Here is a 51,024-nt window from a genome sequence, read left to right on the forward strand (position 1 = left end):
CGTCTTTGTGACCCACTTTGTGTGCCTAAAAAAATCGGGCGGCAAATACGCCAAGGCTCATTTTATAAAGGAGTTGATTTTTATGAAAATATTTGATGCCCATTCAGATGTTCTATATAAAATTTGGGTGGATCCAACCATTGATTTTGCAGACTCACCAAAATTACATATAACCTACAATCAACTAAGAGCTTCAGGTAGCAAGGTGCAATGCTTTGCAATCTATATACCAGAAGAAGTAAGGCCAGAAAGCCGATTTGAAGTGGCGTTAGAGATGGTAGAAATTTTTTATCAAAAAGTAATTGCTCCTTCGCCATTATTAAAAGTGGTACGAACAAGAGAGGATATCTTAGCCTTAAAAGAAAATGAAATTGGTGCATTTTTAACGCTTGAGGGCTGTGATGCAATTGATCAAAGTATAGTTAAGCTTCAAACGTTAATAAGGCTTGGAGTGTCCTCAGTTGGTTTAACATGGAATTACGCCAATTTTGTTGCAGATGGTGTAGGAGAACCTCGAGGAGGGGGACTATCTAGCTTCGGGAAAGAGGTTGTGAAGGAGCACAATAATTCATTGATATGGACAGATGTATCCCATTTATCGATTAAAGGGTTTTGGGATGTCATGGAAATAGCGGATTACCCAATTGCTTCTCATTCAAATGCTATTGCCATTTGTAATCATCGACGCAATCTACAGGATGAACAAATTCGCGCACTTATTCAAAAAAACGGCATGATTGGAATCACGTTTGTCCCACAATTTTTAAGCAATAATGATTGTGCAACAATTGATGATGTATTAAAACATCTTGACTATATTTGTGCATTAGGCGGAGAAAACCACGTTGGATTTGGATCTGATTTTGATGGAATAACTGATACAACAACCGGGCTCGAAAGCTACTCAGGATTCGATAGTCTTGTTAATAATTTGCTTAAACAGTACTCAGACAGCCAGGTGAAAAAATTCCTATTTCACAATTTTGTAGAAAATTTACCAAGATAAAAACAACCGATTTTAATGGGAATAGATTAAAAGTAATTGAAAAATAAAAAAATATGCATTTTTCTCTATAATTTGCTTACTAAGGGTTGCTTTTTTTCGTTGATAGGTCTAGAATGAAAGCGTTTAGTACATATCCAACAGTATAAATTTGGACACCTTTTTGCACTTCATTTTTGGCGATTTTCTCCCATCTTTGTAGTTGGAAAAGTCCTTTCTTTACATAATAAAATTACTACAGCTCAGTTGGAAAGTGCTATACACTTAAAAACTAAAAAATCTTATATAGAACGTATTCCAAAGGGGTGTAAGTCATGATCAATCAACTTTCGTGGAAAGTTGGCGGACAGCAAGGAGAAGGAATCGAGAGTACGGGGGAAATCTTTTCCATAGCTCTAAATCGTTTAGGCTACTATTTATACGGTTATCGCCACTTTTCATCACGAATTAAAGGTGGACATACGAATAACAAAATTCGAGTAAGTACAACTCAAGTTCGTTCAATTTCTGACGATCTTGATATTTTAGTAGCTTTTGATCAGGAAACAATTGATTTTAATTTTCACGAGTTACGTGATGGGGGAGTTGTGTTGGCGGATGCTAAATTCGGACCAACCATTCCTGAAAACACCAATGTTCATTTGTATTCTGTTCCTTTTACTCAAATTGCAACTGAACTTGGAACGTCCCTTATGAAAAATATGGTTGCGATTGGTGCAACTAGCTCATTATTAGATCTTGATTTAAGTGTTTATCTAAATGTAGTAGAAGAAATCTTTGGTCGTAAAGGTCAGCAGGTTGTAGAGAAGAATATGGAAGCAATCAAGGCAGGCAGCAAATTCCTAGAAGATCAACTTAGCGAAGACATTAAAATGAAGCTAGAAAAAGCAGACGGAAAGCAACGCATGTTCATGATCGGTAATGACGCAATTGCTTTGGGTGCTTTAGCAGGTGGGGCAAGATTTATGCCTGCATATCCAATTACACCAGCTTCTGAAATCATGGAATACTTAATTAGCAAACTACCTGAATTTGGTGGAACAGTAATCCAAACGGAAGATGAGATTGCTGCATGTACAATGGCAATTGGCTCTAACTATGCGGGCGTTCGCGCATTTACTGCTTCCGCTGGACCAGGTTTATCCTTAATGATGGAATCAATCGGATTATCAGGTATTACTGAAACTCCGCTTGTTATTATTGATACACAGCGTGGAGGCCCAAGTACAGGTCTTCCAACAAAGCAAGAACAATCTGATTTAATGGCAATGATTTATGGTACACACGGAGAGATTCCTAAGATCGTGATGGCTCCAAGTACTGTTCAGGAAGCTTTCTATGACATAATCGAAGCTTTTAACCTAGCTGAAGAATATCAATGTCCAGTTATTTTTCTAACAGATTTACAGCTTTCATTAGGTAAGCAAACAGTTGAACCACTTGATTATTCTAAGATAGAACTCAGACGTGGGAATCTAATTCTTGACGATGAATTACCAGAGTTAGAGAATAAGGAATACTTTAAGCGCTATGAAGTGACAGAGAGCGGAGTATCTCCACGTGTAGTTCCAGGTGTTAAGAATGGGATCCACCATGTAACGGGTGTTGAACATAATGAACAAGGTAAGCCATCTGAGGTTGCAAGCAACCGTAAGGATCAAATGGAAAAGCGCCTTAGAAAAATTAAAAACATTCAATTTAAGACTCCAGTTCATAAAAATGTGAAACATGAAGACGCAGACCTTTTAGTTGTTGGATTCAACTCCACTCGCGGTGTGATTGAGGAAGCAATGACTCGCCTTGAGAATGATGGTATTAAGGTGAACCATGCACAGATTCGTTTAATTCATCCGTTCCCAACTGACGAAATTTTGCCGTTAGTTCAGTCAGCTAAAAAGGTATTAGTGGTTGAGAATAACGCTACAGGTCAGCTCGCAAACATTATGAAGATGAATGTAGGACATGCAGACAAGATTACTAATTTCTTAAAGTATGACGGTAATCCGTTCCTACCTCATGAAGTTCACACAAAATGTAAGGAGTTGTTCTAATATGGCAACGTTTAAAGACTTTCGTAATAATGTAAAACCTAACTGGTGTCCAGGATGTGGCGACTTCTCCGTCCAAGCAGCAATTCAACGTGCGGCTGCAAATGTTGGCCTTGAGCCGGAACAACTAGCTGTTATATCAGGGATTGGGTGTTCTGGACGTATTTCTGGATATATCAATGCCTACGGATTGCACGGTATTCATGGACGTTCATTACCAATTGCACAAGGGGTAAAAATGGCTAACCGTGATTTAACTGTTATTGCTTCTGGTGGTGACGGAGATGGATATGCAATTGGGATGAGCCATACTATCCATGCGATTCGTCGTAATATCGACATCACATACATTGTTATGGATAATCAAATTTATGGTTTAACAAAAGGTCAAACTTCACCAAGAAGTGAAATGGGCTTTAAAACAAAAAGTACCCCGAAAGGTTCAATCGAGTCTGCACTTTCCGTGATGGAAATGGCATTAACAGCTGGGGCAACTTTTGTTGCGCAAAGCTTCTCAACGGACCTTAAAGATTTAACGGCACTAATTGAAGCTGGAATCAAGCATAAAGGCTTCTCATTAATTAACGTATTTAGCCCATGTGTTACATACAACAAAGTGAACACATATGACTGGTTTAAAGAAAACCTAATAAAACTAGCAGACGTAGAAGGATATGATCCATCTGATCGTTCAGTAGCTATGCAGACATTAATGAAGCATAACAGTCTTGTGACAGGGCTTATCTATCAAAATACAGAAAAGCCTTCCTATCAAGAACTTGTTCATGGATATAATGAAACTCCACTCGTACATGCCGATTTGAACCTTGATGAAGAAAAGTTCGATAAGCTAGTTGCAGAATTTATGTAAAATGTGAACATAACCCTACTAAGGAATTTCTCTTAGTAGGGTGTTTTGTTATGCCTTTACTCACTGTTTCTCGAATGATAAAATAATCATGTATGTCTTGGCTCTTAAAAATGTACAAATTTCTACATTTTTAACGGTTTTATTGTTTTAAATCTTGTTAAACCTTATACTAGATAAATGTGTAGGTTCCTAGCGTTAAAGATTTTTTAACTGGTAGTTTTTTTAAAAAGGAAGGAGATACCACATGAACGAAAAACAACGTCTTGAAAGTACTCAAGTAAAACCTGCGGACAAAAAATCCGAAAAGGATTATAGTAAGTATTTTCAATCCGTTTATCAGCCACCTTCATTAAAAGATGCGAAGAAACGTGGTAAAGAACAAGTCAATTACTTAAAAGAATTTTCGATTCCTGAGGATATGAAGGATGCGGGAAAAGGAAAACGCTTTTTAATCCGTACGTACGGCTGCCAAATGAATGAGCATGATACGGAAGTAATGGCCGGTATTTTTATGGAAATGGGCTATGAGCCTACTGAAAATACCGAGGATGCTGACATCATTTTACTTAACACGTGTGCAATCCGGGAAAACGCAGAAAACAAAGTATTTGGTGAAATCGGCCATCTTAAACCATTAAAACTTGAAAAACCAAATCTTTTAATCGGTGTTTGTGGATGTATGTCCCAAGAAGAATCAGTTGTTAATAAAATTCTTGAAAAACATCATTTTATTGATATGATTTTTGGTACCCATAATATTCACCGCCTTCCTCACATTGTAAAAGAAGCAATGTTTAGTAAAGAGATGGTTGTTGAAGTATGGTCAAAGGAAGGAGACATTATTGAAAACCTTCCAAAAGTACGTAAAGGAAATATCAAGGGTTGGGTCAACATTATGTACGGCTGTGATAAATTCTGTACATATTGTATCGTGCCTTATACACGTGGTAAGGAACGTAGTCGTCGTCCGGAGGATATTATTGAAGAAGTACGTCATTTAGCAAGACAAGGTTACCAAGAGATTACCTTACTAGGTCAAAACGTAAACGCCTACGGTAAGGATTTTACTGATATTAAATATGGTTTAGGAGACTTGATGGATGAACTACGTAAGATTGATATCCCACGTATTCGTTTCACAACAAGTCATCCGCGTGATTTTGATGATTATTTGATAGAAGTACTTGCTAAAGGCGGAAACCTGATGGAGCACATCCACCTACCTGTACAATCTGGAAGCTCTCAAGTTTTAAAATTAATGTCTCGTAAATATACAAGAGAATCTTATTTAGAGTTAGTTCGCAAAATGAAGGAACAAATTCCGAATGCTTCCTTTACAACTGATATTATTGTTGGTTTCCCTAATGAAACGGATGAACAATTTGAAGAAACTCTTTCCTTATATAAAGAGGTAGAATTCGATTCTGCATATACCTTCATTTATTCACCACGTGAAGGAACACCAGCTGCAAAAATGGAAGACAATATATCAATGGAAGTGAAAAAAGAAAGACTTCAACGTCTAAATGCACTTGTAAATGAGATTTCTGCAAAGAAAAACCTTGCATATCAAGATCAAATTGTTGAAGTTCTTGTTGAAGGTGAAAGTAAAAACAATCCAGATGTTTTAGCTGGATATACAAGTAAGAATAAATTGGTCAACTTCAAAGGCCCCAAATCAGCATTTGGTAAAATTGTAAAAGTAAAAATTATACAAGCAAAAACTTGGTCATTAGATGGAGAAATGATCGAAGAAGCGGTAGAGGTGAAATAAAATGGCACAATACACAAAAGAACAAATCGTTGAGCGTGCAACAGAGCTTGCAAAGATGATTTCTGAAACGGAAGAAGTTGACTTCTTTAAACGGGCAGAAGCACAAATCAACCAGAACAAAAAAGTTCAAGAAATGATTGAAACAATTAAAAGCTTGCAAAAACAAGCCGTTAATTTCCAGCACTATGGTAAGTCTGAAGCATTAAAGCAAGTTGAAGAAAAAATTGATAATCTACAAGCAGAGCTTGATAGCATTCCAGTTGTGGAAGAATTCAAAAACTCACAAATTGAAGTAAATGATCTTCTTCAGCTTGTAGCACATACCATTTCAAACAATGTAACAAATGAAATTATTACATCTACCGGCGGAGATTTATTAGCAGGTGAAACAGGTTCAAAAGTAAATAACAATAGTGGCTGTGGTTGCCACTAAAGAGTAAAGGGGCTGTCTAAAAAAGTCCCTAAAAAAGTAAAGCAGCGAGAGAAAATCAAACAGTTTTTCTCTCGCTGCTTTTTTGTCGTACTATTCCCATTGAAGTAGTTAGTCGGATCCCAGCTACTTTCAGTAGATTGTGTGCCAATGCTACAATCCCGAACTCGACATGGACTTTTTCGAGACACCGCAGGAGCTTGCGACGAGGAGGCTCTCGGACCGCCTGCGGAAAGCGAGAACCTGCAGTGGAAATCAACGCTACGTTCTAATCGGAACATTAAATAAATAAGGAGGGGCAGCCCTCAAAAGTCATTTTTCAATGACTTTTCGGGCAGCCCTTTTTTTTGCTTGGTCACTCCGATTTTATATTTTTGCTTGTACAGCTTTTAAAAAAAGGTACATAAATGGGCGAACGCGCATACAATGAACTATACGGTAATCGTAAGGTTGAAGTATAAAAAGAAGGACATTGCGTTTTTTTAGTACTTACTTTGAATCGTTTATTAAACTTTTTTCATGTACTCACAAGAAAAAAAGCGAAGTGACTTGCAAAAAGTTTTGAAAAAGAAATCAGTCTTTAGCACACTAGTCAAATGTCCCGCATAGGATGAATTGAAGATTGATTGAGGAGGGTTTGTTCGAATGTCTGAATACAGAGAGATTATTACAAAAGCTGTTGTAGGTAAAGGACGTAAGTTTTCGCAGTCTACTTATACAATTTCTCCACCACACCACCCATCCAACATTTTAGGATGCTGGATCATTAACCACTGTTATGAAGCGGAGAAAAAAGGGAATACGGTAGAAGTAAGTGGCACATTCGATGTCAACGCGTGGTATTCTTTTGGTAACAATACAAAAACAGAGGTCGTTACCGAAACACTTTCATACAAAGATTGCATCAAACTCAAGTATAGAGATGAGAATTTCTTAGGTGATAGCTGTGACGTGATTGTTGAAGTGTTACAACAGCCAAATTGCTTAGAATGCACAATTTCTCCTAACGGAAACAAAATTCTTGTTGAGGTAGAAAGAGAGCTTCTTGCAGAAGTGATTGGCGAAACAAAGGTATGTGTCCATGTAAATCCAGATGGTTGCTATGACGATTTGAAGGATTGGGATGTAGACGACGAAGAATTTGAGGATTTAAATCCTGACTTCTTAGTTGGGGATTTAGAAGAATAATTGAAACTAGGAGGCACGACTTCCTAGTTTTTTTTCATTATATGGAAGACAAGTCTCCCCCATCATTTTTTTAACTTATGTTATAATATCATAAGAATCAAAGTTGTTGGGGGATTAATAAATGGCAGAATATACGCCGATGATAAAGCAATATTTAGCGATAAAGGCAGATTATCAAGATGCCTTTTTATTTTTTCGACTTGGAGATTTTTACGAAATGTTTTTTGAGGATGCGATTAGAGCATCCCAAGTATTGGAAATTACCTTGACTGCTAGAGGAGGAGGCCCGGAAGAAAAAATTCCAATGTGTGGGGTCCCTTATCATGCTGCTTCAGGTTATATTGAACAGTTAGTGAATCAAGGATATAAGGTCGCCATTTGTGAACAAACGGAAGATCCAAGACAAGCAAAAGGTGTCGTTAAACGTGAAGTTATCCAATTAATCACACCTGGAACAGTGATGGAGGGAAAAAACCTTTCAGATAAAGAGAATAATTTTTTAGCTTCCGTTACTAGCTTTTCAGATGGTTATTTGGGGTTCGCCCTAACCGACTTAACAACCGGAGAAAACCGGGTATCGTTATTGTCTTCGCATTTTGAAGATGTTATCGGCGAAATTTATGCAAATGGGGTTAAAGAGGTAGTTGTCCCATCTGATTTTGATGAAAAATATAAAAAAGAGATGATGGAACGTTGTCAGGTTACGATTTCGCATGAAGATAATACTGAGGTAGCAGATCATTTACAAGTGATTACAAATGGTCTTGAGGATGAAAAGTTAGTCCTTACCTTTGGAAGATTATTAAATTATTTAATGAAAACACAAAAACGATCACTTGATCATTTACAACAGGTTAAGGTTTATTATACAAATCAGTTTATGAAAATTGACCTCTATTCTAAGCGTAACCTAGAACTAACTGAAACCATTCGTAGCAAAGGAAAGAAAGGTTCTTTATTATGGCTTTTAGATCAAACCGTTACTGCAATGGGCGGGCGCCTGTTAAAGCAATGGATTGACAGACCTTTATTAAATAAAAATGAAATTGAAGCACGCTTAAACATGGTACAAACCTTTATTGATCACTATTTTGAACGGTTAGAATTAAGAGAATTATTAAAGGAAGTCTATGACCTGGAACGTCTTGCTGGAAGAGTCGCCTATGGAAATGTGAACGCAAGGGACTTGTTACAGCTAAAAAAATCACTCGAACAGGTTCCAGGAATTTACAATATTGTGACTCAGCTTAAGCATCCATATGCTGACAATCTCGGAAAGCAAATGGATCTTTGTGAATCACTAACAAGTCTTTTACAGCATTCGATTAAGGAATCACCTCCATTGACTATTAAGGAAGGAGATATTATTAAGGATGGTTTCAACGCCACTCTTGACCAATATCGTGATGCAAGTCGAAATGGAAAAACGTGGATTGCAGCATTGGAAAAGCAGGAACGTGAAAGGACTGGTATTAAGTCCTTAAAAATAGGATATAACCGTGTATTTGGCTATTATATCGAAGTAACGAAGGCAAACCTGCAGTTTTTGCCAGAAGGTATGTATGAAAGAAAACAAACCTTATCTAATGCGGAACGTTTTATTACCCCTGAGCTTAAAGAAAAAGAAACATTAATCCTTGAAGCAGAAGAAAAGATTGTCCAATTGGAGTATGATTTGTTCCTTGATATTCGTGAACAAGTGAAGGCGTATATACCAAGACTTCAAGCTTTAGCAAAAGTCATTAGTGAACTTGATGTACTGCAGTGCTTTGCTACGATTAGCGAGGAACGTCACTATTGTATGCCTCATTTTTCGAATGGTCAGCTTATAATTAAAGATGGACGTCATCCAGTTGTGGAAAAAGTAATGCAATCACAGGAATATGTTCCAAATGATTGTGTGATGGAACAGGGTCGTTCATTGCTACTTATCACAGGTCCAAACATGTCTGGTAAGAGTACGTACATGAGACAAATTGCCCTTACTTCGATATTGGCCCAAATTGGTTGCTTTGTTCCAGCAAGTGAGGCGGTCTTACCGATTTATGACCAAGTATTTACCCGAATTGGAGCAGCAGATGATCTAATTTCTGGTCAAAGTACGTTTATGGTTGAAATGCTTGAGGCGAAAAATGCGATTGTAAATGCAACATCTAAGAGTTTATTACTATTTGATGAAATTGGACGTGGCACATCCACTTATGATGGGATGGCTTTAGCCCAGGCAATTATTGAGTATATTCATCAAAATATCGGAGCCCATACTCTATTTTCCACGCATTATCATGAGTTGACAGATTTGGAAGTGGGGCTCGAAAATCTAGTGAATGTTCATGTAAGTGCAGTTGAGGAGAACGAAAATGTTGTTTTTCTTCATAAAATTAAAGAAGGTCCCGCAGATAAGAGTTATGGGATTCACGTCGCAAAGCTTGCGGAGCTTCCGGATAACCTAATTGAACGTGCTAAAGCAATATTGGCACAGCTTGAACAAGGTGAAAAGGAAGTCATGGCAACGAGGGAAGTTTCAATCGACCCTTCCAGTAATCAACAGCTTTCATTTTTTGAGGAAACAAAGGCTTCCTATCAAAAAGAAGAAAAACCAGTATCTTCAAAAGAAAAGGATGTATTGAAATCCCTTAAAGAGATGGACATTCTAGGTCTAACACCACTAGAAGCCATCAATAGATTATATGAAATTCAAAAACAATTAAAAGGATAAATTTATTCAGTAGAAGTGCCCTATTTATAAAAGTGTGAGATAAATGCAAAAGTGTATAAAATCCAGTCTGGGTTCAAAGCCCGGCTGAATAAATTTAAGCCTCCGGCGGATGCCACAGATTTTAAAAGGTAATTTTTCGAGCAGGCTCGAAAAAATCTGGGCGCAAATACGCCAAGGCGCATTTGATAAATGAGGTGAAGGCATGGGGAAAATCATCCAACTAGATGACCTTCTTTCAAATAAAATAGCAGCGGGGGAAGTGGTCGAGCGACCAGCCTCTGTAGTGAAGGAATTAGTCGAGAATGCCATTGACGCAAATAGTACAATTATTGAAATTGAAATTGAAGAGGCGGGCCTTTCCAAAATTCGAATTATCGACAATGGGGACGGCATGGATAGCGACGATTGCGTAAATGCTTTTCATCGTCATGCAACGAGTAAAATAAAGGACGAAAACGATCTGTTTCGAATCCGTACGTTAGGATTTAGAGGAGAGGCGCTTCCGAGTATTGCCTCCGTGTCAGAGCTTGAAATGAAGACTAGCACTGGGGACAATTCAGGCACACATATTTTAATTAAAGGCGGTCAGTTTGCTTGGAAAAAGGCAACAAGTAGTCGTAAGGGGACGGATATTTCCGTTTCAAATCTCTTTTTTAACACTCCAGCACGCTTGAAATATTTAAAAACGGTTCATACCGAATTAGGGAATATTATCGATACTGTCAATCGAATTGCCCTTGCTCATCCAGAAATTTCATTTCGTTTGCTTCATAATGGGAAACGCCTATTATATACAAGTGGTAATGGAGATGTAAGGCAAGTACTGGCTGCAATTTATGGCTTAGGAATTGCAAAGCAAATGGTGCCTATCCAGCTAGAATCCTTAGATTTTAAAGTTGAAGGTTTTGTATCCATGCCAGAGGTCACAAGGGCATCAAGAAACTATATCTCAACTATTATAAATGGTCGATACATTCGAAACTATCCATTGGTAAAAGCCATTCAACAAGGCTATCATACCCTTTTGCCGATTGGTAGATTTCCAATTGTTTTACTTGATATAAAGATGGATCCATTATTAGTGGATGTGAATGTCCACCCAGCAAAGCTTGAAGTTAGGATTAGTAAAGAAGCTGAACTAAACCAATTAATTGATGAAGGAATCAAGGATATTTTCAAGCATAAACAATTAATCCCTGATGCAGCATACCCAAAAAAGAAAGAAATACAAAAATCAGAACAACAAGAATTTATGTTTCAGCATTCCATAAAAAAGGAACCTCAGCAACAGCAACCATATATTCCTAGATTAATGGAGACTTTCAAAGAGTTTCCGAGGAATGAAGAAATAATTGAAACCCAAACACTGGTAACCCAACCATCATATGAGGAAAAATCATATGAAATGGAAAACGTAGTGATTGCAGAAAATAATGATGCAACTCGTGTTCCATTAGAAGAATATGAAGAAATTGATTTTACAAATACCGTAGAAGCCGTGACCCTTGGAGAACGGGTTCCAATCATGTACCCCATTGGACAAATGCATGGGACCTATATCCTTGCTCAAAATGAGAAGGGCTTATATATTATTGACCAGCATGCTGCCCAAGAGAGAATTAAATATGAGTATTTCAGAGAAAAAGTTGGCGAAAACATTTCAGATCTCCAGGAATTGCTTCTCCCAATTACCTTAGAGTATTCGACTGATGAGTGTATTAATATCAATGCTCACAAGCAGGACTTAGAAAAGGTCGGGATTTACCTTGAACCATTCGGTCATAACAGTTACATCGTTCGGTCACATCCGCAATGGTTTCCAAAGGGAGATGAAAAAGAAGTCATCGAGGAAATTATTGAACAAGTGCTAAATGATAAGAAAATAGATATTAAGAAATTGAGAGAGGCCGCAGCGATTATGATGAGCTGTAAGGCATCGATTAAAGCAAACCATCATTTACGGAACGATGAAATTTTTGCTTTACTTGAAACTCTTCGAAAAACAAGTGATCCATTTACATGTCCGCACGGTCGTCCAATCATCATACACCATTCGACCTATGAAATGGAGAAAATGTTCAAACGAGTTATGTAAGGATTTTAATAAAAACGATTGAAAACTCGCTAATTTGGCGGGTTTTTGCCGTATATGTCGAAAGTTGTATAAAAGTTAAAATAAGGTGAGAAAAAAATGTTATTTTATTAGCCAATTTGGTTATAATAATTTAGTATTCGTCTTATTATCTATGTTACGATAATAATATGAATTGAAGTAAAGGTAGTGATTGATTGAAAGAATCGAAAAAAGAGAAACTAGTCGTTCTAATTGGCCCAACCGCTGTTGGAAAGACGAAATTAAGTATAGAGCTTGCAAAGAAGCTCAATGCAGAAATTATTAGTGGTGATTCCATGCAAATTTATAAAGGGATGGATATCGGAACAGCTAAAGTTTCATTCGATGAAATGGAAGGTATTCCACATCATCTTATTGATATTAAGGAACCTCATGAAAGTTTTTCAGTGGCAGAGTTTCAAGCAGTTGTTAGAAATTTAATTTCTGACATACATAGTCGCGGTAAATTACCGATGATAGTTGGAGGGACTGGGCTTTATATTCAATCTGTCATTTATGATTATCAGTTTACCGATGATGCCTCAAATCCTGAGTACCGAAACAATCTTGAACAACAAGTTGCTGAACATGGTGTGGGTTCTCTTTATCAGGAGCTAAAAGAAATTGATCCTGAAAGTGCGGAACGAATTCACCCTAATAATGTAAGAAGAGTCATCCGTGCCTTGGAAATTTATAAGACAACTGGGAAAACGATGACGGAATATATGGAAGAGCAACAACAAGAGCTTATTTTTGATGTAGCCCTTGTTGGGTTAACTATGGAAAGAGAGAAATTGTATGAGCGAATTAACAAAAGAGTGGATCTGATGGTAGAATCAGGGCTGCTTGATGAAGTTTCAACGTTTTATTCTCAGGGTTTACGTGATTGTCAATCCATCCAGGCAATTGGCTATAAAGAACTTTACGGTTATTTAGATGGGTCCCTTTCATTAGAAGCAGCAATCAATCAGTTAAAGCAAAATACCCGTAGATATGCGAAACGTCAACTAACTTGGTTTCGAAATAAAATGGATGTAAAATGGTTTGATATGACAGCGAAGAATGAGTTTCAAGAAAAATTTAATGAAATTTATAAATATATAGCAGGAAAGCTAGGAATTTAAGAGAATAGATAATAATAGGATTATTCGTTTTGTCTAAAAAAGGGCAATGAAAGTGGCATTTTCGCCGAAGATCTAGAGGAGGACTGTTCATGAAACAAGCAATTAATATTCAAGACCAAATTTTAAACACACTGCGTAAGGATGGGACATTTGTAACTGTATTCTTATTAAATGGATACCAATTACGAGGATTAGTAAAAGGATTTGATAATTTTACAGTTTTATTAGAAACAGAAGGGAAGCAACAGCTTATTTATAAGCATGCAATCTCTACTTTTGCCCCGCAAAAAAATATTAAACTTGAGCTGGAATAGTTTAACGCAAAAACAACCTTACTTTTTAAAGTAGGGTTGTTTTTTTATCTTGTCTATTTTTTCATCAAGATTTGGATTTTACCTCATATACTTATTGTATATGAAATATTTTCTGGGAAAGCGCAATCTTTGACAAAAAGCAAGAATTTCTTGTAACAACTAAGAAAAATTTGTAGAAATATAAAGGAAAAACGTATTTTGCGTGTCTACCTCTAGCTTCAGGCGCCATCGGATCTATGGTCTAGCCAATCGCTTCGGAAGGTAAAGTGCAGCTTCTGTCAGCGCTCAACTTATTCTTGTCACCGATAGGCGGGTGCGCTTAGAGCTTTTGTTTTTTCCTTGGGCTTTTGTCACGAAATTAACCCGACAACGTATAATGTACACACATAGGAGAGAGGTGAGAGCTCTTGGATCAACCAATTACAATGAAAAACAATGGACAAATAAATGTTGTTTTAAATGGTGAAAAAAAGAAATTAAAGGTACTGCATTCTACGTCAAAAGAAGCTATTTCTGCGAAAATCCAAACGAAACATGCAGCTCTTAAAGAAATAGAGGAAGAAATGAGTGCTCTTGTTGGTATGGAAGAAATGAAGAAAATGGTAAAAGAAATATATGCTTGGATTTATATTAATAAAAAACGTGAGGAACAGGGGTTAAAGGTAGGAAAACAAGCATTGCACATGATGTTTAAAGGTAATCCTGGAACAGGAAAGACCACGGTTGCTCGCTTACTAGGAAAACTATTTCTTCAAATGAATGTTCTCTCAAAGGGCCACCTAATTGAAGCGGAAAGAGCTGACTTAGTCGGGGAATACATTGGTCATACCGCTCAAAAAACAAGAGATTTAATTAAAAAGGCAATTGGCGGTATCTTATTTGTTGATGAGGCTTATTCGCTAGCTAGAGGTGGAGAAAAGGATTTTGGAAAGGAAGCAATTGATACTTTAGTAAAGCATATGGAAGACAAGCAACACGAATTTGTCTTGATTTTAGCGGGGTATTCAAAAGAAATGGAACACTTTCTCTCGTTAAATCCAGGATTATATTCCCGTTTTCCACTAGTCGTTGATTTTCCAGATTATTCAGTTGATCAGTTAATGGAAATCTCGGCAAAAATGATGGAAGAACGTGAATATATCTTCAGTCCTGAGGCAGAGAGAAAATTGCGAGAGCATTTACATGATGTAAAAATGGATACGTCCCCTGGGAAATTTAGCAATGGTCGCTATGTACGGAATGTCATTGAAAAATCGATACGTACACAAGCAATGAGATTATTAATTGATGATAGTTACAGTAAACAGGAGCTTCAAACAATCAGAACACAGGATCTAATTTTTAAAGAATAAACCTGCCGCCTGCTTAATAGGCGGTTTATTTCATTTCTATGATAAATTTGATATGATAGCCTAAGGTAAAAGACCTTTTACTTTATTCAGTAGAAGCTCATACTTCTACTGAATAAAGTTAAGACCTCCGGTGGATGCCACGATTTTTCAATGGTAGTTTTTCGAGCGGTAAAATCAAAGACTAAAAACGCCACGTCCTGTGGCAACGTCTTTGTGACCCACCTCGTGCGGGCCTAAAAAAATCGGGCGCAAATACGCCAAGGCGCATTTGATTTTAGAAAGTAGGTAAACCGATTGGCAAACGAAAAGAAAGTATTAGAAAAAGCCATACTTGTAGGCTGTCAGATTCAAACCGAGGACGAAAGTAGGTTCCAATATTCCCTCGAGGAATTACAGTCATTGACTAAAACAGCAAATGGACAGGTTGTGATGACTGTTACGCAAAAGCGGGAACGTGTCCATTCAGCAACATATATAGGTAAAGGAAAAGTGGAGGAACTAGTTACTCTAGAAGAAGAATTAGAGCCAGATGTTATCATTTTTAATGATGAATTATCACCTAGTCAGGTAAGGAACCTCTCATCTAAGCTTGAAAGCAGGGTTATTGACAGAACCCAGCTTATTCTTGATATCTTTGCTTCTAGAGCTAATTCCAAAGAAGGTAAATTACAGGTAGAATTAGCGCAGCTTCAATACCTTCTTCCACGACTAACAGGTAAAGGGATAGAATTATCTAGGCTTGGTGGAGGAATTGGGACAAGGGGACCTGGTGAAACAAAACTAGAAACAGACAGACGCCATATTCATAAACGAATCGATGATATTAAAAATCAATTATCAGTCATTGTGCAGCACCGTGAGCGATATCGTGAACGAAGAAAGAAAAACAATACATATCAAATCGCATTGGTAGGTTATACAAATGCGGGAAAATCGACCTTATTTAATCGATTAACAGAGGCTGATTCATTTGAGGAAAATTTATTGTTTGCGACACTTGACCCAATGACTCGCAAAATGATACTCCCATGTGGACTAACTACACTTTTAACTGATACAGTCGGGTTTATTCAAGATTTGCCAACTTCACTAATCGCTGCATTTCGCTCTACGCTTGAGGAAGTAAAGGAAGCAGATTTAATTGTTCATGTGGTTGATTCGTCAAATCCAGATTATTTTAATCATGAAAAAACGGTGTTAAAGCTTTTGGATGAATTAGGAGTCGTGTCAATTCCGATATTAACGCTTTATAATAAAAAAGATAAAGTTCATCCTGACTTTGTTCCGTCATCAAAATCTAAATCCGTTTTGGTTAGTGCATTTGATAAAAATGATTTAGTGATGATTAAGACAAGGGTAGAGGATTCCATGACACAAGAGATGGAAGAATACAAGGTTTCACTACCTAGCTCGGAAGGTAGGATATTAGCACAATTAAAACAAGAAACGATTTTAAAAGAACTGTATTACAATGAGGATACTGAAAAATATGACTGCACAGGTTTTATTTTTCCAAGTCATTCTTTATTACGACAGCTTAGGGATTTTTATTCATAAAGAGGGGAAAATAACATGTTTACAGAATTAGATTATGGTAAACTAATTTCGAAATTAGTAGATGAAACAGAACAACAAATAAAAGAAGTACATTCAAAGATAGATAAAAATATCGATCATAATCAGTTTCGTGTACTCAAAAGCTTTCAAGACAATCGAGTGAGTGATTCTCATTTTATACCGTCGACAGGCTATGGTTATGACGATATGGGACGAGATACACTAGAAGCTGTTTACTCCGATATTTTCGGCGGTGAGGCGGCACTTGTCCGTCAACAAATTATTTCAGGGACACATGCAATCTCTATCGCACTTTTTGGAGTATTACGCCCAAATGATGAATTACTTTATATAACTGGGAAACCATATGATACATTGGAAGAAATTGTGGGTATTCGTGGTTCAGGAAATGGATCATTAAAGGAATTTCATATTGGCTATAATACTGTCGATTTAACAGCGGATGGAAAACCCGATTTTGCAGCAATTAAAAATGCGATTCATGAGAATACAAAAATGATCGGGATTCAACGTTCAAAAGGATATGCAACAAGACCATCCTTCACTATTGAAGAAATTAAAGAAATGATTGAATTTGTGAAGGAAATTAAACCGGATGTTGTTGTGTTTGTTGATAATTGCTATGGTGAATTTGTTGAGCTTCAGGAACCATGTCATGTTGGGGCCGATTTAATTGCTGGCTCACTTATTAAAAACCCGGGAGGCGGGCTTGCAAAAACAGGTGGTTATTTAGTTGGGAAAAAAGAACTCGTTGAAGCGTGCTCATACCGAATGACATCCCCTGGAATTGGAGCGGAGGCTGGTGCATCACTTTACACTCTTCAGGAAATGTATCAAGGATTGTTCCTTGCTCCACATATTGTAGGACAAGCTTTAAAAGGAGCAGTATTTACATCAGCGATTTTAGAGAAAATGGGTCTTAAGACAGAGCCGAGCTGGGATAGTGAACGAACAGATTTAATCCAATCTGTTCAATTTGACAACAAAGATATGATGGTTGCCTTTTGTCAGGCCATACAGTTCGCTTCACCAATCAACTCTCATGTAACTCCATATCCAAGCTATATGCCAGGGTATGAGGACGATGTGATCATGGCAGCAGGTACATTTATTCAAGGTGCGAGCATCGAACTGACTGCGGACGGACCAACGCGCCCACCATTTGTGGCGTACGTACAAGGTGGTCTTACCTATTCACATGTAAAAATTGCAATTTGTTTAGCCTTAAATCGTTTACTTTCAAAACAACTTATATCCATAAAAACAGAGGAATAATGCCTCTGTTTTTTTATTTATTTCCATGTGAGGTTATCTAACATGAACTTGACAGATAATCTAACATCATTTAAAATCAAATTATTCTTTGCAAAGGAGGATCCCATATGAGTGATGAAATTCGACGTTCTATGCCACTCTTTCCGATTGGAATTGTCATGCAATTAACTGAATTATCCGCCCGGCAAATCCGGTATTATGAGGAACATGGTTTGATTTCTCCTGCAAGGACCGAAACAAATCGTAGACTATATTCATTTAATGACGTTGATCGATTACTTGAGATTAAAAGCTTGATCGAGCAGAAAGTCAACCTAGCAGGAATTAAACAAATTTTCGCAGTTCAAAAACAGCAACCAATCGTTGAAGAAAAACTTATGGAGCCTGTGAAACATGAAATATCTAATTCTGAGCTAAGAAAATTGCTGAGGAATGAATTGCTTCAAGCAGGCAGGTTTAAGAAGCAATCAGGTCCTCATCATAGTGATATGTCGAGATTTTTTCATTAAGAATGAATAACAAACTATACTTACAACTAGGTTTGGGGAGGAAGACTTAATGTCCAAATATACGAAAGATGATATTTTTCGTTTAGCAAATGAAGAGAATGTGAAATTTATTCGTTTACAATTCACAGACATCCTTGGAACAATTAAAAATGTTGAAATTCCTGTAAGTCAATTAGAAAAAGCATTGAGTAATAAAATGATGTTTGATGGTTCTTCCATTGAGGGCTTTGTGCGTATCGAAGAATCCGATATGTACCTATTCCCTGACTTAAATACTTGGGTAGTATTCCCGTGGACTGCTGAAAAAGGGAAGGTTGCTCGTTTAATTTGTGACATTCATAATGCAGATGGTACCCCATTTGAGGGAGACCCTCGCAATAACTTAAAGAGAGTCCTAAAAGAAATGGAAGAGCTAGGATTTACAGACTTCAACCTTGGCCCTGAACCTGAATTTTTCTTATTTAAATTAGATCAAAACGGTGAACCCACACTTGAATTAAATGATAATGGGGGATACTTCGATTTAGCGCCAACAGACTTAGGTGAAAACTGCCGCCGTGATATCGTATTAGAGCTTGAGGAAATGGGCTTTGAAATTGAAGCTTCACACCATGAGGTAGCACCGGGTCAGCATGAAATTGATTTTAAATATGAAGATGCCCTTACAGCTTGTGATGAAATTCAAACATTTAAACTTGTAGTAAAAACAATTGCCCGCAAACATGGTTTACACGCAACATTCATGCCGAAGCCATTATTTGGAGTGGCCGGTTCTGGAATGCACTGTAACCTTTCATTATTTAAAGGTGGAGAAAACGCATTTTTTGATCCAAATGCCGACCTTCAATTAAGTGATAATGCAAAGCATTTCATAGCAGGTATTTTAAAACATGCGCCTAACTTTACAGCTGTTACAAATCCAACTGTAAACTCATATAAACGTTTAGTACCTGGTTATGAAGCACCTTGTTATGTTGCTTGGTCTGCTCAAAATAGAAGTCCACTTGTTCGTATCCCAGCTTCACGTGGTTTAAGCACACGTGTTGAAGTGCGTTCAGTCGACCCATCAGCAAATCCTTATATGGCAATGGCTGTATTACTGGCTGCAGGCTTAGATGGGATTAAGAACAAACTTACACCACCAGCACCTGTTGACAGAAATATCTATGTTATGAATAAAGAAGAGCGTAATGAAGCAGGAATTGCGGATTTACCACCAACATTGGCACTTGCATTAGAAAAATTAAAACAGGATGAAGTGTTAATCAAGGCATTAGGCGGACATCTGTTCGAACACTTTATCGAAGCAAAAGAGATTGAATGGGATATGTTTAGAACCCAGGTTCACCCTTGGGAACGCGAGCAATATATGACGATGTATTAAGAATGAGGCCCTTAACATTTGTTAGGGGTTTTTCTATATAAAAAAGGACCACTTCAATAAGAAATGGTCCTTTTGGTTGTTAATGAATGGTACGGTATACCCCGATAACTTTACCTAGAATGGATACGTTCTTTAAAATGATTGGTTCTAGCATTGAGTTTTCTGGTTGTAGACGAATATGATCTTTTTCTTTGAAGAAACGTTTTACAGTTGCTTCATCTTCTTCTGTCATAGCAACAACAATATCCCCGTTATTTGCTGTATGCTGTTGTCTAACAATAACATAGTCCCCATCAAGAATTCCTGCTTCAATCATACTGTCGCCCATAATTTCAAGCATAAAGATTTGGTCATCGTGCGCGGCAAACCGATCAGGTAGTGGAAAATACTCTTCAATATTTTCAACTGCTGTGATTGGTTGACCTGCAGTAACTTTACCAATGACAGGAACATTTACAACTTTTGCAGTTGGAATTGTTTCGTTTGAATCGGACTGTAAAATTTCAATTGCACGTGGCTTGGTCGGGTCTCTTCTGATTAAGCCTTTACTTTCAAGTCTGGACAAATGGCCATGGACTGTTGAGCTTGATGCTAGTCCAACAGCTTCCCCAATTTCTCTTACTGAAGGTGGGTAGCCCTTATCTTTTACTTCCTGTTTTATGTAATTCAATATGTCCTGCTGCCGTTTTGAAAGCTTTGTCGTCATCTACACTCATCCCCTTACTTTTAATTTTTTATATGTATCTAATTCTCATTCTTTTTCATGTTCGGTTATTTGTCTTTTTTGTTCGACAAATATCGAATTTGTTAAGTAGAGTATAGCATGTTTTGGTAGATTATACAAACATAAGTTCGAATTTTTGTTGACACAAAACATTTGTTCGGTATATAATAAAAACATCAAATGCGAACAAACATTCTGTAGGAGTGAAAATGACATGTTTAAAAAATTACAAGGTGGATTTATCTATTATGTATTATTTGTTTTACTAAGTATGGGAATGGTTTTTATCAGTGCCAGCTAGTGATGTAAAGTGAACTACTTGTAAAAAATCTTTTCATCTAGTACTATGAACTATGATTTAGAAAAGACGAAACAAGGAGAAATTTTATGCTTTCAAAAGATAAACTTAATCGGATCAATGTCCTTGCAAAAAAAGCAAAGTCAGTTGGCCTTACGGATAAAGAAAAAGAAGAACAACAAGAGCTTAGACAAGAGTATTTACGCGTTTTTAGAAGCTCAATGACAAATACCTTACACTCGGTAAAGGTTGTAGATCCTGAGGGTAATGATGTAACCCCTGAAAAATTAAAAGAGAGTAAACGCAAAAGATTACATTAACAAAGAATACATAGATTTCTATGTATTCTTTTTTTTTGTGCATACTAGATAAGAACCGACTATTATTTTGAAAGGATGTTTTGTTTTATGACACACTCAATAACTGACTTGTCGATAGCATCGATTCGAACACTTTCGATTGATGCAGTTGAAAAAGCAAATTCAGGACACCCGGGAATGCCGATGGGAGCAGCCCCAATGACATATGCCCTGTGGACTAGACATATGAAGCATAATCCTAAAAATCCAAAATGGTTTAACCGAGATCGCTTTGTTCTATCAGCGGGGCATGGATCTGCATTATTGTACAGTATGCTTCATTTATCAGGCTATGACTTGACGATAGATGACTTAAAGCAATTTCGCCAATGGGGAAGTAAAACTCCTGGACATCCAGAGTATGGACATACAGCTGGTGTCGATGCAACAACAGGTCCGCTCGGGCAAGGTATTGCAATGGCTGTTGGGATGGCGATGGCTGAGCGTCATTTAGCGGGTGTTTACAATAAAGACTCATTAGAAATTGTAAACCATTATACATATGCCATTTGTGGGGATGGTGACTTGATGGAGGGGATTTCTGGGGAAGCATCATCACTAGCAGGTCACTTAAGATTAGGGCGTTTAATTGTTTTATATGATTCAAATGATATTTCTCTAGATGGTGACCTTGACCAGGCACTCTCGGAATCAATTGAACAACGGTACAAGGCATATGGTTGGCAGTATCTTCGTGTAGAGGATGGAAATGATGTTGATGCAATCGATAAAGCAATTGATGAAGCTAAAGGAGATTTAACACGTCCTGCACTGATTGAGGTTCGAACAACAATTGGTTATGGTTCTCCAAATCGTGCTGGTAAATCAAAGGCCCATGGCGAACCATTAGGTGCTGATGAATTAAAACTAACAAAAGAAGCATACAATTGGACATTTGAAAATGATTTTCATGTTCCAAGTGAGGTCTATGCCCATTTTGAGGAAACTGTGAAAAAGGCCGGCGAAAAAAGTGAACAAGAATGGAACCAATTATTTAATGATTACAAAAATAGCAATTCAGAGCTTGGAAAGCAATTAGAAATGGCAATTGATTGTAGACTTCCAGATGGCTGGGAAAAAACGTTGCCAGTCTATGAAGTAGGAAAGAAGCTCGCAACAAGGGCATCGTCTGGTGAAGCATTAAATGCGATTGCAAAAAGTGTACCACAATTTTTTGGTGGTTCTGCTGATTTAGCGGGATCAAATAAAACGATGATCCAAGATGCAGCTGATTTTATGCCTAATGATTATAGTGGGCGCAATATTTGGTTTGGAGTTCGGGAATTTGCAATGGGAGCAGCCTTAAACGGTATGGCTCTACATGGTGGTCTTAAAGTATTTGGTGGAACATTCTTTGTGTTCTCAGATTATTTACGACCGGCGATAAGACTGGCTGCCTTAATGAAAATACCGGTCACATATGTGTTTACACATGACAGTATCGCGGTTGGAGAAGATGGACCAACCCATGAACCGGTTGAACAATTGCCAGCATTAAGAGCAATGCCAAATTTATCTGTGATTAGACCAGCTGATGGAAATGAAACCGCGGCTGCATGGAGAACTGCAATTGAGTCAAAAGATGTTCCTACAGCCCTTATTTTAACAAGACAGAACCTACCTACTTTAGAAGGAACAGATAAAAACGCATATGAGGGTGTACAAAAAGGTGCATATGTTGTATCACCTGCAAAATCAGGACAACCTGCAGCCCTCATTTTAGCAACAGGCTCTGAAGTAAGTCTTGCAGTGGAGGCACAAAAACAACTCGAAAACGAAAATATTGAGGTATCTGTAGTCAGTATGCCATCATGGGATCGTTTTGAGGCACAATCAAAAGAATATAAAGAATCCGTTATTCCTAAACATGTGAAAAAGCGATTAGCGATTGAAATGGCAACACCACTTGGATGGGAGCGATATACCGGGGATGAGGGAGATATCCTTGCTATTCACGGATTTGGCGCTTCTGCACCAGGTGAAATTGTAATGAAAGAATATGGATTCTCCGTTGAAAATGTCGTAAATCGAGTAAAGCAATTACTGCAATAACGTATAAAGGGGTCGAAATCGGCCCCTTATCTTTGTAAACACTGATTTCGACAAAACTAGACGATTCTTACTCCAGTTTCAGACAAAAAACACAGACTCTTTCGAATATACTATTCATTAACGATAGTATTGGGAGGAAAGAGTATGAGAGAGTATCATATTTATTTAATAGAAGAAGAATTTGCCACTCATTACTTTGGGCGTGAATCACTAATCTATCATCTGTTTTTAGAATATAGCCATTCCGTAAAAGAGCGGAAACAAGTTTTATATAAACAAATTGAGTTTATAACGAGGGCAATTCCAACATTGCGTATCCAGCAAAAAATTGAATCTAGCCTTAGCCATTATTCCTATTATGAACGTGAAAGTCATATACACACTCTAGAATGGAATGAATTTAATAGCTATGCAAAACTAACAATACATCCTAATTACATTCATTTGCAGTCAACTGGAAGCTACGAAGCTGAAACAGCCTTTTTTGAAATCCTACGTAAATATGACCGATGTTTTCTAGCGATGGATTTTTTGACAAATAAATATGGTTGGCTAAATCCAATTAAGGAAAGAAAGTTTGTATAAAGGCTATGAAAACATAAAACAAATATTGTATAATTGCTATTGGTTTAGTACACTGTAATGAGACAACATGAAGGAGGAAGTTTTTGTATGATGCAAATATGGTTAGCTATCGTCTTAATAGTGGTAGCTTTACTTGGTGGCGCTGCATTAGGATTCTTTATTGCGCGTAAATACATGATGAACTACTTAAAGAAAAATCCACCAATCAATGAGCAAATGCTAAAAGTAATGATGATGCAAATGGGTCAAAAGCCATCACAAAAGAAGATCAATCAAATGCTAAAAGCAATGAATGGTCAAATGGACAAGCAATAAAAGTTGAACAACATAGTTTCAACTTCCATAAAAAGCCACTTTTCTAGTGAGATCTCACTAAAAGAGTGGCTTTTTTGTATTCGCTCTTATAAATCCATTTGGTCCACATTTAATTCGATTAAATTTCCATCAGGGTCGGCACAGAAAATTTGCGCAAAACCGCTAACACTATCTGGTTTCTCTAGAACGGTTACATTATGCATTGAAAGCCAATTTAACGTGTCGTAATAGTTTTGAACTCTAAGTGCAAAATGACCTTCTCTACTGCTAATGCTTTTATCCTTCCGAATCGTTTGGGATTCAGGTAGGACGATTAAATGTAACTGCTGATTCCCAACCCCGTACCAAGCTCCAGCGAAATCAAAATTTGGTCGTTCAATTTCTTGTAAGCAGAGAATATTACTGTAAAAATCCTTCGCTTTTTCAAGATTCGTTACCGTTAAACTCACGTGATGGAGCTCTTTATATTTAATCATCCACATTCACCTCAACTTATAATCTAATTCAATTATAGTAAAAATTTTCGAAAAGCATAATGATTTTCACTTAATTCTTAAGAATAGCTTGGTTTCATCTTCCTACAATTTTAAAAATTTGGTAAACTAATATGGCACTTATTTCGTCATTCGGAGGATTATTGGATGAAAATCTTTAAGGATTTAATGTGGTTTTTTAAGCAGGAGAAAAAGTCATATATAACTGGTATTTTCTTATTGTTGATCGTTGCTTTATTGGAGCTTGTTCCGCCCAAAGTGATTGGTATGACAGTTGATTACATTGCACAAGGAACACTTACGAAAGAAATTTTATTTAAATGGTTAGCGATATTATTAGCAACTGCATGTACCGTTTATGTCGTTCGGTTCTTTTGGAGAATCATGATTTTTGGTTCTTCAGTAAAACTAGCAAGATTATTAAGGAATCGACTATATGAACATTTTACGAAAATGTCACAAGGCTTTTTCCAAAAAAGAAGGATTGGCGACTTGATGGCCCATTCAACGAATGATTTGCAGGCAATTCAGCAAACGGCTGGTGCAGGTGTACTGACATTAGTTGACTCACTTGCAACAGGCGGATTTGTATTATTGACAATGGCGTTTACAATAAACTGGAAGCTCACATTGATCTGTCTAATTCCTTTGCCGTTTATGGCACTATCAACGAATTATTATGGAACATTATTACATAGACATTTTCACAAGGCACAGGAAGCTTTCTCAAGTCTGAATGATAAGGTACAGGAAAGTGTGAGTGGAATTAAGGTCATTAAAACATTTGGTCAAGAGGAAGAGGATATAGAATCATTTCGAAAGCAGTCAGATGATGTTGTTCAAAAAAACCTTAAGGTTGCAAAGGTTGATGCTCTGTATGATCCAACGATTTCGTTAATAGTGGGAATTTCCTTCTTTCTTGCGATTGTGTTTGGTTCCAGATATGTACTTGCAGGTGAAATGACGCTTGGAGAATTGGTTACTTTTACAACGTATCTAGGATTGCTCATATGGCCACTACTTGCTTTTGGTTGGCTTTTTAACATTGTAGAGCGAGGAAGAGCATCCTATGACCGGGTATCAAGCCTTCTTGCTGAACCAATGGAAATAACAGATTGTGAGAATGCTAGTGAAATGATACCAACGGGTGATATCGAGTACTCCATTTCTCAATTTTCCTTTATTGGAGAGTCAAAACAAACTCTTTTAGGGATCCATTTTAACTTAAAACGTGGGCATACACTTGGAATAGTTGGAAAGACAGGTGCAGGTAAAACAACATTGTTAAAACTATTGATTCGTGAAATTGAGGGTTATGATGGTCAAATAATAATTGGTGAAAAAGAGATTAAAACATATACATTGGATGCGTTACGTAAGGGAATTGGCTATGTGCCGCAGGATCATTTTCTTTTTTCCGCAACAGTTGCGGATAACATTGCATTTGCCAAGCCAGATGCATCAATGAATGAAATTATGGAGGCAGCAAAGCTTGCCAATATTCATGATGATATTTTACAGTTTACAGATGGATATGAGACGGTCGTTGGTGAACGAGGAGTATCATTATCAGGGGGACAAAAGCAGAGAATTTCAATTGCTAGGGCATTGTTGATGAATCCAGAAATTTTGATTCTTGATGATTCTTTATCAGCTGTTGATGCTAAGACGGAAGAGGAAATTTTACGTGCCTTACGGGAAAACCGAGAAGGAAAAACAACGTTCATTACATCACATCGTTTAAGCGCTATTCAGCACGCAAATCAAATTATCGTATTAGAAGATGGTAGGATTGCTCAGCATGGTACACACGGTGAGCTTATGGAAGATGAGGGATGGTATCGTGATATGTATCATCGCCAGCAGCTTGAATCACTTGTTGAGCATGGAGGGTAAAGCATGAACAAAATGTCGAAAAAAGAACAAAGGCGTACATTATTACGCCTCCTATCATATACAAAATCACATACTAAGGAATTCGTATTTGCATTTGCGTTGCTATTAATAGCAACTCTTGCGGATTTAATTGGTCCGATTTTAATTAAAATTTTCATTGATGATTATTTAACACCACGCCATCTTCCGGTCCAACCATTAGTATATTTAGGGGCTATTTATCTTTTTATTCATGTTTCAAAGGTTATCTTACAGTATTTTCAACTTGTGAAATTTCAGGAAATCGCTTTGAAAATCATTCGTGAAATGAGGATAGAGGTATTCTCTAAGGTTCATAAGCTAGGGTTGAAATATTTTGATAAAACACCGGGAGGAAGCATTGTTTCAAGGGTTACAAATGACACGGAGGCAATCAAGGATATGTTTGTCGAAGTTGTTGCTACGTTTGTACAAAATGGTGTGTTTTTAGTCGGAGTTTTTATTGCAATGTTCTATCTGAATGTTCAACTTGCACTGTTTTGCTTAGTGTTAATACCGATTTTGTTTATTTTGATGCAAACATATCGTAAATTCAGTTCAAAATATTACCATGATATGAGGGAACGGCTTAGTCAGTTGAATGCGAAACTCAATGAATCACTTCAAGGTATGGCTATTATTCAGGTATTTCGTCAGGAAAAAAGAATGCGTCGTGAATTTGCCGAGATCAATGATGCTCATTATCAAGCGGGAATAAAAAATATAAAGCTTGATGGACTGCTATTAAGGCCCGCAGTTGATTTTATCTATATTGTGACGATTATTTTAGTTTTAAGCTTTTTTGGAATCACTGCACTTGAGAGCCCGATTGAAATAGGTGTACTTTATGCTTTTGTGAATTACCTTGAGCGATTTTTCGAGCCAGTTAATCATATGATGATGCGTTTATCGCTTTTACAACAAGCAGTTGTCGCTTCACAGCGTGTATTTGAGCTTCTTGATCATGATGAACTAGCCCCTCAAACGGTTGGAAATGAGAAACCATCAATTGATAAAGGGGAAATTGAATTTAAAAATGTCAGTTTTTCCTATGATGGAAAGCGGGACGTCTTAAAAAATATCTCCTTTACTGCAAAAAAAGGAGAAACTGTCGCTCTTGTCGGACATACAGGGAGTGGAAAAAGCTCAATCATCAATTTATTAATGAGATTTTATGAGATTGAACGCGGAGATATTTTGATTGACGGGCATTCGATTCAATCCTATGAAAATAATGAACTACGGCAAAAAATAGGTCTCGTGCTTCAGGATCCATTTTTATTTGTCGGATCCATTAAGGAAAATCTTCGTTTAAACAATCCGGATATTACAGACAGAGATATCGAGGAGGCAGCTAAATTCGTTCAAGCAGATCCATTTATTAAAAAACTAGAAGATGGGTACGATTATCAGGTGGTTGAACGCGGTTCAACCTTCTCAAGTGGCCAAAGGCAGCTTTTGGCATTTGCAAGAACAATTGTAACCAATCCGAAAATTTTGGTTCTTGATGAAGCCACCGCAAATATCGATACCGAAACAGAAGAAGAAATTCAAAAGGCCCTTGAAAAAATGAGGCAAGGAAGAACAACGATCGCAATTGCTCACCGCTTGTCTACGATTCAGGATGCCAATTTAATTTTGGTCTTACATCAAGGGGAGATTGTTGAGAGAGGAACACACCAGGAGTTGTTAGCGCAAAAAGGATTATATTACAAAATGTTTTTACTCCAGAATGGAAGCGTAGATAAAGTGAAACTTCAATCAGTGGGGGTTTCATCATACCCCGCTGATTGTTAGTTGAACCAATCGGGCTTTTAAGGCAATTGTCCCCATCTAATGGGGGTCTTACTGCCCGTTAATACGGGGTAACGTTGAAAAAGCCGTTATGTAAAAAAAGCCTCTCATGAATTTGAGAGGCTTTTCTGTGATTTTCCAGCATTATATTGATTTAAAAGATTATCTAAATCTTGGCTTACTTTAATAGTGGTCGTAGCGGTAAAACCGTGTTTCAAAACAATTTCAACCAGTTCAGTTCTTTTTTGTTCAATTATATGCAGAAGTTGTTCTTTAGACACAAGTTATAACCCCTTCGTTTGTTTTTAAAGTTGGTTTGGACAAGTTATTTTATAGTATAACATATAATGGTAAATAGGTGGCAAGGAACTTTTTTGGAAATATATTCAATCTTTGCAAATAGTGGATGACACAAAACTTTCATATTAATAATTATGAATATACACCGTTTTTTGCTAGAATGGTAATACCATCATTATAGGAGTTGTTAATATGGCAGATGTAAATGCATTCCTTGCTTTTGGTGCTGGATTTTTATCCTTTATTTCACCATGTTGTTTACCGTTATATCCAGCATTTTTATCGTATATAACAGGCGCATCTGTAAGCGAACTAAAATCAGAAAATGCGATGCTGCAGAAACGGAGTATTTTACATACAATATTCTTTTTAGTTGGTTTTTCAATTATTTTTGTGATGCTTGGTTTTGGAACATCTTTTGTCGGTCAAATTTTTAGTAATTATCAAGATTTGATTCGTCAAATTGGAGCTATATTCATTATTTTCTTTGGTCTGTTTGTACTCGGAATTATTAAACCAAAATTTTTAATGAAGGATCGTAAAATTGAATTCAAACATCGTCCAGCCGGATATGTTGGGTCTGTCTTCATCGGAATGGCATTCGCTGCAGGCTGGACACCGTGTATGGGACCTATTTTAATGTCCGTTATCGCACTTGGGAGTACAAATCCAGACTCTGCAATGCTGTATATGGTCCTGTATTCATTAGGTTTTTCTATTCCATTTCTCATACTTTCATTTTTCATTGGACGCATACAATGGATTCGAAGAAACAGTATCAAGATAATGAAAATTGGTGGATATGCAATGATTATCATGGGAATTGTACTGTATTTTGACTGGATGACAAAAATAATTGCATACGCGACTGCTCTCTTTGGAGGATTTACAGGTTTTTAGTCGAATATGTTACCTGATGAGTATTTTCAAGGAGGACCAGTACTGTGGCTAGAATTTTAGTAGTTGATGATGCGAAATTTATGAGACTTACGCTCACAGACATATTAGTTAAAGCGGATCATGAAGTGGTTTCAGAGGCTGAGAACGGACTTGAAGCTGTTGAAAAATACAAAGAAACAAAACCAGATCTTGTGACAATGGATATTACAATGCCAGAAATGAATGGCATTGATGCTGTTAAAAAGATTAAAGAATTTGACCCGAAAGCTCGAATTATTATGTGTTCTGCTATGGGTCAGCAAAAAATGGTTGTTGATGCAATCTCAGCTGGAGCGAAGGACTATATCGTAAAGCCGTTCGATGAAAGTAGAGTTGTCGAAGCAATTAATAGAGTGTTAAATTAAGAGCAAACCCATTTAAGTATTCATCTTAAATGGGTTTCATTTGACTATACAATCAAATTACAGACGATTAGTAGAGGGACTGATTTTTTTGGTAATTGTATCTTCGGTTGTCGCAATTTTGATGGCAATCTTCGTAACCTTTTTAAGAACAAAATCTTCTCAAAAGCCTGCATCCGTTAAAAAAATTATTTTGCCACCTGTTTTTATGAGTACAGGGGCACTCATGTTTGTACATCCGATGTTTCGTGTTACGCCACTCGAGATTTTAGAAGCTGTTGGCGTTGGGATGCTTTTTTCAATCCTGTTAATAAAAACTTCGTCATTTGAAATAAGAGAAAATGACATCTATCTTAAACGGTCAAAAGCATTTATTTATATTTTAGTAGGGTTATTGGCAATACGAATTGTTTTAAAATCATTTTTAAGCACAACGATTGATTTTGGAGCACTAAGTGGAATGTTCTGGATCCTTGCTTTCGCGATGATTGTTCCATGGAGGATTGCGATGTATATTAAATATAAAAAACTAGCTTCAGCCCTATAAAAAACTCGGCAAAAGATGCCGAGTTTTTTAGAATAGTTCATTATAAGGTGTTACATCTATTTGCTTTTCATGTAATGTTTTTAATAAAAATTTATGATCACGCTTTGGCGTGGCAATGATATATCCTCTAACAACTAAATCCTGAGTAATTTTTTTTGCTTTTTCCGCTAATGCAAGTTCACCAATTTTACCAGCGATTTTTTGTCTTGCCACGTCGCGGAAGAGTTCTGGCACGGGCTTCACTAAATCTTCTAATAAAGCCTTCAGGTCGTTAGACCACATATGCCGCGTTTGTTCTATGTAATAATCCTGCCAATCTAAATCTGACATTCCATCTTCCTTTGGTAGTTTCTTTAAAAACTTACGAAACATAAAAAAACCACCGATTGCAAGAATTGTAATGAAAAAGACCACCCATATTATAATAAACCATAAAAACCATCCAGATAACTGCTGCATGATAATGTTCACCTCAATGGTTCATTATACCTTATTCGACGAAAGATTTGTAATAGGAAACGTTTTATTAGGTACAAAATAGATCTTCATATATTTCTAAATGAATGGGAAATATACTTGTATGAAAAAGATACTGTTTTTTACGTGTTTATTTATTTTTATATTTGATTTATCCCATGGAGATGCAGAAGAATTAGTACGTGTACGACTTAAAAATTTTGTAGGAGATGCACAAGAGATACAGCTGAAATTTACAGGTGATTATTTCACCTTGGACCCGACTCTATCATTGCAAGAAGGAGTGAATTATCGGTTATTTATCAAAAAAGGGAATTTATTTCTTAGAGGAGGGGAAGTAAACCAACAAGTGGATAATAGCTTTTTATTAAACCCCCGAACCTATAATGAGAATTATCGTGTTTATATTGATGAACGGCCATATTTAGGTGCGATGGAGTTTCAAGTAGAAAATAACCATTTTGTACGTCCGGTTAATCAGCTTCCTTTAGAAGATTATTTAAAAGGAGTTGTCCCACTTGAAGTATTCCCTTCTTGGAATGTGGAAGCCCTAAAAGCTCAAGCTCTATCAGCAAGAACATATGCGGTATCTCATCTTAAAGAAGATATGGATGATACAACCTTCTATCAGGTCTATGGGGGATATGCATGGAATGCACGGACAACAAAGGCGGTTGAGGCTACAAAGGGTCAGGTGATTACATTTAAAAATAAGCTAATTGACGCTTTTTATTCGGCTAGCAATGGAGGAATGACAGAGAATAATAAAAATGTGTGGGGTGGAGACAGCAGGTCATTCTATCCAATCAAGGAAGATCCGTTTGATCCAATCCACCCTTGGGAATTTGTACTTTCAAAAACTCAAATAAACCTTGAAAAAATTGATTGGGAGTCTGTTCATGCATGGGATGAGCTCCAGGAAAAAGACAAAGAAATAACAGCTGTAATGAAAAAGTCGATAAACCGACAAGGTTATCCAGGTGATATTGCGATTCTTTCGATTCCAAAATTCGAAGTAAATCCAGAAAAGTATAAATCCAGCCGCTCCATGACAGGGTCAATTGAAGTTGAATTTTTACAAAGGTTATTTGATGGGACAGTCCTATTAGGGAATGTGAGGCTTGAAAATGTAAACCTAAATCGGATTCGGCCAATGATTGGCGGAACAATTTTTAAAAGCTATTATATTGACTCACTGGATTCAGATGATACGAAATATGTGATGAAAGGAAGAGGCTATGGACATGGCGTCGGAATGAGTCAATGGGGAGCGAGTATCATGGGGGATAAAGGGAAGAAATATGAAGAGATTATTCAATTTTACTTTCCGGGAACAGCGATTACAAATTTTGAAGAAGTTTCAAATTAGAAAGGGTCCTGTAGCTTTTACAGGACTTTTACTTTTATCTTGCTTTTCTTCTTTTTGCCTTTGCTATTTTTTTTGATATATATTTCAAGAATTTCATTTCGAAAAAGGGCTTCAATTTTCTTTTTTTCTAATTCGAAAGGAAGGGTAACGATTCTTTCGGTTAAAATTGTATCGTTTGGAGGTTTGTCGCAATCTGTTAACTTAATATGGAAAGTGTCGTTTTTGACGTTTAGCTGGATTTGTTCAGGTCTATACCCTGATAATTCTGCTTCTATAATGTACTCATTTTGTGTTTCAAATAAATCAATTCGAAATTGATAATCGTCTAAAAGATACGGGTCTTCAAGGAATTGTTTCATCCAGTCCTCCAAGCCATTTAAGGAAAGAGGATTTGAATTATCGAAATTATTCATGTTTTGAACCTCCATATAATTCTATATTTAGAGTATTCAAAAGGAAGGCTGTTCGTGATAATGAAAACGTAGAAAGGGTACAATCTGTTGTAAAGTCAGCTGCAATCATGTAAAAATAGACATATATGCAAGCTTTCTATGGAGGAATTGGCATGAAAAATAATGTAAAACTACTCCCGGCCATCCATGATCTACAGACCGATCCAGCCTTTGGTCAAATTCAAACTCTTCATCAAGTGGAAAAGGATTATATGACGAGCGTATTACGGGATGTAGTTGCAGAGATTCGAAATGATATCATTCATGGGGATTGGGATAAAGAGATTTCATCTAAGGAAGAGATGATGACCTTTATCTTTCAAAAAGGGGAAAAAGAGCTAATAAGGAGAACTAATTACTACTTAACAAAAACAATCAATGCAACAGGGACGGTTTTACATACGAATTTAGGACGAGCGAGACTTAGTGAGGCAGCTATTCAACATGTTGTTGATATCTCGAAAGGATATTCCAATTTAGAATATGACATAAGTGTAGGCACGCGGGGCTCACGACATTCGATTGTGGAAACACTTCTCACCGAGTTAACAGGTGCCGAAAGTGCGATGGTTGTTAACAATAATGCTGCAGCAGTGTTTATTATTTTACGTGCATTAGCAAAAAACCAAGAGGTGATTGTGTCACGTGGGCAATTAGTAGAGATAGGTGGTTCATTCCGCATATCCTCAATCATGGAGGAAAGTGATGCAAGACTTGTTGAAGTAGGGACAACGAATAAAACGCATCTAAAAGATTATGAGAATGCCGTAACAGATGAAACAGCAATGATTCTTAAGGTACATACAAGTAATTTCAAGACAATTGGATTTACGAAAACAATTGAGGCCTCAGAATTGGTTACACTCAAGGAGAAAAAAGACAATCTTGTTATTTATGAAGATCTCGGAAGTGGAGTACTATACGATTTTTCAAAGCATGGAATAGGAAACGAGCCTATTATAAAAGAAATTTTGGAACAAGGTGTTGACCTCGTATCATTTAGTGGAGATAAGCTTCTAGGAGGACCGCAAGCAGGAATAATCGTTGGGAAGAAAGAGTTAATTGTTCAATTAAAGAAACATCAACTTGCACGAGTTTTACGTGTCGATAAAATGACATATGCTGCACTCGAAGCAACATTATTTACCTATCTTAAAGGAAAGTACTCCGAAATACCGACAATTCGGGACATCATCGTTCCAAAGGAGGAGATAATGGGACGCTGTGAGCTTTTTCGTAAATGTTTATTAGAAAAAACAAATCAATTTACAATCGAAATAAAAGAAGATGGTTCGCCGATCGGAGGAGGAACAATGCCTGGAGTTGAGGTGCCTACTAATATAATTTGTTTAACACATTCTAAAAAGTCTGCAGAGGATCTGGCATCTCAGCTACGTCAGCACTCCATACCAATCATTGTTCGGATTAAAAATAACGAAGTCCTACTTGATTTTAGGACAATAGAAAATGAAGAAATCGATGAAATTGTAACAGCATTTACGCTTATTGGATAAAAATCCGGCAGTTCTTTATGTAGTTTTCGACGTCTAGCTCTAGGCGCCATCGGCTCGAGGTCATAAGCCAATCGCTTCTGAAGGTAAAAAAACACCTTCTGTCAGCGCTTGGCTTATGCTTGACTTGCACAGGACAAGAAAGGCTTCGAGAGCATTAATCATCGCACGAAGAAAATGCATAGCATTTTCGAGGAAGTGCTGACATCGACGTTCGCCACAGGACGTGGCGGTATTTAGTCGATGTTCCTTAATATGGTCGCCCTGCGCTTTTTTTATTTACATATCATGCCCTTGGTTATGTTTTTGTCTAGAGTGGTTGCGGTTTTTTACTTTTTTCGAACCACTCAAAGGCTGAGGTTGACTTCCTGCATTTTGACCACCATTTGCTCTAATATCCTTGAATGTATTTTTTTCACCCATGTTTTTATCCCCCCTTATATGTATTAGGATAGTGTTTTTCCACTTTTTTATGCGATTGTATTTTGAATGTTTTTTTGGAAAAAAGGTAAGCTATAATTGCACGAATTACCTTAAGGGAGTTGAAAAAATGCCGTATCATAAGGATAAACAGCAGGCCTTTCAAGCAGCACAACAAGGGACAGAGCAAGCAAGAGATGTTTATGCAAATATCGTTAACAATGATCCAGATTATGGTGCTCATCTAAAACGATTGAAAAATGAGGTTAATGAAGCCTATCAACAAATTGAAAATGCAATGGAAGTGGCATCGGAGCACCAAAAATCACAGCTTCAGCAGTTTCAACAGGATTTACAATCCATTATGAACGAAGTAAATGAATAAAAATAAGCCCGCTATAAGCGGGCAATTCGATTTGTCTAGCTGCAGGAGCCATCGGCTCTATGGTCTAGCGAATCGCTTCTGAAGGTAAATGGCACCTTCTGTCAGCGCTTGTCTTATGCTTGTCGCCGATGAGCGTGCTCCTTGCGTTTTTCTCTTTTATTGATTTTTCTTTCGCTTTTTATTGTTTTGACGTTGCTCCGCAGTTAATGGCTCATTTGCAAATTCTTCATTATATCCAGCCCCAACACCTTGCGCACTTGCGTCGTTCATTCCAGGTCGAACATGATTTGCTTTGCGTTTCGACATTCTTTTCACCTCCGACCTTATTTTCTTCATTTTCCACCAAATTATCCTTTTACCTGATAAGTAAAACTTATAGAGTATAATAACAATCTTGTTATTTACTTATGTATATAGTTATATTAGTATATGTATTGTAAGGGGTTTAATGGGAAGAGTTTTAAAGTCTCTTAAATTTCGACAATTGTGTAAAATTGCTTTACTATTATAATAAAGGGGGTATACATATGGCAAAACATGATGTATTTAATGCACGTTCTTCATTCGAAGCAAACGGCAAAAAGTATAACTATTATAGCTTACAAGCATTAGAAGATGCGAAAATTGGTAACGTTTCAAAATTGCCATATTCCATTAAGGTTCTTTTAGAATCTGTATTACGTCAAGTTGATGGAAGAGTAATTAAAAAAGAACATGTTGAAAACTTAGCAAAATGGGGAACTGATAAATTACAAGAGGTTGACGTTCCGTTCAAGCCTTCTCGTGTAATTCTTCAAGATTTTACTGGGGTACCTGCTGTAGTTGATTTAGCTTCACTGCGTAAAGCAATGGCTGACATGGGTGGAGACCCACAAAAAATCAACCCAGAAATTCCAGTAGATCTAGTTATTGACCACTCTGTTCAAGTTGATAGAGCGGGAACACTTGATGCATTAAAATTCAATATGGACCTAGAATTTGAACGTAATGCTGAGCGTTATAAGTTCTTAAGCTGGGCTACAAAAGCATTTGACAACTACCGTGCTGTACCACCAGCAACGGGTATCGTTCACCAAGTTAACCTTGAATACTTAGCTAATGTTGTTCATGCAGTTGAAGGTGAAAATGGTGAATTTGAAGCATTCCCAGATACACTTGTAGGTACTGACTCTCATACTACAATGATTAACGGTATTGGTGTACTTGGTTGGGGTGTTGGAGGAATTGAAGCTGAAGCAGGAATGCTTGGTCAGCCTTCCTATTTCCCAGTACCTGAAGTTATCGGTGTGAAATTAGTAGGTACATTACCAAATGGTACGACTGCTACTGACTTAGCACTTAAAGTAACTCAAGTATTGCGTCAAAAGGGCGTTGTTGGTAAATTTGTTGAATTCTTCGGTCCTGGAGTATCACAACTTCCACTAGCAGACCGTGCAACTATTTCTAACATGGCTCCAGAATACGGTGCTACATGCGGATTCTTCCCAGTAGATGGCGAAGCTTTAGAATACCTTCGTTTAACTGGACGTGATGAAGAGCAAGTTAAAGTTGTAGAAGAGTACTGTAAAGCGAACGGCTTATTCTATACACCTGATGTAGAAGATCCAACTTTCACAGATGTTGTTGAAGTTAATCTTTCTGAAATTGAAGCAAATCTTTCTGGTCCTAAGCGTCCACAAGATTTAATTCCACTTTCAAAAATGAAAGAAGCTTATCAAACTGCGTTAACAGCCACGGGTAACCAAGGCTACGGTTTAACTCCTGAAGAAATTAATAAGGAAATAACTGTAAAGTTCAACGATGGTGATGAAGTACAAATGAAGACAGGTGATATCGCAATTGCTGCAATCACAAGCTGTACAAATACTTCTAACCCATACGTAATGTTAGGTGCCGGTCTAGTTGCGAAAAAAGCAGTTGAAAAAGGCTTAGAAGTACCTAAATTTGTAAAAACATCTTTAGCACCTGGTTCTAAAGTTGTTACTGGATACTTAGAAGATTCAGGTTTACTTCCATACCTTGAAAAGCTTGGCTTTAGCACTGTTGGTTATGGATGTACAACATGTATCGGTAACTCAGGTCCATTAGCTCCTGAAATTGAAAAAGCAGTTGCTGAAAATGACCTAGTCATCACATCAGTTCTTTCTGGTAACCGTAACTTTGAAGGACGTATTCACCCGCTGGTAAAAGGTAACTACCTTGCATCACCACCACTTGTAGTGGCATATGCACTAGCTGGTACAGTTGATATCGACCTACAAAAAGAACCTATCGGAAAAGATAAAGACGGCAACGATGTATTCTTTAATGACATCTGGCCTTCTGCGGAAGAAGTGAAGGCAGAAGTTAAGAATACTGTTACACCTGAGCTATTCAGAAAAGAATACGAGCGTGTATTTGATGATAATGAGCGTTGGAATGAAATTGAAAGCACTGACCAAGCACTTTATGTGTGGGATGAAGATTCAACATACATTCAAAACCCACCATTCTTTGAAGGCTTATCTAAAGAAGCAGGTGAAGTTAAGCCGCTTGGTGGTTTACGTGTAATTGGTAAATTCGGTGATTCCGTAACAACTGACCATATTTCACCAGCAGGTTCAATTGGTAAAGACACACCAGCAGGTAAATACCTACAAGAAAAAGGTGTAACGCCACGTGACTTCAACTCTTACGGTTCACGTCGTGGTAACGACCGCGTAATGACAAGAGGAACGTTCGCGAATATCCGTATTCGCAACCAAATCGCTCCTGGTACAGAAGGTGGTTGGACTACTTACTGGCCAACAGGAGAAGTAATGTCTATCTATGATGCATGTATGAAATACAAGCAGGATGGAACTGGCCTAGCTGTTATCGCTGGTAACGACTACGGGATGGGATCATCACGTGACTGGGCAGCGAAAGGTACTAATCTACTTGGCATTAAGACAGTTATTGCTGAAAGCTTCGAGCGTATTCACCGTAGTAACCTTGTATTAATGGGAGTGCTTCCATTACAATTTAAGCAAGGTGAAAATGCTGAAACTCTTGGCCTAACTGGTCAAGAAGCAATCGAAGTTCAAATTGACGAAAATGTAAAACCACGTGATTATGTAAAAGTAACGGCTACTGACGAAGAAGGAAACAAGAAAGAATTTGAAGTACTTGTTCGTTTCGATAGTGAAGTTGAAATTGATTACTATCGTCACGGAGGTATCCTACAAATGGTACTTCGTGAAAAAATGAAGGGCTAAAAAGAAGCTAGTCATTACCCTTGATTCTTAGGCAGTTTTGTGGAATTCACAAAACTGCCTTTTAAATTTATCCTTTTGTATGGTTAAATAGGTATAATGAGAATAGGAATACTATATGAATTTTGCTGAAATTGTACGGAGGATTTAAATAGTGAAAAAAATTATCATTGCGCTCGTTCTATTAGGACTGGTTGGATATGCTGTTTTTGAATTTGTTCAAGAGCAGAAAAGAGGGGTAACCGGTATCGAAATTGGAAATACGGCACCTGACTTTGAACTTCAATTATTAAATGATGAAAATGAGACTGTTCGTTTATCCGATTTACAAGGGAAAAAGGTTGTTGTCAACTTCTGGGCATCATGGTGCAAGCCATGTCGAGAAGAAATGCCTGAAATTCAAACGTTTTATGAAAATAAAAGCGATGATGTTGAAGTGTTAGCAGTCAACATGACGGCTTCCGAAGTGAAGGCAGAAAATGCACATAAATTTGTCGAAGGAAAAGGTTATAAATTTCCACTCTTAGTCGACCCAAAAAACCAAGCAAGTAGTGATTATAAGGTTTTAGGATTACCTGAAACATTTTTCATTAATTCAGATGGAACGATTAATGATTATATTAAGGGGCAAATGGACTTAGAAATGCTTGAAAGCAAAGTCAATAAATTAAAGTGATAAAAAGGACCAATATTCAATTTGGTTCTTTTTTTGTGTCTTTTTTTTAACAAAAAATAATCTTTATTTAATTTTTAAATAAATTTTCGAAAATTTGTAATAATTTATTCGTTTATTGGGGATTATTACTATTACAATAGTAAATAGAGGAAGGTGAGAAAATTGAGAAAAGTTAGAAAGGTATCATTTGCAGATTTGGTTAACGAAAACAAGCAACAATTGTTGAAGGACCAAGAAGCAATGGATCGTATCGAGGCAAGACTTGAGCAAAAAAGATTAGAAAAAGCTGAGTAGATTTTCCATCGAATCTTAGATATGGATACTATCTCCATTCTTCTTTTTACATGAGAATCCCTAATACGGGTGATAATGAAAAGGAGGAGGAGGAAAAAATAATGCCACAAAAAGACCATGAAAAATTTAAACCTAACCAAATTGGTACACAGCCGCGTGGATTTGGCGGAAATAAAGGGAAAAAGATGCAGGATAAATCAGGGAAGCATGCTCAGGTTATGCAAACAAAAGGTGAATAATTGAATACACAATGACTAAAAGGGCGTTTTAACAACGTCCTTTTATTTTGCACTAAAAAATATCCTTTTTTTACATGTCAATCTGCTTTCTTTTCAGAAATAAAATTTTCATATATGAAGCAAAATAGAGTTGTACTACATTACATAGGAGGAATTAGCGTGACCCAAAACAGACCAAAACCAGACGATCGTAGCGATAATGTAGAAAAACTCCAAGACATGGTTCAAAACACAATGGAGAACATCGAGGAATCAAAAGAGGCAATGCAGTTCTCTAATGAACAAGATCAACAAAGAATTCAAGCAAAAAATGAGCGTCGCCAAGAATCAATTGCAGCAATGAAGGAAGAAATTCAAGACGAAGCAACAGCTCGCGAAAATGGTTATCAATAACATGAAGGAGTATGCCTAGTGATATGGCATACTCTATTTTTGTGATTTCTTACATTCATTTCAATTTTCAAGGCTTTTCCAATTATGATACTATATTTATAAGAATCATTAGAATTTAAAATTAGGGAGAGGTCTTAATTGCTCATTTCAAAGAAGGAAGTTGAAGTACGATACGCAGAAACAGATCAGATGGGTGTCGTCTATCACGCAAATTATTTAGTGTGGATGGAATTAGGAAGAACGCAGCTTATAAAAGATTTAGGTTTTAGCTATGCGGGAATGGAGAGCGATGGTATTATTTCTCCAGTTATTGATTTACAGGTTTCCTATAAAAAACCATTAAGATATGGAGAAATAGCATTAGTTAAGACTTGGATTGAACATTATGACGGTCTCAGAGTCATATATGGTTATGAAATTGAAAGCCCAGATGGAGAGGTTTCCGTGAATGCAACCTCATCACATGTTTGTGTGAAAAAAGATTCATTCCGTCCAATTTCGATAAGAAAACATTATCCAGACTGGCATGCTGCTTACGAAAATGCCAAAAAGAAAGCTGAATAAAAACAAGGCATATCCAATGGATGTGCCTTGTTTAATTTGGTTTATTGTGCTGTATCCAGCCATTGATTCATATGATGGGTCATTTCTTCATATTTACTAGATGCATTGCTAAACCCAAAGTTTTTAGCGTCTTGGAGTGGTACGACTTTAAAGCTTTTATATTGACTGTTTGATACAAAGGTTGGTGTGAATTGTGGATTTTGAACTCGGATGATGGTTTCATCCTTTGATTTTACTTCTTTTACAATTTCCACTTGTAAAATACCGCCAATATCCTTATAATCCCACATCTGACCAGATAAGAAATTGCCAAGTGAGTATACAACAAATGTTTGATTTCCATTTTTACCTGTTAACCAATCCATCGGCTGTAATACGTGGGGATGGTGACCGATAATGAGGTCGACACCCTCATCTGCAAGCTGTTGGGCCAATTGTTTTTGGTAATCGTTTGGGAATAATTGATACTCATTTCCCCAGTGCATGCTAACCGAAACGACATCAGCTACTTCCTTTGCTGCTTTGATGTCTTTTTTGATCAATTCCATATCAATTAAGTTAACGAGATAGTCTTTTCCATTTGGTACAGGTATGCCATTTGTCCCATAGGTGTAAGAAAGGAATGCAATGCTGATTCCATTTCGATTTAGCACACGAATTTTACTTTTATCCTCAAGACTCTGATAGCCTCCTGTATATTCCATTTCAATTTTATTCAAATAGTTAGTTGCGCTTATAATTGCCTTTTCGCCCCTGTCAAGCGTATGGTTGTTAGCAATTGAAACGATATCAACACCTGCATCCTTAAATGCATCTGCAACCTCATAAGGGCTATTAAAGCTCGGATAAGTAGATAATCCGATTTCAGTTCCACCAACGATTGTTTCCTGGTTGGCGATTGTGATGTCGGCATTTTCAAGTAAATCCTTCACATTTGCAATCATTGGTTTGAAATCATAGCCACTGCCAGTGTTGGCATCATTATATACGATGGAATGAATTAATATATCCCCGATTGCTGCAAGTGTCATTGAAGATGTAAATGGCTTAAACTCTTGCTCAGTCTTCTTAAAATCATGATTTTGAGCAACGTAATTTTTAGTTACTGAATTAGCCTTCACACTATTTAGTGTGTAATAAACACCTATTGGTATAAGTAATAAAACAAGTAAACTGATGAGATATTTTGTGATGTTAATTGGTTTTCGTTTCCTTCTACTTCTTCTCATATGACACTACACCCCATACATTATGATAATTCTACTATAATACAAAACTATGAAAAAATGTTAGAAGTTTATCGAATATTGTCAAAAATCTTAGGATGTTTCATAAGTCGAAATAACTAGGAAGGATAATTTTAAAAACTGGCGAATTTATTTAATGATGGAATCAAATTAAGATGAAGAAGGTGTTAATGAATGAAATTTCAAAAACCAGATGTCGAACAGTTTTTTAAAACCTTTGGTATTCAAAACTTTACGATAAGCCCAGATGAAAAACAGCTCGTATTTAGTACGAATTTGAGCGGAAAATATAATCTATGGGCAATGGACTTACCAAACCAATTCCCTTATCCACTTACTTTTAATGATCAAAGCTGTCAAGAGCTTACCTATGATAAGAATGGTCAATTTTTGATTGTGGGCTTTGATAAGGATGGCGATGAAAATACTCAATTATATGCAATCCAACCACAGGGTGGGGAGTTAAAGCCAGTAAGAATACAAGAGGGGCATCGTCATATGAATGCCATCCTATCAAAGGATGGAAAAAAATTATATTATACTTCAACAAAGGATAATGCAATGTGTTTGAATGCATATTGTTTTAACTTAGAAACGGAAGAAGAGACGATTATTAATGAAGGAAAAGATGCAGCAACCTATTTAGCGACGCTTAGTCCTGATGAAAGTAGTCAAATTTATGGAAAGCATTTTGCAAATACCTATTCTTTGGCCTATTTACATAAAAACGGAAAAGAATATCGCTTGACACCTGAAACTGATCAACAGCATACTGTTTCGGATGTCTTATTTGTATCTGAAACTACGATTTACTTAGTAACAGATTATGATGATGATTTTTCCTATCTTGCAAAATATGATGTAAATACGAATCAATTTTCAAAGGTTGTTTCACTTGAAAATGAAGATTTTAAGTCAATAAAATATAATGAGAAATCTCAAAAAATATATATTGTAAGTGAAAAGGGTGTTGAGGATTTTTTATATGTCTTTGATATTGAGTCTGGTGAATTAAAGAAGCTTGAGACACCAACCTCTGTCATTGAAAAATTAATTGTGACTGAAGATGATAACCTTTATGTTCTTGGACGTTCGGCTACAAGACCATTTAACATCTATAAGCGATCGGATACTGAAAATACATGGGTACGGTGTACCAATTACGGAGTTCCTGGTGTAAATGAAGAGGAGCTTGTTCATCCGGATGTTGTCACTTATCCTTCATTTGATGGGCTGGAAATTGAAGCGCTCTTTTTTAAGGCAAATGAGGATGTATCGAATGGTCATGTGATTTTATGGCCACATGGTGGTCCACAGGCTGCAGAAAGAAAATTCTTTAGAGCAATGTTTCAATTTTTAGTTAATCGGGGTTATAGTATTTTTGCTCCGAATTTCCGTGGTTCGACTGGTTACGGTTTGGAATTTACCAAAATGGTAGAGGGCGACTGGGGACATGGACCTCGCCTAGATAATATAGAAGGACTGGAATGGTTAATTAATAATGGGTATGCTAATCGTGACAAAATCCTACTATTAGGTGGCAGCTACGGTGGATATATGGCTCTTTTACTTCATGGTATGCACCCTGAATACTTTAAAGCTGTAATTGATATCTTTGGACCAAGTGATCTATTCTCCTTTATAGATTCAGTTCCCGAGCATTGGAAGCCTGTCATGAATCAATGGGTCGGTGATCCTGTGAAGGACCGTGATAAGTTAATAGAGTTTTCACCAATTACCCATTTAGATGGCATGGTGAAGCCGATGCTCGTAATCCAAGGTGCTAATGACCCTCGTGTTGTAAAAGCAGAATCTGATAAAATTGTACAAGCATTGCAGGAAAAAGGCAGGGACATCGAATATCTTGTGCTTGAGGATGAGGGCCATGGATTTTCAAAGAAGGAAAACGAAATCAAGGTAAACCGAAAAATATTAGAATTTTTTGATCGATTTATCTAGAACAGTAAGACGTGTGACTCTAAAAGGGCCACACGTCTATTTTATAACCACTTAATCTTTGGTTCTGTTTTATTTTTAATACGAGCGATGTTTGCCCGGTGGCGATAAAATACGAATACCGCTAGTAATGAAACAACGATGATTAAAGGATAATCAGTTTTAATAAAAATACTATAAACAATACTGAAAGTAATGCAATAAATGGCCACCAGCATAGAAGACAGAGAAACCATTTTCGTCACTTTTAAGAAAATGAAAAAGAATAATAAAGTCGTTAGAAACAAGATTGGATTATACCCTAACAGAATTCCACCAGAGGTTGCAACTGCTTTTCCACCTTTAAAGCCTGCGAAAATGGGATACATATGGCCAACAACTGCAACTATCCCAACTAATAAAGGGAAATAATCTGGAAATGAATCACCCAATAATAGTAAGGGAAGCAAGGTTGCCAATGTTCCTTTTAATATATCGGCGGTTGTTACAATTAAACCTGCTTTTTTTCCAAGTGTACGGAATGTATTTGTACCACCTAAATTTCCGCTGCCGTGCTCCCGTATATCAATACCGTAGCCAACCTTTCCAACGATTAACCCTGAGGGGATCGAACCAAGAAGATAGGCAAGGAGAATAATAACAATATTTAACACCATATACATAGCTCCTTTAAAAAATAATAAAATAAATGCTACCTGCAACATTGTACCATTCTTTTGCGATGATACCATGCTTGTACAAGTATTCTCATTATACTAGAAATTTTTCCTTACAATGATTTTTTTTATTAATTTCGACAAAAAATAGTTGAACACCTTATAGTTAACAATCAATTGTATTTAAAATCAAAATAAATGCAGGAATATCTATGCTTGGGACCGAAATACTATGAGAGATATCAAATCGTAAAAATTTTAAAAGGGGATTTAAATATGGTATTAGAAATTCCAACTCGTGATGAACTCGGTAAAATTTTAAAGAAAAGTAAAAGGATTGCAGTTGTAGGATTATCTGATAACCCTGAAAGAACCTCCAATATGATAAGTAAAGCCATGCAGGATGCTGGATACGACATCATTCCTGTAAATCCAACTATTGACGAAACATTAGGTGTTAAAGCTGTAAAGTCACTTAAGGATATTGAAGGGCATATTGATATTGTCAATGTTTTTCGGCGTTCTGAGTATTTAATGGATGTTGCGAAGGAATTTGATGAAATTGATGCAGATGTGTTTTGGTCACAGCTTGGTTGCGTTAGTGAAGAAGCCTATAGCTTCTTGAAGGATCGTGGGTATACTGTTGTCATGGATCGCTGTATTAAGGTTGAGCATGCGCTGACAAAATAATAGGTCACGAGAAAAAATCCTTGTTTTTACACAAGGATTTTCGCCTTTTCGTGAGAAACGGTTTGCGAAATTTGAATAAAGATATAAAATAAAGGATAGGGCATTAAAAAACAAAACATTTGTTCTGTAAAGTAAGATATACTTAAAAGAGTGAAACTACTTATATAGAGAGAGGCTATTTGTTAGCTATGTACTTGGGGAATCTCCCAAGTGTTTTGTATATGAAAGGGGTATGTTTTTTGATAAAGCAACAATTTGATTACAATGATGATGCAATTCAGGTATTAGAAGGCCTTGAAGCCGTTAGAAAAAGACCTGGTATGTATATTGGAAGCACCGATAGTAAAGGTCTACACCACCTTGTTTATGAGATTGTAGATAACTCAGTGGATGAAGCCTTATCGGGTTATGGAAATCACATCATTGTTAAAATCCATAAAGACAATAGTATAAGTGTCCAGGATAAAGGACGTGGAATGCCAACCGGGATGCATAAAATGGGTAAGCCAACACCAGAGGTTATTTTCACAGTGCTACACGCAGGTGGAAAATTTGGACAAGGTGGGTATAAAGCTAGTGGCGGTCTCCATGGGGTTGGGGCTTCAGTTGTTAATGCCTTATCTGAGTGGCTCATCGTTACAATTAAGCGTAATGGATTTGTCTATGAACAGCGCTTTGAGAACGGTGGAATACCGGCTACGACACTTGAAAATAAAGGAAAAACAAATCAAACAGGAACAACTATTCATTTCAAGCCAGATCCAGCGATTTTTAGTATAACCACCTTTAATTTTGAAACAATAAGTGAACGATTAAGAGAATCCGCTTTTTTATTAAAAGGGTTAAAGATAGAAATCATAGATGAGCGAAACGATTTCCGGGAAGTATATCATTATGAAAACGGCCTTGAAGCCTTTATCGAATACCTGAATGAAGAAAAAGATGAGTTACATCCTGTTGTTTCATTTGAAGGTGTCCAGAATCGAATCGAAGTCGATTTTGCTTTTCAATTTAATGATGGCTATTCAGAAAATATCTTATCCTTTGTAAACAATGTGAGAACAAAAGATGGCGGAACCCATGAAGTTGGTTCAAAGACTGCTTTAACTCGTGCCTTCAATGAGTATGCAAGGAAAACGGGCCAATTAAAAGAAAAGGATAAAAACCTTGATGGTTCTGATATTCGTGAAGGTTTAACTGCGATTGTGTCTGTTCGTATTCCTGAAGAATTACTGCAATTTGAAGGTCAAACAAAAGGTAAGCTAGGAACAAGTGAAGCACGTTCAGCCGTCGATTCAGTTGTTTCAGAGAACCTTGCATATTTCCTTGAGGAGAATCCAGATGTAAGTACACTTCTTGTTAAAAAAGCAATTAAAGCTTCTCAAGCAAGAGAAGCAGCGAGAAAAGCAAGAGAAGAAGCAAGAAGTGGGAAAAAGAGAAAGAGGTCAGAAACGTTATTAAGTGGTAAGCTAACACCAGCTCAATCTCGAAACCCTGAAAAAAACGAACTGTACTTAGTTGAGGGTGATTCCGCTGGAGGTTCAGCTAAACAAGGACGAGACCGCCGTTTCCAAGCCGTTCTTCCACTAAGAGGTAAGGTCATCAATACTGAGAAAGCAAAGCTTGCTGATATTTTTAAAAATGAAGAAATCAATACAATCATCCATACAATCGGCGGCGGGGTCGGTGCAGATTTTACAGTTGAAGATATCAATTATGACAAAATCGTTATTATGACAGATGCTGACACCGATGGGGCGCATATCCAAGTCTTACTTCTAACATTCTTTTACCGCTATATGAAACCATTAATTGAAGCGGGTAAGGTCTATATTGCCCTTCCACCTCTTTATAAGGTAAGTAAGGGAGCAGGCAAGAAGGAAGTACTTGAATATGCATGGAGTGATGAGGAATTAAAGGGTGCAATTAGTAAAATAGGAAAAGGGTATATGATTCAGCGCTATAAAGGTTTAGGAGAAATGAATGCTGATCAACTATGGGATACAACCATGAACCCTGAAACGAGAACGCTAATTCGAGTCCGAATTGATGATGGAGCAAGAGCCGAGCGCAGAGTAACAACACTTATGGGCGATAAGGTAGAACCACGTCGTAAGTGGATTGAATCAAATGTCGCCTTTGGTCTTGATGATGATTCGAATATTTTGGACAATGAAAATTTATCGGTCGTAGAAGGAGAGTAACAGATAGATGGTACAAGCAGAAAAATTTCGTGATTTACCTCTTGAGGAGGTAATCGGAGATCGTTTCGGTAGATATAGTAAATATATAATTCAAGATCGTGCATTACCAGATGCAAGGGACGGGCTAAAACCAGTTCAAAGACGTATTTTATACGCGATGCATGTTGAAGGTAATACGTCTGAAAAAGGTTTCCGTAAATCGGCTAAAACAGTCGGTAATGTAATTGGTAACTACCATCCTCATGGTGATACGTCTGTATATGATGCAATGGTTCGTTTGAGTCAGGACTGGAAGGTTCGAAATGTCTTGGTTGAAATGCACGGAAATAACGGTAGTAATGACGGTGACCCAGCGGCAGCGATGCGTTATACGGAAGCACGTCTTTCAAGTCTTGCTTCCGAGCTTTTACGTGATATCGAGAAAAATACAGTTGAATTCATTCCAAACTTTGATGATACCAGTAAAGAACCAGTTGTATTACCAGCTAGTTTTCCGAATTTGCTGGTTAATGGTTCAACGGGGATCTCAGCAGGATATGCAACGGATATACCACCTCATAATCTAGGTGAGGTCATAGATGGCGTTATTATGCGAATCGATCATCCAAATTCAACAGTCGATGACCTTATGCAGACAATTAAAGGTCCTGATTTTCCAACAGGCGGTATTATCCAGGGGATTGAAGGGATTAAAAAAGCCTATGAAACAGGAAAAGGAAAAATAATAGTACGTGGAAAAGCGGACATCGAGGATCTACGTGGTGGAAAACAACAAATTGTTGTTACTGAAATTCCATATGAAGTGAATAAAGCAAATATGGTTAAAAAGATTGACGAGATTCGTTTAGACCGAAAAGTCGAAGGGATAAGTGAAGTCCGTGATGAAACAGACCGAACAGGCTTAAGAATCGTCATTGAACTAAAAAAAGACGCAGATGCACAGGGAGTTTTAAATTTCCTCTATAAAAATACTGATCTTCAAATAACCTATAACTTTAATATGGTTGCGATTTTAGACAGAAGACCAGTATTGATGAGTTTACCGAGGATTTTGGATGCGTATATTAATCATCAAAAAGAGGTTATTACCAATCGATCAAATTATGAATTGGAAAAAGCGCGTGAACGTCAGCATGTGGTTGAAGGTCTTATTAAGGCTTTATCAATCTTAGATGAAGTGATCGCGACAATCCGTGCGTCAAAAGATAAAAAAGACGCAAAAAATAACTTGATCAATAAATTTGGATTTACAGAACCTCAATCTGAAGCGATTGTTTCCTTGCAATTATATCGTTTAACAAATACAGACATCACAGCATTGCAGCAGGAATTTGATGAATTAAATAAAAAAATTAGTGAACTAGTGGAAATTCTTCAAAATGAACGAAAGCTTTTACAAGTGATAAAAACAGACCTAAAACGTGTGAAAAAGACGTATGGGGATAATCGTCGTTCAAAAATTGAAGATGAGATCGAAGAGATTAAAATTAATCTTGAGGTTATGATTCCATCCGAGGATGTAATCGTAACTGTGACCCAGGACGGCTATGTAAAACGAACAAGTCCTAGGTCCTATGCGGCATCAAACGGCCTTGACTTTGGCATGAAGGATACGGATCGATTGTTACGCCAATTCGAAATCAATACAACGGACACATTATTACTTTTTACAAACAAAGGGAATTACTTATACATCCCAGTACACGAGCTTCCTGATATAAGGTGGAAGGACCTTGGCCAACATGTTGCCAATATTATTAGTATAGAACGTGATGAGTTTATTATTGAGGCCTTCCCAGTTACAAATTTTGAGCTTCCTGAATATCTTCTTTTCATCACGAAGAACGGAATGGTGAAAAAATCAGAGTTGTCGTTGTATAAAGCACAACGATATTCAAAGCCACTTGTTGCAATAAACCTAAAAAATGATGATGAAGTCGTAAATGTTCACATCACAAATGGAAATATGGATGTTTTCCTAGTTTCCCACCTAGGATATGGACTTTGGTTCGGAGAAGAAGAAGTAAACGTTGTTGGTCAAAGAGCAGCAGGGGTTAAAGGAATTAATCTAAAAGACAATGACTATGTTGTCGCTGGATCCGTTATTCCACCATCTACTCCTGCTGAATTATCTATCATTACCCAACGTGGTGCTGTGAAGAAAATGAAAATTACAGAATTTGAAAAGGCAACCCGTGCAAAACGTGGATTAGTTATGCTTCGTGAATTAAAGAATCACCCACATCGCATTGTAGGAGCACATTTTGTTACAAATTTAGATGAAATTTTCCTCAAGACACATAATGGAAAAATTGAATCCGTTGATACTAAATTGTTACGTCCAAATGATCGCTATAGCAATGGCTCGTTTGCTGTCGATTCGGATGAAGCGGGAGAAGTTATCGATACATGGATTGTCACTCAAGAAGAAACGAATGATGAAACAAAATAACAATACAAAAAACAGCTACTGAATGGTAGCTGTTTTTTGATGATGAAAAATTGTCAAACTAAATGTCTTAATTTCGAAAAATATTTATATTTTAAATATGTCTGCTTTACTGTACAATAATTTTATAAGGATGTCGGATTAACTTTATTCGGTTGGGGTTTGAACCCCGGCTGAATAAAGTTTAAGCCTCCGGCGGATGCTACGATTTTTCTGAGGGGATTTTTCGATCAGTAAGATTAAAGATTAAAAATGCCACATCCTGTGGCAACGTCTTTATGACCAACTTCCTGTGGGCTTAAAAATCGGTCGCAATTTCGCCAGGGCGCATTTGATTTAGTAGAGAGTAGGTAATATTGCGAAAATGGTTAAAAAATATATTAATAAAAGAAACATATTGCTTGTTATTGCGTTAATTGTTTCATTGTATTTATTACCAATGTCAATTTCATTAATTTTAGCATTTTTAACCGCTCTTTTATTGGAGCCAATTGTTCATTTATTAAGCACACAATACCGAATTAAACGAATCTATTCTGTTACTATAACGTTTGTCGTTTTTATGGTATTTGTATTGTTTTTGGGCTATTTATTAGTCAATGTCATTATTAATCAATTGATTACAATCGTAAAAAATATTCCGTTTTATGTTTCAAGTATTGATACAGATCAAATCATGGCGACCTTTCAAAAATTTGAAACCTATTTTGAGGATTTACCAAAGGAAGTCATGGATTCAATTATGAATACCCTGTATTCCTTCCAAGATTTATTGATTGTTGTGGCTAGGAATATTACAGAGGGGACTTTTGGTTTTGTTTCAAGTCTTCCACAACTATTATTAGAGCTAATTGTGTACTTAGTTGCAGCATTTCTTTTCATGAACGATCTTCCAGGCATTAAAAACAGACTTAAGGATATGTTGCAGGAAAGTACAATTGAAAAAATGAAAATTGTCACAACCCAATTGAAAAAGATATTTGTTGGCTTTTTAAAAGCACAAATCGTTCTTAGTGGTGTAACATTTATCATTACTTATATTGGACTATGGATTTTGGATGTTAAATACCTTTTAATTCTTTCATTACTCATTGTTCTTGTCGATTTATTACCGATACTAGGTACTGGATCCTTCATTGTCCCGTGGGCCGTTTTTGTATTAATTAACGGAAACACCAAACTTGGGGTAGGATTATTGATTCTGTTTGTACTAATCACGGTGATTCGGAAAATTATCGAACCAAAGGTTTATTCGCAAAGCTTCGGAATCAGTGCTTTAGCAGCGCTTATTAGCATGTATTTAGGATTTAAAATAATTGGGATTGTCGGATTACTGCTCGGACCGCTACTCGTAATCCTATACGATTCTTTAACAAAAGCTGGAGTGATTAATTTCGGTTTTAAATCGGATAAATTTTAAGAAAAAGCTACCTAGGGTAGCTTT

The 51,024-nt window shown here is 36.9% G+C and carries 47 protein-coding genes; 38 read left to right on the forward strand and 9 right to left on the reverse strand.

Translation table 11 applies throughout. From position 1 onward, the window contains the following. Nucleotides 1–82: 82 nt before the first annotated feature. From V7112_RS20020 to glnA, 15 genes are all read left to right on the forward strand, one after another. Nucleotides 83–1,006 (forward strand): dipeptidase, encoded by a 924-nt coding sequence (locus V7112_RS20020; protein ID WP_335423171.1) that lies wholly within the window; start codon nucleotides 83–85, stop codon nucleotides 1,004–1,006. Between the two features lie 311 nt (nucleotides 1,007–1,317). Next, nucleotides 1,318–3,054, forward strand: a complete 1,737-nt coding sequence (locus V7112_RS20025; protein WP_335423173.1) for a 2-oxoacid:acceptor oxidoreductase subunit alpha — start codon at nucleotides 1,318–1,320, stop codon at nucleotides 3,052–3,054. A gap of 1 nt (nucleotide 3,055) precedes the next feature. Then, nucleotides 3,056–3,922 carry a 2-oxoacid:ferredoxin oxidoreductase subunit beta gene (locus V7112_RS20030; RefSeq protein WP_335423176.1) on the forward strand — a complete coding sequence of 289 codons (867 nt, stop codon included), beginning with the start codon at nucleotides 3,056–3,058 and terminating at the stop codon, nucleotides 3,920–3,922. Nucleotides 3,923–4,166: 244 nt separating this feature from the next. Then, complete coding sequence (gene miaB / locus V7112_RS20035) at nucleotides 4,167–5,696, forward strand: tRNA (N6-isopentenyl adenosine(37)-C2)-methylthiotransferase MiaB (RefSeq protein WP_335423177.1); 1,530 nt, start codon at nucleotides 4,167–4,169, stop codon at nucleotides 5,694–5,696. 1 nt (nucleotide 5,697) lies between these two features. Beyond that, nucleotides 5,698–6,129 (forward strand): RicAFT regulatory complex protein RicA family protein, encoded by a 432-nt coding sequence (locus V7112_RS20040; protein ID WP_335423180.1) that lies wholly within the window; start codon nucleotides 5,698–5,700, stop codon nucleotides 6,127–6,129. A 642-nt stretch (nucleotides 6,130–6,771) separates the two neighbouring features. Beyond that, nucleotides 6,772–7,314 (forward strand): outer spore coat protein CotE, encoded by a 543-nt coding sequence (locus V7112_RS20045; RefSeq protein WP_335423183.1) that lies wholly within the window; start codon nucleotides 6,772–6,774, stop codon nucleotides 7,312–7,314. Between the two features lie 121 nt (nucleotides 7,315–7,435). Continuing rightward, complete coding sequence (gene mutS, locus V7112_RS20050; protein WP_335423185.1) at nucleotides 7,436–10,033, forward strand: DNA mismatch repair protein MutS; 2,598 nt, start codon at nucleotides 7,436–7,438, stop codon at nucleotides 10,031–10,033. 202 nt (nucleotides 10,034–10,235) lie between these two features. Beyond that, a complete protein-coding gene (gene mutL, locus V7112_RS20055) occupies nucleotides 10,236–12,128 on the forward strand; it encodes a DNA mismatch repair endonuclease MutL (RefSeq protein ID WP_335423186.1) in 1,893 nt (630 codons plus the stop codon). Between the two features lie 194 nt (nucleotides 12,129–12,322). Further along, entirely contained in the window at nucleotides 12,323–13,270 is a 948-nt protein-coding gene (gene miaA / locus V7112_RS20060; protein ID WP_335423187.1) for a tRNA (adenosine(37)-N6)-dimethylallyltransferase MiaA, read from the forward strand. An 89-nt stretch (nucleotides 13,271–13,359) separates the two neighbouring features. Then, nucleotides 13,360–13,584, forward strand: a complete 225-nt coding sequence (gene hfq, locus V7112_RS20065) for an RNA chaperone Hfq (protein ID WP_057999880.1) — start codon at nucleotides 13,360–13,362, stop codon at nucleotides 13,582–13,584. A gap of 425 nt (nucleotides 13,585–14,009) precedes the next feature. Then, nucleotides 14,010–14,936, forward strand: coding sequence for a stage V sporulation protein K (gene spoVK, locus V7112_RS20070; protein ID WP_335423219.1), 927 nt, complete (start codon nucleotides 14,010–14,012; stop codon nucleotides 14,934–14,936). 294 nt (nucleotides 14,937–15,230) lie between these two features. Then, complete coding sequence (hflX, locus tag V7112_RS20075; protein WP_335423188.1) at nucleotides 15,231–16,493, forward strand: GTPase HflX; 1,263 nt, start codon at nucleotides 15,231–15,233, stop codon at nucleotides 16,491–16,493. 15 nt (nucleotides 16,494–16,508) lie between these two features. Next, entirely contained in the window at nucleotides 16,509–17,789 is a 1,281-nt protein-coding gene (locus V7112_RS20080; protein ID WP_335423189.1) for an aminotransferase class I/II-fold pyridoxal phosphate-dependent enzyme, read from the forward strand. A gap of 107 nt (nucleotides 17,790–17,896) precedes the next feature. After that, nucleotides 17,897–18,298, forward strand: a complete 402-nt coding sequence (locus V7112_RS20085; protein WP_335423190.1) for a MerR family transcriptional regulator — start codon at nucleotides 17,897–17,899, stop codon at nucleotides 18,296–18,298. A gap of 49 nt (nucleotides 18,299–18,347) precedes the next feature. Next, a complete protein-coding gene (gene glnA / locus V7112_RS20090) occupies nucleotides 18,348–19,682 on the forward strand; it encodes a type I glutamate--ammonia ligase (RefSeq protein ID WP_335423191.1) in 1,335 nt (444 codons plus the stop codon). Between the two features lie 79 nt (nucleotides 19,683–19,761). Here the strand turns inward: glnA and lexA are convergent, their stop codons facing one another. Continuing rightward, nucleotides 19,762–20,388 carry a transcriptional repressor LexA gene (lexA, locus tag V7112_RS20095; protein WP_335423192.1) on the reverse strand — a complete coding sequence of 209 codons (627 nt, stop codon included), beginning with the start codon at nucleotides 20,386–20,388 and terminating at the stop codon, nucleotides 19,762–19,764. A gap of 405 nt (nucleotides 20,389–20,793) precedes the next feature. On the opposite strand from lexA, the gene V7112_RS20100 reads away from it, so the two are divergent. The 4 genes from V7112_RS20100 (at nucleotide 20,794) to V7112_RS20115 (ending at nucleotide 24,015) form a co-directional block, all read left to right on the forward strand. Next, nucleotides 20,794–21,024 (forward strand): DUF896 domain-containing protein, encoded by a 231-nt coding sequence (locus V7112_RS20100; protein WP_335423193.1) that lies wholly within the window; start codon nucleotides 20,794–20,796, stop codon nucleotides 21,022–21,024. A gap of 87 nt (nucleotides 21,025–21,111) precedes the next feature. Next, on the forward strand, nucleotides 21,112–23,115 hold the full coding sequence (tkt, locus tag V7112_RS20105; RefSeq protein WP_335423194.1) for a transketolase: 2,004 nt from the start codon (nucleotides 21,112–21,114) through the stop codon (nucleotides 23,113–23,115). Between the two features lie 144 nt (nucleotides 23,116–23,259). Next, a complete protein-coding gene (sirA, locus tag V7112_RS20110) occupies nucleotides 23,260–23,700 on the forward strand; it encodes a sporulation inhibitor of replication protein SirA (protein ID WP_335423195.1) in 441 nt (146 codons plus the stop codon). Between the two features lie 90 nt (nucleotides 23,701–23,790). Beyond that, nucleotides 23,791–24,015, forward strand: coding sequence for a YneF family protein (locus V7112_RS20115; protein WP_335423220.1), 225 nt, complete (start codon nucleotides 23,791–23,793; stop codon nucleotides 24,013–24,015). 86 nt (nucleotides 24,016–24,101) lie between these two features. Here V7112_RS20115 and V7112_RS20120 read toward each other — a convergent pair whose 3' ends face one another. Beyond that, on the reverse strand, nucleotides 24,102–24,491 hold the full coding sequence (locus V7112_RS20120) for a VOC family protein (protein WP_335423196.1): 390 nt from the start codon (nucleotides 24,489–24,491) through the stop codon (nucleotides 24,102–24,104). Between the two features lie 165 nt (nucleotides 24,492–24,656). Between V7112_RS20120 and V7112_RS20125 the strand changes: the two genes are divergently transcribed. Beyond that, nucleotides 24,657–26,405, forward strand: a complete 1,749-nt coding sequence (locus V7112_RS20125; RefSeq protein ID WP_335423197.1) for an ABC transporter transmembrane domain-containing protein — start codon at nucleotides 24,657–24,659, stop codon at nucleotides 26,403–26,405. 3 nt (nucleotides 26,406–26,408) lie between these two features. Then, the gene (locus tag V7112_RS20130; protein ID WP_335423198.1) at nucleotides 26,409–28,220 is read left to right on the forward strand and encodes an ABC transporter ATP-binding protein; all 1,812 of its coding nucleotides are present in this window, start codon (nucleotides 26,409–26,411) and stop codon (nucleotides 28,218–28,220) included. A gap of 104 nt (nucleotides 28,221–28,324) precedes the next feature. Here V7112_RS20130 and V7112_RS20135 read toward each other — a convergent pair whose 3' ends face one another. Continuing rightward, on the reverse strand, nucleotides 28,325–28,498 hold the full coding sequence (locus V7112_RS20135) for an aspartyl-phosphate phosphatase Spo0E family protein (protein ID WP_335423199.1): 174 nt from the start codon (nucleotides 28,496–28,498) through the stop codon (nucleotides 28,325–28,327). Between the two features lie 211 nt (nucleotides 28,499–28,709). On the opposite strand from V7112_RS20135, the gene V7112_RS20140 reads away from it, so the two are divergent. The 3 genes from V7112_RS20140 (at nucleotide 28,710) to V7112_RS20150 (ending at nucleotide 30,365) form a co-directional block, all read left to right on the forward strand. Next, nucleotides 28,710–29,417: a cytochrome c biogenesis CcdA family protein gene (locus V7112_RS20140; protein WP_335423200.1), complete on the forward strand. Its 708-nt coding sequence runs from the start codon at nucleotides 28,710–28,712 to the stop codon at nucleotides 29,415–29,417. A gap of 44 nt (nucleotides 29,418–29,461) precedes the next feature. Beyond that, the gene (locus V7112_RS20145; RefSeq protein WP_335423201.1) at nucleotides 29,462–29,821 is read left to right on the forward strand and encodes a response regulator; all 360 of its coding nucleotides are present in this window, start codon (nucleotides 29,462–29,464) and stop codon (nucleotides 29,819–29,821) included. Between the two features lie 82 nt (nucleotides 29,822–29,903). Continuing rightward, entirely contained in the window at nucleotides 29,904–30,365 is a 462-nt protein-coding gene (locus tag V7112_RS20150) for a CcdC family protein (RefSeq protein ID WP_335423221.1), read from the forward strand. 27 nt (nucleotides 30,366–30,392) lie between these two features. On the opposite strand, the gene V7112_RS20155 is transcribed toward V7112_RS20150, so the two are convergent. Beyond that, nucleotides 30,393–30,824: a DUF2621 domain-containing protein gene (locus tag V7112_RS20155; protein ID WP_335423202.1), complete on the reverse strand. Its 432-nt coding sequence runs from the start codon at nucleotides 30,822–30,824 to the stop codon at nucleotides 30,393–30,395. A 121-nt stretch (nucleotides 30,825–30,945) separates the two neighbouring features. Between V7112_RS20155 and V7112_RS20160 the strand changes: the two genes are divergently transcribed. Further along, entirely contained in the window at nucleotides 30,946–32,211 is a 1,266-nt protein-coding gene (locus V7112_RS20160; RefSeq protein WP_335423203.1) for a SpoIID/LytB domain-containing protein, read from the forward strand. A gap of 17 nt (nucleotides 32,212–32,228) precedes the next feature. On the opposite strand, the gene V7112_RS20165 is transcribed toward V7112_RS20160, so the two are convergent. Further along, nucleotides 32,229–32,624, reverse strand: coding sequence for an Hsp20/alpha crystallin family protein (locus V7112_RS20165; protein WP_335423204.1), 396 nt, complete (start codon nucleotides 32,622–32,624; stop codon nucleotides 32,229–32,231). Between the two features lie 152 nt (nucleotides 32,625–32,776). On the opposite strand from V7112_RS20165, the gene selA reads away from it, so the two are divergent. Continuing rightward, entirely contained in the window at nucleotides 32,777–34,177 is a 1,401-nt protein-coding gene (gene selA, locus V7112_RS20170) for an L-seryl-tRNA(Sec) selenium transferase (protein ID WP_335423205.1), read from the forward strand. 276 nt (nucleotides 34,178–34,453) lie between these two features. Here selA and V7112_RS20175 read toward each other — a convergent pair whose 3' ends face one another. Further along, complete coding sequence (locus tag V7112_RS20175; protein WP_335423206.1) at nucleotides 34,454–34,597, reverse strand: small acid-soluble spore protein P; 144 nt, start codon at nucleotides 34,595–34,597, stop codon at nucleotides 34,454–34,456. Nucleotides 34,598–34,724: 127 nt separating this feature from the next. Here V7112_RS20175 and V7112_RS20180 point away from each other — a divergent pair, with 127 nt between their 5' ends. Next, on the forward strand, nucleotides 34,725–34,979 hold the full coding sequence (locus V7112_RS20180) for a hypothetical protein (protein ID WP_335423207.1): 255 nt from the start codon (nucleotides 34,725–34,727) through the stop codon (nucleotides 34,977–34,979). Between the two features lie 156 nt (nucleotides 34,980–35,135). On the opposite strand, the gene sspO is transcribed toward V7112_RS20180, so the two are convergent. Beyond that, the gene (gene sspO / locus V7112_RS20185) at nucleotides 35,136–35,285 is read right to left on the reverse strand and encodes a small acid-soluble spore protein O (protein WP_057999856.1); all 150 of its coding nucleotides are present in this window, start codon (nucleotides 35,283–35,285) and stop codon (nucleotides 35,136–35,138) included. Nucleotides 35,286–35,506: 221 nt separating this feature from the next. Between sspO and acnA the strand changes: the two genes are divergently transcribed. The 6 genes from acnA to V7112_RS20215 all read left to right on the forward strand — a co-directional run bounded on the left by acnA (nucleotide 35,507) and on the right by V7112_RS20215 (nucleotide 40,378). Continuing rightward, nucleotides 35,507–38,215 carry an aconitate hydratase AcnA gene (acnA, locus tag V7112_RS20190; protein ID WP_335423208.1) on the forward strand — a complete coding sequence of 903 codons (2,709 nt, stop codon included), beginning with the start codon at nucleotides 35,507–35,509 and terminating at the stop codon, nucleotides 38,213–38,215. Between the two features lie 151 nt (nucleotides 38,216–38,366). After that, nucleotides 38,367–38,888, forward strand: coding sequence for a TlpA family protein disulfide reductase (locus V7112_RS20195; RefSeq protein WP_335423209.1), 522 nt, complete (start codon nucleotides 38,367–38,369; stop codon nucleotides 38,886–38,888). 153 nt (nucleotides 38,889–39,041) lie between these two features. Further along, on the forward strand, nucleotides 39,042–39,182 hold the full coding sequence (locus tag V7112_RS20200; RefSeq protein ID WP_438823930.1) for an FbpB family small basic protein: 141 nt from the start codon (nucleotides 39,042–39,044) through the stop codon (nucleotides 39,180–39,182). A 101-nt stretch (nucleotides 39,183–39,283) separates the two neighbouring features. Next, nucleotides 39,284–39,421, forward strand: coding sequence for an acid-soluble spore protein N (locus tag V7112_RS20205; RefSeq protein ID WP_335369401.1), 138 nt, complete (start codon nucleotides 39,284–39,286; stop codon nucleotides 39,419–39,421). 159 nt (nucleotides 39,422–39,580) lie between these two features. Beyond that, nucleotides 39,581–39,814 (forward strand): small acid-soluble spore protein Tlp, encoded by a 234-nt coding sequence (tlp, locus tag V7112_RS20210; RefSeq protein WP_335423211.1) that lies wholly within the window; start codon nucleotides 39,581–39,583, stop codon nucleotides 39,812–39,814. 138 nt (nucleotides 39,815–39,952) lie between these two features. Beyond that, on the forward strand, nucleotides 39,953–40,378 hold the full coding sequence (locus tag V7112_RS20215; RefSeq protein ID WP_335423212.1) for an acyl-CoA thioesterase: 426 nt from the start codon (nucleotides 39,953–39,955) through the stop codon (nucleotides 40,376–40,378). Between the two features lie 41 nt (nucleotides 40,379–40,419). Here the strand turns inward: V7112_RS20215 and V7112_RS20220 are convergent, their stop codons facing one another. After that, entirely contained in the window at nucleotides 40,420–41,607 is a 1,188-nt protein-coding gene (locus tag V7112_RS20220) for a CapA family protein (protein WP_335423213.1), read from the reverse strand. A gap of 192 nt (nucleotides 41,608–41,799) precedes the next feature. Here V7112_RS20220 and V7112_RS20225 point away from each other — a divergent pair, with 192 nt between their 5' ends. Beyond that, nucleotides 41,800–43,584, forward strand: coding sequence for a S9 family peptidase (locus V7112_RS20225; RefSeq protein WP_335423214.1), 1,785 nt, complete (start codon nucleotides 41,800–41,802; stop codon nucleotides 43,582–43,584). Nucleotides 43,585–43,625: 41 nt separating this feature from the next. Here V7112_RS20225 and plsY read toward each other — a convergent pair whose 3' ends face one another. Beyond that, nucleotides 43,626–44,234 carry a glycerol-3-phosphate 1-O-acyltransferase PlsY gene (gene plsY, locus V7112_RS20230; RefSeq protein ID WP_335423222.1) on the reverse strand — a complete coding sequence of 203 codons (609 nt, stop codon included), beginning with the start codon at nucleotides 44,232–44,234 and terminating at the stop codon, nucleotides 43,626–43,628. 279 nt (nucleotides 44,235–44,513) lie between these two features. Between plsY and V7112_RS20235 the strand changes: the two genes are divergently transcribed. The 4 genes from V7112_RS20235 to ytvI all read left to right on the forward strand — a co-directional run bounded on the left by V7112_RS20235 (nucleotide 44,514) and on the right by ytvI (nucleotide 51,000). Further along, nucleotides 44,514–44,927 carry a CoA-binding protein gene (locus tag V7112_RS20235; RefSeq protein ID WP_335423215.1) on the forward strand — a complete coding sequence of 138 codons (414 nt, stop codon included), beginning with the start codon at nucleotides 44,514–44,516 and terminating at the stop codon, nucleotides 44,925–44,927. Between the two features lie 221 nt (nucleotides 44,928–45,148). Beyond that, nucleotides 45,149–47,131 carry a DNA topoisomerase IV subunit B gene (parE, locus tag V7112_RS20240; RefSeq protein WP_335423216.1) on the forward strand — a complete coding sequence of 661 codons (1,983 nt, stop codon included), beginning with the start codon at nucleotides 45,149–45,151 and terminating at the stop codon, nucleotides 47,129–47,131. A gap of 7 nt (nucleotides 47,132–47,138) precedes the next feature. Next, nucleotides 47,139–49,583, forward strand: coding sequence for a DNA topoisomerase IV subunit A (gene parC / locus V7112_RS20245; RefSeq protein WP_335423217.1), 2,445 nt, complete (start codon nucleotides 47,139–47,141; stop codon nucleotides 49,581–49,583). Nucleotides 49,584–49,944: 361 nt separating this feature from the next. Beyond that, nucleotides 49,945–51,000, forward strand: coding sequence for a sporulation integral membrane protein YtvI (gene ytvI, locus V7112_RS20250; RefSeq protein ID WP_335423218.1), 1,056 nt, complete (start codon nucleotides 49,945–49,947; stop codon nucleotides 50,998–51,000). Nucleotides 51,001–51,024: the final 24 nt, after the last annotated feature.

Source organism: Bacillus sp. JJ1566 (assembly GCF_036962685.1).
Classification (GTDB): domain Bacteria; phylum Bacillota; class Bacilli; order Bacillales; family Bacillaceae_L; genus Ferdinandcohnia.

Coding starts and splice junctions, on each gene's coding strand:
- V7112_RS20020 (WP_335423171.1), top strand. CDS start 83: ATGAAAATATTTGATGCCCATTCAGATGTTCTATATAAAATTTGGGTG.
- V7112_RS20025 (WP_335423173.1), top strand. CDS start 1,318: ATGATCAATCAACTTTCGTGGAAAGTTGGCGGACAGCAAGGAGAAGGA.
- V7112_RS20030 (WP_335423176.1), top strand. CDS start 3,056: ATGGCAACGTTTAAAGACTTTCGTAATAATGTAAAACCTAACTGGTGT.
- miaB (WP_335423177.1), top strand. CDS start 4,167: ATGAACGAAAAACAACGTCTTGAAAGTACTCAAGTAAAACCTGCGGAC.
- V7112_RS20040 (WP_335423180.1), top strand. CDS start 5,698: ATGGCACAATACACAAAAGAACAAATCGTTGAGCGTGCAACAGAGCTT.
- V7112_RS20045 (WP_335423183.1), top strand. CDS start 6,772: ATGTCTGAATACAGAGAGATTATTACAAAAGCTGTTGTAGGTAAAGGA.
- mutS (WP_335423185.1), top strand. CDS start 7,436: ATGGCAGAATATACGCCGATGATAAAGCAATATTTAGCGATAAAGGCA.
- mutL (WP_335423186.1), top strand. CDS start 10,236: ATGGGGAAAATCATCCAACTAGATGACCTTCTTTCAAATAAAATAGCA.
- hfq (WP_057999880.1), top strand. CDS start 13,360: ATGAAACAAGCAATTAATATTCAAGACCAAATTTTAAACACACTGCGT.
- spoVK (WP_335423219.1), top strand. CDS start 14,010: ATGAAAAACAATGGACAAATAAATGTTGTTTTAAATGGTGAAAAAAAG.
- V7112_RS20080 (WP_335423189.1), top strand. CDS start 16,509: ATGTTTACAGAATTAGATTATGGTAAACTAATTTCGAAATTAGTAGAT.
- V7112_RS20085 (WP_335423190.1), top strand. CDS start 17,897: ATGAGTGATGAAATTCGACGTTCTATGCCACTCTTTCCGATTGGAATT.
- glnA (WP_335423191.1), top strand. CDS start 18,348: ATGTCCAAATATACGAAAGATGATATTTTTCGTTTAGCAAATGAAGAG.
- lexA (WP_335423192.1), bottom strand. CDS start 20,388: ATGACGACAAAGCTTTCAAAACGGCAGCAGGACATATTGAATTACATA.
- V7112_RS20100 (WP_335423193.1), top strand. CDS start 20,794: ATGCTTTCAAAAGATAAACTTAATCGGATCAATGTCCTTGCAAAAAAA.
- tkt (WP_335423194.1), top strand. CDS start 21,112: ATGACACACTCAATAACTGACTTGTCGATAGCATCGATTCGAACACTT.
- sirA (WP_335423195.1), top strand. CDS start 23,260: ATGAGAGAGTATCATATTTATTTAATAGAAGAAGAATTTGCCACTCAT.
- V7112_RS20115 (WP_335423220.1), top strand. CDS start 23,791: ATGCAAATATGGTTAGCTATCGTCTTAATAGTGGTAGCTTTACTTGGT.
- V7112_RS20120 (WP_335423196.1), bottom strand. CDS start 24,491: ATGATTAAATATAAAGAGCTCCATCACGTGAGTTTAACGGTAACGAAT.
- V7112_RS20125 (WP_335423197.1), top strand. CDS start 24,657: ATGAAAATCTTTAAGGATTTAATGTGGTTTTTTAAGCAGGAGAAAAAG.
- V7112_RS20130 (WP_335423198.1), top strand. CDS start 26,409: ATGAACAAAATGTCGAAAAAAGAACAAAGGCGTACATTATTACGCCTC.
- V7112_RS20140 (WP_335423200.1), top strand. CDS start 28,710: ATGGCAGATGTAAATGCATTCCTTGCTTTTGGTGCTGGATTTTTATCC.
- V7112_RS20155 (WP_335423202.1), bottom strand. CDS start 30,824: ATGCAGCAGTTATCTGGATGGTTTTTATGGTTTATTATAATATGGGTG.
- V7112_RS20160 (WP_335423203.1), top strand. CDS start 30,946: ATGAAAAAGATACTGTTTTTTACGTGTTTATTTATTTTTATATTTGAT.
- V7112_RS20165 (WP_335423204.1), bottom strand. CDS start 32,624: ATGAATAATTTCGATAATTCAAATCCTCTTTCCTTAAATGGCTTGGAG.
- selA (WP_335423205.1), top strand. CDS start 32,777: ATGAAAAATAATGTAAAACTACTCCCGGCCATCCATGATCTACAGACC.
- V7112_RS20175 (WP_335423206.1), bottom strand. CDS start 34,597: ATGGGTGAAAAAAATACATTCAAGGATATTAGAGCAAATGGTGGTCAA.
- V7112_RS20180 (WP_335423207.1), top strand. CDS start 34,725: ATGCCGTATCATAAGGATAAACAGCAGGCCTTTCAAGCAGCACAACAA.
- sspO (WP_057999856.1), bottom strand. CDS start 35,285: ATGTCGAAACGCAAAGCAAATCATGTTCGACCTGGAATGAACGACGCA.
- acnA (WP_335423208.1), top strand. CDS start 35,507: ATGGCAAAACATGATGTATTTAATGCACGTTCTTCATTCGAAGCAAAC.
- V7112_RS20205 (WP_335369401.1), top strand. CDS start 39,284: ATGCCACAAAAAGACCATGAAAAATTTAAACCTAACCAAATTGGTACA.
- V7112_RS20220 (WP_335423213.1), bottom strand. CDS start 41,607: ATGAGAAGAAGTAGAAGGAAACGAAAACCAATTAACATCACAAAATAT.
- V7112_RS20225 (WP_335423214.1), top strand. CDS start 41,800: ATGAAATTTCAAAAACCAGATGTCGAACAGTTTTTTAAAACCTTTGGT.
- V7112_RS20235 (WP_335423215.1), top strand. CDS start 44,514: ATGGTATTAGAAATTCCAACTCGTGATGAACTCGGTAAAATTTTAAAG.
- parE (WP_335423216.1), top strand. CDS start 45,149: ATGAAAGGGGTATGTTTTTTGATAAAGCAACAATTTGATTACAATGAT.
- parC (WP_335423217.1), top strand. CDS start 47,139: ATGGTACAAGCAGAAAAATTTCGTGATTTACCTCTTGAGGAGGTAATC.
- ytvI (WP_335423218.1), top strand. CDS start 49,945: ATGGTTAAAAAATATATTAATAAAAGAAACATATTGCTTGTTATTGCG.